This is a genomic window from Photorhabdus akhurstii, assembly GCF_018448925.1.
GTDB lineage: Bacteria > Pseudomonadota > Gammaproteobacteria > Enterobacterales > Enterobacteriaceae > Photorhabdus > Photorhabdus akhurstii.
This window is the reverse complement of the sequence record NZ_RCWE01000032.1, coordinates 1-51871: the sequence shown is the minus strand read 5'-3', so window position 1 is coordinate 51871 and position 51871 is coordinate 1. Positions and strand designations below refer to the sequence as shown.

General features: G+C 42.8%; 35 protein-coding genes and 1 pseudogene. 2 read left to right on the top strand and 34 right to left on the bottom strand.

Going from position 1 to position 51871, the window contains the following annotated elements:
- The 12 genes and pseudogenes from EAE93_RS21435 to EAE93_RS21385 form a co-directional block, all read right to left on the bottom strand.
- A pseudogene (locus EAE93_RS21435) lies at nucleotides 1-695 on the bottom strand (RHS repeat protein); the annotation flags it as partial.
- Nucleotides 696-825: 130 nt separating this feature from the next.
- A complete protein-coding gene (gene tccB, locus EAE93_RS21430) occupies nucleotides 826-5523 on the bottom strand; it encodes an insecticidal toxin complex protein TccB (protein WP_214040530.1) in 4698 nt (1565 codons plus the stop codon).
- 93 nt (nucleotides 5524-5616) lie between these two features.
- On the bottom strand, nucleotides 5617-8514 hold the full coding sequence (gene tccA / locus EAE93_RS21425) for an insecticidal toxin complex protein TccA (protein WP_214040529.1): 2898 nt from the start codon (nucleotides 8512-8514) through the stop codon (nucleotides 5617-5619).
- Between the two features lie 526 nt (nucleotides 8515-9040).
- Nucleotides 9041-9454: a DUF6392 family protein gene (locus EAE93_RS24810; RefSeq protein ID WP_235201007.1), complete on the bottom strand. Its 414-nt coding sequence runs from the start codon at nucleotides 9452-9454 to the stop codon at nucleotides 9041-9043.
- 158 nt (nucleotides 9455-9612) lie between these two features.
- Nucleotides 9613-10080: a DUF6392 family protein gene (locus EAE93_RS21420; RefSeq protein ID WP_214040528.1), complete on the bottom strand. Its 468-nt coding sequence runs from the start codon at nucleotides 10078-10080 to the stop codon at nucleotides 9613-9615.
- A 109-nt stretch (nucleotides 10081-10189) separates the two neighbouring features.
- Nucleotides 10190-10648 (bottom strand): DUF6392 family protein, encoded by a 459-nt coding sequence (locus tag EAE93_RS21415; protein ID WP_036809521.1) that lies wholly within the window; start codon nucleotides 10646-10648, stop codon nucleotides 10190-10192.
- A gap of 94 nt (nucleotides 10649-10742) precedes the next feature.
- Entirely contained in the window at nucleotides 10743-11000 is a 258-nt protein-coding gene (locus tag EAE93_RS21410; protein ID WP_036778200.1) for a colicin E3-like toxin immunity protein, read from the bottom strand.
- 8 nt (nucleotides 11001-11008) lie between these two features.
- Complete coding sequence (locus EAE93_RS21405; protein ID WP_214040527.1) at nucleotides 11009-12571, bottom strand: S-type pyocin domain-containing protein; 1563 nt, start codon at nucleotides 12569-12571, stop codon at nucleotides 11009-11011.
- 410 nt (nucleotides 12572-12981) lie between these two features.
- Nucleotides 12982-13905, bottom strand: a complete 924-nt coding sequence (locus EAE93_RS21400; RefSeq protein ID WP_105398047.1) for a GNAT family N-acetyltransferase — start codon at nucleotides 13903-13905, stop codon at nucleotides 12982-12984.
- The gene (locus tag EAE93_RS21395) at nucleotides 13902-15173 is read right to left on the bottom strand and encodes a phenylacetate--CoA ligase family protein (protein ID WP_214040526.1); all 1272 of its coding nucleotides are present in this window, start codon (nucleotides 15171-15173) and stop codon (nucleotides 13902-13904) included. Before EAE93_RS21395 ends, EAE93_RS21400 begins: the two co-directional genes overlap by 4 nt.
- Before the next feature lie 29 nt (nucleotides 15174-15202).
- Nucleotides 15203-17608 carry an acyl-CoA reductase gene (locus tag EAE93_RS21390; RefSeq protein ID WP_214040525.1) on the bottom strand — a complete coding sequence of 802 codons (2406 nt, stop codon included), beginning with the start codon at nucleotides 17606-17608 and terminating at the stop codon, nucleotides 15203-15205.
- A gap of 1 nt (nucleotide 17609) precedes the next feature.
- Nucleotides 17610-18740, bottom strand: coding sequence for a LuxE/PaaK family acyltransferase (locus EAE93_RS21385; protein ID WP_036809532.1), 1131 nt, complete (start codon nucleotides 18738-18740; stop codon nucleotides 17610-17612).
- A 2134-nt stretch (nucleotides 18741-20874) separates the two neighbouring features.
- Here EAE93_RS21385 and EAE93_RS21380 point away from each other — a divergent pair.
- On the top strand, nucleotides 20875-23751 hold the full coding sequence (locus EAE93_RS21380) for an RHS repeat-associated core domain-containing protein (protein ID WP_214040524.1): 2877 nt from the start codon (nucleotides 20875-20877) through the stop codon (nucleotides 23749-23751).
- A gap of 202 nt (nucleotides 23752-23953) precedes the next feature.
- On the opposite strand, the gene EAE93_RS21375 is transcribed toward EAE93_RS21380, so the two are convergent.
- Complete coding sequence (locus EAE93_RS21375) at nucleotides 23954-24151, bottom strand: type II toxin-antitoxin system TacA family antitoxin (RefSeq protein ID WP_105398021.1); 198 nt, start codon at nucleotides 24149-24151, stop codon at nucleotides 23954-23956.
- A gap of 623 nt (nucleotides 24152-24774) precedes the next feature.
- Between EAE93_RS21375 and EAE93_RS21370 the strand changes: the two genes are divergently transcribed.
- On the top strand, nucleotides 24775-25119 hold the full coding sequence (locus EAE93_RS21370) for a hypothetical protein (protein ID WP_036779577.1): 345 nt from the start codon (nucleotides 24775-24777) through the stop codon (nucleotides 25117-25119).
- A gap of 439 nt (nucleotides 25120-25558) precedes the next feature.
- Here the strand turns inward: EAE93_RS21370 and EAE93_RS21365 are convergent, their stop codons facing one another.
- The 21 genes from EAE93_RS21365 to EAE93_RS21265 form a co-directional block, all read right to left on the bottom strand.
- Nucleotides 25559-26260, bottom strand: a complete 702-nt coding sequence (locus EAE93_RS21365) for a helix-turn-helix transcriptional regulator (protein WP_036779575.1) — start codon at nucleotides 26258-26260, stop codon at nucleotides 25559-25561.
- Between the two features lie 1142 nt (nucleotides 26261-27402).
- Entirely contained in the window at nucleotides 27403-28557 is a 1155-nt protein-coding gene (locus tag EAE93_RS21360) for an alpha/beta hydrolase family protein (RefSeq protein ID WP_036779573.1), read from the bottom strand.
- Between the two features lie 19 nt (nucleotides 28558-28576).
- Nucleotides 28577-30019, bottom strand: coding sequence for an SRPBCC family protein (locus EAE93_RS21355; protein ID WP_214040523.1), 1443 nt, complete (start codon nucleotides 30017-30019; stop codon nucleotides 28577-28579).
- A complete protein-coding gene (locus EAE93_RS21350) occupies nucleotides 30019-31566 on the bottom strand; it encodes a class I adenylate-forming enzyme family protein (RefSeq protein WP_214040522.1) in 1548 nt (515 codons plus the stop codon). The genes EAE93_RS21355 and EAE93_RS21350 overlap by 1 nt, the downstream gene beginning before the upstream one ends.
- 23 nt (nucleotides 31567-31589) lie before the next feature.
- A complete protein-coding gene (locus tag EAE93_RS21345; protein ID WP_036809539.1) occupies nucleotides 31590-31838 on the bottom strand; it encodes an acyl carrier protein in 249 nt (82 codons plus the stop codon).
- Between the two features lie 34 nt (nucleotides 31839-31872).
- Nucleotides 31873-32988: a beta-ketoacyl synthase N-terminal-like domain-containing protein gene (locus EAE93_RS21340; protein WP_036779564.1), complete on the bottom strand. Its 1116-nt coding sequence runs from the start codon at nucleotides 32986-32988 to the stop codon at nucleotides 31873-31875.
- Entirely contained in the window at nucleotides 32981-34267 is a 1287-nt protein-coding gene (locus tag EAE93_RS25160; RefSeq protein WP_052105790.1) for a beta-ketoacyl-[acyl-carrier-protein] synthase family protein, read from the bottom strand. Before EAE93_RS25160 ends, EAE93_RS21340 begins: the two co-directional genes overlap by 8 nt.
- A gap of 739 nt (nucleotides 34268-35006) precedes the next feature.
- Complete coding sequence (locus EAE93_RS21330) at nucleotides 35007-35822, bottom strand: cyclase family protein (protein ID WP_040153717.1); 816 nt, start codon at nucleotides 35820-35822, stop codon at nucleotides 35007-35009.
- Nucleotides 35815-36528: a 4'-phosphopantetheinyl transferase family protein gene (locus EAE93_RS21325; RefSeq protein ID WP_214040521.1), complete on the bottom strand. Its 714-nt coding sequence runs from the start codon at nucleotides 36526-36528 to the stop codon at nucleotides 35815-35817. The genes EAE93_RS21330 and EAE93_RS21325 overlap by 8 nt, the downstream gene beginning before the upstream one ends.
- A gap of 2 nt (nucleotides 36529-36530) precedes the next feature.
- Nucleotides 36531-37307, bottom strand: coding sequence for an SDR family oxidoreductase (locus EAE93_RS21320; protein WP_036809543.1), 777 nt, complete (start codon nucleotides 37305-37307; stop codon nucleotides 36531-36533).
- Nucleotides 37308-38171: 864 nt separating this feature from the next.
- Entirely contained in the window at nucleotides 38172-38489 is a 318-nt protein-coding gene (locus EAE93_RS21315; protein WP_052105791.1) for a helix-turn-helix domain-containing protein, read from the bottom strand.
- An 86-nt stretch (nucleotides 38490-38575) separates the two neighbouring features.
- Nucleotides 38576-39955, bottom strand: coding sequence for a VasL domain-containing protein (locus EAE93_RS21310; RefSeq protein WP_214040520.1), 1380 nt, complete (start codon nucleotides 39953-39955; stop codon nucleotides 38576-38578).
- Between the two features lie 54 nt (nucleotides 39956-40009).
- Nucleotides 40010-40444: a type VI secretion system baseplate subunit TssE gene (tssE, locus tag EAE93_RS21305; RefSeq protein ID WP_036809547.1), complete on the bottom strand. Its 435-nt coding sequence runs from the start codon at nucleotides 40442-40444 to the stop codon at nucleotides 40010-40012.
- A gap of 3 nt (nucleotides 40445-40447) precedes the next feature.
- Complete coding sequence (gene tssJ, locus EAE93_RS21300) at nucleotides 40448-40981, bottom strand: type VI secretion system lipoprotein TssJ (protein WP_040153711.1); 534 nt, start codon at nucleotides 40979-40981, stop codon at nucleotides 40448-40450.
- The gene (gene tssG / locus EAE93_RS21295) at nucleotides 40962-42038 is read right to left on the bottom strand and encodes a type VI secretion system baseplate subunit TssG (protein WP_040153709.1); all 1077 of its coding nucleotides are present in this window, start codon (nucleotides 42036-42038) and stop codon (nucleotides 40962-40964) included. The genes tssJ and tssG overlap by 20 nt, the downstream gene beginning before the upstream one ends.
- Nucleotides 42002-43768, bottom strand: coding sequence for a type VI secretion system baseplate subunit TssF (gene tssF, locus EAE93_RS21290; RefSeq protein ID WP_036809553.1), 1767 nt, complete (start codon nucleotides 43766-43768; stop codon nucleotides 42002-42004). Before tssF ends, tssG begins: the two co-directional genes overlap by 37 nt.
- A gap of 90 nt (nucleotides 43769-43858) precedes the next feature.
- Entirely contained in the window at nucleotides 43859-45457 is a 1599-nt protein-coding gene (gene tssA, locus EAE93_RS21285; protein ID WP_214040519.1) for a type VI secretion system protein TssA, read from the bottom strand.
- 159 nt (nucleotides 45458-45616) lie between these two features.
- Nucleotides 45617-46381 carry a hypothetical protein gene (locus EAE93_RS21280; RefSeq protein ID WP_214040518.1) on the bottom strand — a complete coding sequence of 255 codons (765 nt, stop codon included), beginning with the start codon at nucleotides 46379-46381 and terminating at the stop codon, nucleotides 45617-45619.
- Nucleotides 46382-46574: 193 nt separating this feature from the next.
- A complete protein-coding gene (locus EAE93_RS21275; RefSeq protein WP_214040517.1) occupies nucleotides 46575-47579 on the bottom strand; it encodes a putative type VI secretion system effector in 1005 nt (334 codons plus the stop codon).
- Nucleotides 47576-50182: a T6SS effector BTH_I2691 family protein gene (locus EAE93_RS21270; RefSeq protein WP_214040516.1), complete on the bottom strand. Its 2607-nt coding sequence runs from the start codon at nucleotides 50180-50182 to the stop codon at nucleotides 47576-47578. The genes EAE93_RS21275 and EAE93_RS21270 overlap by 4 nt, the downstream gene beginning before the upstream one ends.
- Before the next feature lie 207 nt (nucleotides 50183-50389).
- Nucleotides 50390-50881, bottom strand: coding sequence for an Hcp family type VI secretion system effector (locus EAE93_RS21265; protein WP_036809569.1), 492 nt, complete (start codon nucleotides 50879-50881; stop codon nucleotides 50390-50392).
- Nucleotides 50882-51871 lie beyond the last annotated feature (990 nt).

The following is a 51871-nucleotide window of genomic DNA, read 5'->3' as shown; positions in this document are numbered from 1 at the left end:
CCGATGGCATTAGTGGTACTTTGTGTCGTATAGACCTCACTTGCCAGCATTCCCTGCCAGACAGTTTCGTCGTCACCGCTCCAGTTAGCCTCCTGCCCTTCCGCCAGCAATTGGTGAGATTGGGATAGCATGGCGCCCGCCAGTGACTGACTCATCAACCGGGTCACTCCCGCTGTGTCGTAGTGGCGTATACACAGACCGGAGAGGTTATACTCTTTCTCCGAGGTTGTATTCCCAGCCCAGATAAAGCGCTCTGTCACTTTAGCACTCTCTTGGTTGAAAACTTGCTCGCTCACAGATAACAAGCGACCGGGCAAGGTGTTGCCTTCATAGCGACGGGTCTGACGAACACCGGTCGCATTCATTGTCATTACCGAACGACCTTCAATATCATTCAATGCAACAGTACGACCAGCATCGACACTCTCTGTCCGCAGGGCATGACCGGCCAGATCATGCTGCCAGACAAAATTAGGCTTTACTGAGTTATCAGCCTGCTTTGCATCATACAAGCGTGGGTCAATACTGTAGTTCAGGTGTCCACGGGCATCATACTGGTGACGGGTGACGCGGGTGTCAGTATCCCCCCCGATTACAATACGGTGAAAACCAATATCACGAATGGACAGACCGCGATTATCTAACACGCTGACTGTTGGGGTTTGAGTATAAAGAGTAGTCTCAGACGGACTCATATCATATTCCTTATTTGTTTTACAGCTTCCCTTCCAATGAAATGGAGAAAGATCGCAAGATTGATTTTAGATATGACAAACCTTCTCCCACTCTGGCGAACAGAGTGGGAGGGATTAGTTAAAAGTTAATTTAAGAGAGTGTTTTCTTGACCTGGTTTGCGAAACTGGCGCCGCCGTCGCAGGCGGTATAATGCACCTGCACCAGCACATCATCCATATTCGCCAACAGTGCGGCCTGCATCTCATCCGCTTTCAATGTCTTATCGTCAATATGCTCATCCACAGAACGCGGGAAGTTAAGAGTCCATTTGGAAACAGCTCCAGTCCCCTCAAATGATAGATAGCGCTCATCTTCCAAACGCAACTCAAAGCTACCGGCATCATTAATGCCAGAAGAGAGCGCCACCTGCTGGCTGGCACGCAGATTGGTGACAATATGCGTCGCATCACCCTCTTTACCTGTCGGATCATTGAGACGTTTAACACCATTGATATCTGCTGCTAACAATATACTGCTGCTGGTCTGAGTGAGCGTTGCCTTCACGTTTTGATACGGCCCGACTAACGTCGGCAACGTCACTGACACAGTTTTAATCTGGCGCAAATAGTGCCCCGGATAGTCGTTGTCAAACAGCTTTTCGCTTAATGGAAAGTCGACTTTGCCTTCGGTTTTTAACTTACCAAAACCATCATCACCCAATAGGCTTTTGAGCGACACAGTACGGATCACATTAAGACGGCGTTCGTGACGAACTAAATAGGCCGCTTCCATCTGATGCAAATTGAGTTGCAGTGTCTCCCCCACTTGCAAACCACGGTAATGGTCGTTCCAGGTACCGGTCTGGATAAAAGTGGTAGCGTAATCACCCAATTCATACTGCCAGCAAGCTTGGGCGGAGAGGCAGAGAGCAACCACGGCATCATACGCTTGATAATACAACGCGGATAATTGACCACTCAGCCACTGGTACAGAGTCGCCTGGGTGAAACGAGTAGTTAAGTAAGTCAGCATGGTCCGAATTTGTACCTGCTGTGCCTTCGCCTGTTGCAGGGAAGTTTGAGCTGCTTTCTCGCGCACTGCCAGCGCATCCAACTGTTTCTGTAATGCGTCGACCTCAGACTGTGCCTGCTGGTATTGGATTTGCCACTCTTCACGGCGGCGGCGGTAATTCTCCGTGGTTGCCAGACGCTCGGCCACCACGCTGGTGGCTTGTCCGGCAGCCATTAACCCGATGGCAATCGCTTCCGTTACTCCTTCATAGCGCGAGCCGCCATCAGCCAAACCAAAGATATTCGGGATCACTTTCAGTGCCCCACTGGCAGTTTGTACACCAGTGGAAGAAGAAATCAGGGATTGTGCTGACGTTTGGGTGTCCATCACCAGTTGTTCCGCACTGGAGATGTTGTTCTGATACAGAGTGTAATAATGGTCATGACGCTGTTGTGCCGTAGCCTGACTAGCTAGCAGCGCCAGACGATCTGCCGCCAATCCATCCAGCGCCTGTTGTTGCAACGTGATAGCATAGCTGGACATATCCAACAGTTGCTGTTGCGCCAACTCTTCTTGACCGGCTCGTTCGCTACGTTCCAACAAACTAAGCAGGTTCTGACCAAAACTGGTCAACGTACCCACGGCGCTGTAAGCTCGCGGCAACATAGCGCTGAAACGGTATGGCGGCACCGTCAATATGGCGCCACTGACGCCATTCGTCAACGTGCCGGACTGAGCACGCTGAGCCAACAACGCTACCGGATCAACAGGCGCAGCATACAGCGGCAGCGAAAGCGGCTTGCCATCAACGGTCAGGTTATGACGCAGATTGTATAACCGTGCATCCAACGTATCCCAGTGAGACAACATCAGAACATTGAGCGGTTCATTAAAGTAGCCATTATCTGCCAGTTTCAAGTAGCTGACATTGCGGCCCGGCAATGCGGGTAAAGCGGTATCACTATTAGCCAACTGGTGCTCAAAATCACGTAAAACCGCTTTTTGCCCGGCGGCTAAGGTATCCAGGGTTTGCGGCGTCCAAATGCTACTCAGCGATACATCCGGACGAGGCCCTAGCAATTCAGCGGCCAGATTGTAATAGACACGGGCCTGAGTCAGACCGTCACGAGTCAATTGGCGATACCACATATCTCCCTGAGCAATCAGGTTACTGACATAGGCAATAAACACCGCTTTCTGGTATATCACCGGATGAGCATAAGCTTGAGTATCTGGGTCTATAGAATCGTCCAAATGACGTGACAAATCGCTGTTTCCTTCAACCAACGGACGTACATTCCAGTAAGCCGGGGCATTGTGTGGCTTGTTTTTCATCGCCGGATCAAAGATGTAATGCAAACTCTTTTGTGCCGGCGAAAATTGCTGTTCGTTGGCAAATCGTGTAGCAACCAGAAACGGCAGGTGAAAGAATAACTCCCAGAAATAGAGACCATTTGAACCGTTAAAGTCCATTGGTTCGCTTTTGCCGTCAGTCACTAAATCTGCTTCCAGAGAAGGATCTGCCTGCAAGGTGTAATCCAGCAAACTATCCAGCCCCAGATTAGCCTTCTCAATCAAAGTACGCACAAAGGTGGTGTTAAGGCGGGTTTTCGCGGGTAATGATGAGGTCAAGAAGTCCAGATATTGCACCAGACCACGTTTACTATCATAACGGGAAATCAATCGAGGAATGGCATCTGGCGCCTTACTATCCTGCAACGCGACATAGACATTGAACCACTTACAGACCCAAGAATAGGCCCCTTTTTTCCCTGATGGCCGGTCATAATGATCCCACACAACATTCAAACAAACCTGTAGGTAGTTTTTATCCGGATCGGTGGAGAAATCCGCCTCGGACAAGGTATAAGTTGTAGAATAAGTTGCACCGCTGGCAAGTCTGAAAGTTTGATCACTGTAACGTTTAAACAAGTTGCGTCCATCCGCCGTCTCAGCATTGATTTCCTGATAGAATTTGCGGTTATCGGCGATTTTCTTGAAGTTTTTGATAGTGGTTAATGTTGGCCAATCTGGCGACGTGAATACAGCCTCAAGCTTATCAAGACCAATAGCAAAATTTATTTTATCAGACCAATCTAGCAACACGGTACCGTCTGGAATATACAGATTATAACCGGTAGGTGTTTCCCCTTCCCAAGCGATATAACTGCCCTTCACAGTAACAGTATGGAGAGTATCAAGCAGGGGGGAAATAGCCCATCCCTCATTAACCCTTTGCTCTAACGCCCACGTTCCATTAGGAACAGATCCACCACCATATCCAGACGGATAGTAGTTGATTATTGCATTATGAAAGGTGTAATAATTTCCATCATGGTAATCCAGATAAAAACCTTCATTTCCTGACCACGTGAAACCATAACCAGACTTAGAATCATATACAAGATCGTTATATCCAAACGTATGACGGTTAATAAAATCCCCATTAGTTGTGGTTTGTATATGAAGCGTCAGGCCATCTTGATCGATATACACATAGGCCCCAGTAGTGCCTTGTTTCAAGTCATCAACTTTACTTACCCATCCTGTATTTTCGGGATCTTCCGTTGCACCTGTAACAACCTTAGTAATTACATACTTTTTATCGTATACCGCAAATTGCAAGCTGTTTTGACCATCCGTTTCATCACGGTAAGTACTGAACAAAAAGTTCTTACTTAACGGCCTGAGAACATGACGATTGAAAGCTGAGTCACAATAGAGATAACCATAAACAACGGGTTTATTTTTTCTATTGGCCCCATCACCTTCAAATTGACGGACAAACACCCCCAACATTAGGCGGCCATACGGGTTACTGTCCGTTTCCTCCGTCGGATCGATACTAAAATCGGTGGTAGCCAACAGATTAACTTGGCGCAATGTGGTGCTAGATTCATCAATCAGCAGGCTGGATCGCTGTGTTTCTGAACTTTCCCCTGCTTGTTGTGTCATTAACGTGGTCGTATTCGGCGCTGTCCAAGTATCATCATAACGTTTATAACCAAACTTTATGTTGTAGGCATGGGTTTTACCGATGTTTTTACCGTCAGCATCCTTCTGTACTGCCGGGTCACGCTCAACCCAAGCCACATATAGTCGATCATTATAAAATACCGGGCGAACTGTATGCTCCAGCACCGTATCACCAGACAGCGGCAAAGTGATTTCCTGCCAATCATTCCAGCAATTTGGCGTCACCGGATTCCCTGCCGGATCTTGACGGTTCTTACTCAAATCCATCTGACGCCAGTAGTAGCGATACGGTTTAGTGGTAGTGCGACCAATAAAGTAGTAGATAGCTTGGTCAAATTTATCCTGATTAATATAACCACTGAGCACATATAGATTACTCACTGCCTCAAACTCATTGAGATACGCCAAAACAGCATCCTGCACACGATCCGGATCGAGTCGATTCTGATTTAAAGTCGTCTCCAGCTCCGAGAAATAATGGCTTTTTTCCTGCCGGGTGATGGGTGAAATATAGTTTTCAGCGTAATTTCGAACCTCAGCCCCCGCAGCCCAGATAGCATATTGGTTATCATTATCACGCCATTCGTTAGCTGTAGAAGGCTCCATCGCCTGACGCCCCGGTTCAGAGCCGTTGACCAGACGAGTCATATATTGCTGTATGCTGGCAATCGCTTGTGCTACCCGACTCGTCTCAACCTCATCAGCCACTTCCGGGTCAATCAGCAAATATTCGTATAAATCTTCCACCGTCACCGGCTGACCACTGACGCCTTTCAACGTCGGCGCCACAAAATTCATATAGCCAGTCACCAACGCATCACGCTGGGATTCATTCAGTTGTTTTTCCATTGTCGATAACATAATTATCTGCCTTACTTAAATGGCGGTTTAGAAATAGCCTCATTAGGCCATACGGAAAAATCAAATCCACTCAGGTAGTGAGCTCTGCCATGCTCAGTTACTGCCCTTGACATGGGATACGCCAGCCACCAGCGCCTGACCGGTGCTTTGCCAAAGGGTATAATCACTGTCACGACTCAGGAGATAGCCTTGCTGTTGCTGTGTAACGCCAAGACCAGTTTGGTTCTGTGCCTGTTGCAAACGCAGAAGCGCATCCAGTTGCGGTGTGGTTTTGGCAATCCCGCCCAATACCGACCAAGCGGCTTGCAACTCGTTAACCTCCCAACCCAATAGCGTTGCCAACGTCTGTGCAGCATCAGATTGGCTCAACGGTGTGGTAGCATTAGCTGTGCGTAAGTAGGCCAGTACATCATCTTCGGTACCACCAGCTTCACCCATTTGGAGCAATAAATCGCTATAACAGCTCAGGGTATAAAGCATCCACAAACTGATATCGGTCACTGTTTCTGCGGAAGCGCCAAAATAGGCTGGATAGTCCAGCAAGGTTTGCACCATTGCAGGACTCAGCGTGAATTGTTGGGTCAACAAGGAGCGGCGTACCACTTCACGTAATTGACGCAGATAGTCAGCGGGAATATCGGCGGCAGTCTTAACGGCATCCTTCAATGCCCAAGTCGCACTCAACCACTGGTAGGTTGTTTGTCCACTCCAGCGCAACAATAACGCAGGCAGTGACTGACTCACGTTCAGAGTCTGCGCCAACAGACTGACGGCCACGCCCTGTTGAGTTTTCTGTACCTGATTCAACGTATTAGTCAGAGTAGTGATTGCCAGCTTCTTATCTTCATCAGATAAGCTTTGTGTATTGACCACCGTTGCTATAACACTTTGTATGCCAGCATCAGTCACCAGACCAACCTTATCGATAAGCGGACTATTACCTGCTGAGAGCAGAGCAAACCAGTCAATAGCGTGGCCGTTGGTATCGACTAATGGTGCCCCACTGCGGGACAACAATGTTGCACCCACAAACGTACTGCCTAGGTTCTGCCACACTTGACGGATAAAGTTCAATTGATCGTCAGTGCCCTGCGAGGTAGAAATAGGGTTGTCACTCAACAGCAAAAGCAGTGCTGAAAATTCTAAATCGTGCTGTTGTTGCCATTGAGCAATCGCACTTAGCGCTTGCAGCAAACTCAGAATATCCGCCGCCAGCGGGGAATCTTTTTGTGGTACCGTGATTGTGGGTTTCCCTGCCAATTGCTGCCAGACGATGCCTGTACCTGCATCTAATCGATCAACCAAGGCACAGAAAGACTCTGGATTTATCCCCAATGTGCGCGCCAAATTAGCCAGACGGTAGAAAGCTGACACCACAAACAGATTACAGTTGAGTGTGCTTTGCGTGACATTCCCCTGTTGACGGGCAATATTATCCGCCAATAACAGGAACTGACGATGATTGAGGCCCAGTGCCGTGCTGATATGCTTAACACGCGCCCCATCGCCCCCGGTGGTCAATGTATAGACAAAATCCTGATTATCTATCACAAACGGTGTATCAAAGGTGCCGACGGAGTTAAACACTTGGTCTAAAAACGGCGTTGCCGGTGTAATGGCAAACGGGGCCACTACGCGCAGCCAGCCAGCAAATTGTTTAGCGCTAACACCATACTTCGCCTGATAATGTTTGAACACTCCCAACATACGCAGCGTATTGTCGTTCATCGACAGCGCGGTATTTCCTGTTTCCGCATCCATAGCAGAAGTCACTAACAGGTCAATATCCTCATAAGGCAGATTCAGCCATTTTTGCAGGCGCACTGTGCGGTTAATACGGTCCAACTTGTCATCTGTCAGATTGTTAACCGTCAGAGCAAAATGCGCCTCCGCACCACTGCGACTCAGGGTAATCGCCTCCGGCTTACCGGCATGAATAAAGCGGGCGCCATACGCAAATGGCGTCGCTGTCGTGTCACCAGAACTCACATTATCAGACTTAACAACCGTAGAACCTCCGACAGTTGAACACAACATCAGTTCTACCTGGGGTACAGTCAAACTTGTTCGATCAGTCATTATGGTCATGTCGCTGAAACTATTCACAGTAAGCGAACTGTCACCATAGTTAAGCTGATAGAAATCCTGACCGACAGTCTCCGTAATGATTTTCTGCTGCTCTGGCGAAAACTGACTCGCCATGATTTGCAGTCGGGTCAAAGCACTGGCAGTCGTATCGCTCAGTTTTCCTTTTGCTGTTGCCCAGAAGTTTTGCGGCAGATCCAGCGTCTGTGGCAAAGTGATATCTTGCAACGTAGTACCCAATACCGATTGAGCTGTCTGAATCTGCTGATGACCATAATGATACGGCAGATTATTCGGGTAACGGGTAGTGGAAAGTCTGGCGTTTACCGCTTCCAGATCAGTCAAACTCAGTTTCTTCTGAATAGCTTTGGACAGAATTTCATTGACCAACTGCAATTGCGGTATCACCTCATTGATTGCTTTATCATTAATTAACAAAGCACCCAGATCGGGGCGACGCTCCGCCAGCGTATTCATAATGGTAGTGGCGCCATTCTTTTCCTGTTCAAGGGCCAATTGATAAATATGAGTCAGATAGGCTACCGGCGCATCATTGGCTTCCGGTGATCCACTTGGTGCTTTATCTTTCCAACCCGTGTTTGCATCAAGAAACTGATTGGCGTAATCCGGGCCTGATACGGAGAACGGACTTCTCAAGCCAAACTGAACAGCTTCACTAAGAGAATTACGGCGAAAATGGTGTAACACCTGATGAGCATAGCCCACTGCCAGGTCATACATTTTTTCAGCACTGCGCCCGAGATCAGCACGATGCTCACGAATAAAACGCTCACGCGGCATACGTACCACATCAAACACTGAGGTATAACCAAGATCGGTCAATTTACCGGGTAAGTTGTGGATCTCTTCGGTGCGGGAAATCAGGGGACTGGCGAGTTGATTCATACGGACTCCTGAATTGAGGTTTATCATGAGAAACAGGTTTTTTCGCGCAAAAAATAATCACCATCGTTATGTATAAAAGAGGGACCAAATCAAACATGCGCATTTAGAACATCAGGTCCTCCTACCTTCTAAAGGCGCTATACACAGTGATGATGTGTGAGGAAAAATATAATAAATCACAAAACTTGCTTACATTAAAAAACAAAATGCAGACAATAAAATAACTTTACCTTTATATAATTATTTAGAATAAACATTTACGTATATTTATAATTAATTTACAAAATAATTAACAATAGTTTGCAATATCGCGTCTTGAATAAGGTAATACCTGATATGCCGGAATATTGATGAATAATGGTGGCAATGGCATAAAAATAATCTTTTATATCAATATGATGAAGATTACTCGCGTATCTTTATTATTTTTTTAAACAAATAACCTATTGGAGGGTAATGAGAAGTGAATGAGTCAAATTTCGCATACTCAAACAGCTAAAGATCTAAATGAGAGGCTCTTTATTGATTACCAACGCACTGCTGATGTGGGTAAAAAAGTCACCAACCTGACCCGCTCCAGCAAATCGTAATCAACCTGCATGCTGGTTAGAATACGGAAATCCAATAAGGTATATAGCTCAGTCCAACCAATTCCTTTAGTTAACCTTTTCCTCGGCGGAAGTGATCTTTCAGGCTCGCCAAACTGTTCATGAATCCATTGCCGGGACATTATAGGAATTAGTGGTGATGGTAGTTCATTTGGAAATTGGTATGAATCTTTTTTTTCATCAATCAAAATAAGCCCTATCGCAAATAAAACCCTACCATCTCTCTTAAAAGCAAGATGTACACCTTCTTTAATCATATGCAGGGATATATTAGGATCTCCAGGATATCCTGTTGGTTTAGTTTTATAAGGAATTAGCCCTTCATCAAAAATTTCCTAATAAGACTTCCCTAAGCTATTTATTAGCGCATCTATGTTGACTGTCATTTGTATAAACTCCTACTCTTAGTTAGTCCAATTCATCTACGATTTTATTTTTCAAATTACCCGCAAATGAATTGGATTTTAAAAAAACCTATCATATATATTAATTACCAACGCACCTCTGACGTAGGCAAAAAAGTCACCATTCTGACTTGCTCCAGCAAATTGTAATCAACCTGCATGCTAGTTGGAATACGAAAATCCAATAAAGTATATAACTCAGTCCAGCCAATTTCTCTAGTTAATCTTTTCCTTAGCGGAAGTGATTTTTCAGGCTCACCAAAATGTTCATGAACCCACTGTCGAGACATCAGCGGTATCAAAGGGGGAGGCAATTCATTAGGAAATATAAAATTAGGTCGTCTGTGATTAATTAAAGTTAACGTTATCTCAGTAAGTACTTTATTTTCTCGCAAAAATGATAAGAAAGCCCCTTCTTTAGCCATATCAAGAGATATATCAGAGTCTCCGGGAAAACCTGACGGCTTGGTTTTATAAGGGATTAGTCCTTTATCAAAAATCTCCTGATAGGTTTTCCCTAAGCTATTAATTAGGGCTTCAATGTTAATCGTCATTATTTATATAACCTCCGTTATTGATTTAGCCAAATGCATCTGAGATTTACCTTTTCAAACTGTTTGCAAATGAATTGGCTTTTAAAAATAACCACTCATAATCTGTTGATTACCAACGTACTTCTGAGGTAGGCAAAAACGTTACCGATTTCACTCGTTCCATCATGTCATAAGAAATCTGCATACTGATTTCGTCTGTGAAACGATATAAATCTTTCCAACCAAACTGCCTTTTCAAAATTTGCCTTGGCGGTATTGATTTAATCGGACCACCTAAGTTTTCTTTAATCCACTTCCTATCCATAGAATGCGTCAATGGTGATGGCAATTCATTTGGGAATATAAATGAAGCTTTATCGTCCCTAAGCAACCTTAAAGTAATTTCGTTTAATATTTTACTACTCCGTTCAAACGATAAAAAAATCCCCTCTTTCACCATATCAATACCAATATTAAGTACCCCCGGAGGACCATTTGGTTTGCTTCTATAAGGAATTAATCCCTCATCAAAAATTTCCTGATAAGTTTTCCCTAAGCTATTAATTAGGGCTTCAACGTTGATAGTCATTTATACACAAAATCTGGCGTATGTGGAACAGAACCTATATTAAACACGGATAATGGTTTGTTGCCCGCTATCCCACTATCCGCTGAATCTCTATTCACCACAAATCTCTATAATCAAAAGAGATTTGATAATCATAAGCTGATAAATCAATTTGATGACAGAAGTGAGGCTGTAAAACGCTCACCCATTTAGATTCCACATCAAAGCCACCGTTATTTATATTATCTTCTGTTGATATTCCCAACCCACTAGCCATAACATCAGCATTATCTCCAAAATCCTTGGAATACTCACACCCTTCCCCTAATTCTGTTTGTTTATCAAACCACTCCAATCTTAATTTCAATCCCATTATATACCTCACAAATACTGTTTAATGTTTCGTCCTTTGACAGCGGGTTTTAACTCTTTCCCAGTCTTATAATCTACAGAGCAAAGGTGCTCACCGTCACTTACCCGGTAAACCTCCAATTCACCATGTTGAGAGTCCCATTCATAAATTCGGCGGCCTTTGCTATCGATCCATCTATCTCGTTTACCACCTCCGCTTTGTTTTGGAGTTTTTTTCTTAGCTGACCGTAACCCAGAAACCCCAGTAATTTCCTCTGTTTTTGGGGCAGGATGATAGTCGTGTCCATCTTGAGGCAATCCATTTCTAGGTTTACTCAGATACACATACACCGGCGGCATATTCGGAATGGGGAATACCAGAATATAATCGCGGAAATCCTTCTCTTCCGGCATCGGCAACGATTCAATATCGCTGCCCACTTTATCCGGGATCGGCAACACGGTTATTTGCGACGGAATAAACGGCTGTTCTTCATTCCCGGTATGGGCTGGAACCTTGAATTCCTGCTCATTCGGCGTCCATAAAATTGTCGGCCGGGTTTCTCCCGGTTCCCAGAACTCATAATTACCGGTGGTCCGATTCAGCGTCATCATGCGAACCGGTACTTTATCCAGACCACCTTCCGGGCTGACGTGATATCCTTGAACCGTCATCCTGCCGCTTTTTTCATCTCTGATCCAGCGAAAACGTACACGCGTTGGTGCTTTACCATACTGTTCCGCTATCTGTCTCAGGCGATACGGATCTAAGTAATCCTCTTCCCCCTGATTCAACGACGGTGAATAAAACAGCCCCATTAATCCAACTGTCACCGGATTCGGTGCCGCCAGCCAACGTCCTGCACTAATAGCGCCGCCGCCAATGTAACGCATCACCAGCGTTTCCCCTTCCGCTACCGCGCTGCGGGCAGTGGCGGCCACGGCGGTAGCAGCCGCTTCGGCTTTATCTTCACCACCACGGAACCACCGCTTATACCACGGTAATTTTTTATCCTGCGGCTTATCTGGTTCTGGCGGGTGTTTCTTCTCTTGTGGCGGCGGTTCTGGTTTTTGCGGCGTCACCGGAGTGGGAGATGACGGCACCTGATATATCGCCATTCTGCCAAAGTTATTCGCCGGTTCAGGCTCGGTTCCGGCATCGGTACAACCTTTACCCCGCTGGCAGGACTTTGTAAACACCGGTATCGGCGGCGGAGGCGCCTGCGTTGCGGGCGGGCTTCCCACATCCTTTACCGGAGAAGAGAAATGCTGTTGCACCATATTTGTGGGAGCGGCAACCCGGTCAGCAGCCTTATCCTGCTTCTCATAGCTGTCCATCTCGGAATTGATAAACCTAGCCCGACAGGGGCAAGTACTCACACTGTCCAATGTGCCAGCCAGCTTGCGCCCCATGTCAAACACATCGGATACACCACCGACAATCGTGTAAGTACCGGGATGTTTGCCACAGGTAACTGTATCCCCTTCACGAGCGGTTGCTCGCCCATTAAATGTCATGGTGTGATCACCGGTGATAATCTGTCCGCCACAGGTTGTTTTATCACCAACGAGCAGGAAATACCCTATTGCCATTTATTCACTTCTCCAATGATTTACAACATGAAGAGTGAATCTAACTGAAATCATCATCATGCTTTTGTCACTTATGGATTAATAAGTAATCAATAGTGCAATGAATTTCACTTAGAAGTATATAGGAATATTCTGAAAATTAGAGAAATAATGTCGATTGATACTGGTAATTCACTATGTTTTATAACAATTTTATTACAAAAATTAAACAAAAGTGAGTTTCATGAATAAATTTAAGAAACAGTGACGAGTTAGCAGAAATACACAACAGATTTTTGCAAGCCACGGTCAATTGTTAATCATTAACCGTTCAAAGTGCTGACCGAAAGACCAACACTTTGTCAACAATCTACAAAACTATTCAGGCTTTGATGAGCTTTACCAGATTGCCTCTGAGCATTGCAGGAAAACTATGCGCTTGCACAAGCAAACATGCTTTGTTGATGCAAACGGCGAGCAAACTGACAATTTAAGGCTAACTCTTTCCTACTATGCCCGCGAACCAGTAAAGCCTCCCAACGATGATGATGACCGGGCACAAACCCTGTACAGGCAAATCCCGCCTGTTGCAAAATTTCCATCGCCTGGAGAGTGCCTTCCCCTACCGGCAGTTTGACATATACCAGTTTGTGTGCCGGTAACTCCGCCACCTCTTTTACCCGCTCGGTTGTCTGCTTTTCTATCCACACTTCCAACCGACGTCCATGATTGGTTATGCGGATATCCGCATCAGCCAGCTCCTCCGGTTGCAGAGGCTCTTGACCAAACACTTGAGTCACCGATGTCAGCCACCTTTGCCAACCGGAAGGCCAATGTAACTCTGGAAACGGCCAACTTTGTAAAGGCAAACACCCCAGCACAATGCTTTCCGGCCGTGCCTGATCAAATGGTGACGTTACATAATCCGGCAGTAAACCCGTCGTGTGAAAGCCCAAATTTTGGGCCAAACGTTGGCTGTGGTTATGTGACGACACCTGTTTAATCGTGAGTATGCTTAACCCCATTTTCTTGGCCTGATGACACAAATATCGGCCCAATGCGGTAGCAATCCCTTGCCCACGCGCCTGCGGGTGTACCGCGATCAACGCCAATTCAGCGCTTAATGGACACTGTTCATCCCGCCACAGCGCCGCATGCCCTAATACTCGTCCATCCTGTACCGCAACAGCAGAATACCACTGTTTAGCCGCGTTATAGCGGCCAAGCATCGTGGGTAAATAGACTTCCGGGTAGACATAATCTTCGCCGTAAACAGCCCGAAATAACGCACTAACACCGGTAGAATCCCCTTCCCGGAATAATCGAATGAATGGCATTACTGGATTTATGCTCATGCCGCCTTCTCTTCAGCACTATAACCACGATTATCAACCACCCGCACCAACTTACCGGATCGAGGATGAGTGACCATATTTTCCAAGGCGCAGTAAGTGACCTCCACATGCAGGAAGCCCTGATCACATAACTTTGCCATAGCGGGTTGGTCCTTCAGCAATGCTTGACGCATTGATGTTGCCGATGGCATCAGTGATGAATTTCCGGCTAACAAGAGTTGTATGTTATCCATGCCGTTCTGACGGCTCAGCAATAACTGCCAAGCGAGTACACCCGCTTGCTGTCGCAGTAAACGCGCAATATGGTCAGGAAAAATGGATAGTGAACCAACTCGAATTCGGTGAGCGCCTCCTGCCCGCCCCTGCAAAGCGAATTTGCGTCGCGGCTGCCCCGGCGCTTCACACCAACAAGCCATATCTCCGGTAGGGTAACGGATAATCGGCATCAGGCGTCGTTGCAGGTTGGTGACAACTAATAGGCCATTTTGGCCTGGCTCCGTAATCGGCTGACCATTGGCTTCGTCAACAATTTCAATAATGGTTTCCGTATCAAAAACCCGATGTTCGCCATAACAACAATCAGGAGACGCCGCCCCAATGAGACCTGCGTCAACGCTAGCGCAACCCACTGAACCAATACGCGCATTAGGAAATACCTGATTCAACAGTGTCAATTGCTCTGGAAACAGGCTTTCGCCACCGTACAACAGGCGCTCAACGCCCGGCATAGACTGGCCGCGCTGCTGCAAGGCACTGGCAAAACGCAGCAATTGCACCGGCATCCCAGCCAAGACATTAATATTCAAGTTAATAATAGCGTCGGTCAGTATCCGATCATCAACGGAGCTGGTAAACGGATACTCCACCACCGGCACCGGTGAATAGGACAAGGCACCGTGAATAAACAGCAAACCGGTGTACAAATCACCAGAAAAAAACAGATTAGCAAAGCGGTCGCCAGGTTGTAATTGTTGTGCAATCCCTTGACCAAATGCGCGTATAAAAGCGCGCCATTCACTACAACTGAACACCGACAACCTGCCGTCACTGGTTGAACCACCGGTCTTAAAAACATGACCGCCGTTGACAGGGCCGGTTAACACCGGCCAGTTCTCCAGCGATTGCGATTGTTGCCAATAATCAGCGGGATTGATCAATGGCAGATCAATTAGCTCCCAGCCAGATCGAGGCAGATCACGGTAAAGATCCCTAAAAAAGGGGGAATGATTGCGGACGTATTCAACCAGATCGTGTAATGATAGTGTCATGATTTACCCAAAAAGTAGTATTATTGGTCTCAGAATCGGCTATCCAGCACCAGCGGCGTTTTGCCACTTTGCGGGTGACGACGGAACTGCCCCATCGACGTCGGAATAACTTCCAATTGAAGCAATCCACCACTGACAACTTGGTTCAGCATCTTATGTTGCAGCAAATGTGTACGCACCTGGTCAACATCCCCATCGGCTAACACATGGATGTAATCACCGCCATCGGCGTTGTTTCCTACCAACCACTGCACCGGAAACGCCAGCTCGGCTGACAATGCTGTTGGGTTCACAAAAATAGACCCCACCCGCAGCAATGCACCATGACGACCTTCCAATTTAAATCGCGGCGTTGGTAATCCGCAGTCACAGAGAGCGGGAAGCCAATAACCCAAGTCACCTACATCGTAACGCTGGACCACCTGCCCTTCCCTTTCCAGAGGGGTAAACACCAGCCGACCGCTTTCCCCTGCCGGAACAGGCTGATCACTATCAAGAGCCAAGATCTCCAGCCACTGAATATCAGATAACAGATGGAATTCGCCCTCGTGACAACAGGCGCAAGCATGACCTAACGGGCCTGCATCCACGGAACCGTAAATTGCCGAACGAATCACCTCTACACCAAAACTGGACAGAAACTGACGTCGCTCTTCGTTAATATGTTCACCACCAGTAAAAATTTTACGTACCCCGCCATAGGCACGCAACGCAGCCTCTTCACATTCAAACAATCGGTGTATAGTGCTCGGCATCCCGACCAGCGTATTGACCCCTTGAGTGATAATAAAGTGCCTGATTTGGCTAAAATCATCGTCTATTGGGCCGCCCATCGGGTAATGGGGCACAGATAATTTATCCAGAATAGTGAAGAAACTCATCAGACCGCCATACAAATTACCGCCATACAGCAAATTCATTACCCGGTCTCGTGCTGGGTCCAGACCAGCAGCAAACAGGCCATCTGCCGAAGACTGCATTTGGCTGTGATAATCTCGATGGCTGAAACCCGCCAGTTTTGGCTCGCCGCTACTGCCGCCGCTACGGAAAAACACCTGTGCTTTCGCCGTCGTGCCGCCACTCTGAAACTTTGCTTTATCCATCACCGGAATCCCTGCCAGTTCCGGCGGATTGGCCGACAATTTATCCAATGAGACATGGCCCGGCAGTTGTTCCGCTTTCAAGCTGACTGAGACACGTCGCGCCAACCGAGTCAATGCATAAACACCATCATGGGGTTCACCTTCATAGCCATCATGCATAGTTCCAGCCTGGCATATCCGACTAACACCGGCAGCCAACAACTGACGACTCAGCATCGGCAGCTCTTTTTCTTTAGCTATCAAAGCACAACTTTGCAAATAGGGACGCCACGGCAACAAAACCTCGACCAATTGCGCACGTGGCGCCGGGCGGACTTGCAAAGTACGGTACAGTGGTGACGGCGCAAGTTCTTGACGCTGTATCCAGGCTACCCGCCAACCATTACCCTCCTCTATTGAACCGCGAAGATCAGCAAAAGTGTGATCTAACTGTAAGAATGCCATCTGACTGCTAACTTCCGCCGCTTCCTGTATGTCCGGCTGTAAAGCGGGCCATACTGGCGCACGTCGTTCCAATGCGGCGGCCACAGCACTAACCACCTCCCGTAAAACGTTCTCGTCAGTGCTATCCACCAATAAACACTGTGGACTGGAGCACGCTTGTTGGTCAAAACGGCAAACATCATCAGCCAGCGCGTCATAGTCAGCATCACTAGCAACCATCGGGTCCAAATAAGCAAAACTGATACGATGTCCCCAATCTATCCAACGGCAACCGGGCCGTAGTTGGCTACGGATAGCGGTCAACGCGCTATTACTGCCCCAAGCGGATACGGCATCAGCACACGCCAGTAATTCTGATAATTGATCCGATGGCAAAGGTAATACAGCTATATAAGACGCCAACGTGCCGCTCAGGTCATAACGTAGAAACTCAGCCAATATCCGCGCATTAAGGCCGTGATCACTGCTACTAGGGCGTAACCAGTTGACATTGCCCACTAACAAACTCTCTAACACTGCCATAAATGGCAGCAAAGGCGCGTTGGACGGCGTGATATGCACCACCAATCCCAACGGCTGCCAGGTTTCAAAACGGGGCTGTGTATAGTCAAAGCGACGCAGAGAAAAGGATTGTTCGCCCAATTCGTGCCGCAACTTCGCCTCTAAAGCATCACGATGACAGAAGTGACGTAACGCGGCGACTGCGGCTGTATCCAGCGTGAGCTTAGCCGCGACAGTATCGAGATCATCAACAAAGCGTTCAGCACACGCCAATACCTGTTGTACACTTGGGGGACACGCCAACGTCTCAGCCAAATTACTTTTCAGTTCCGCCAATATAGTCGCGGGTTCCAAGTCAGAGATAACCTTACCATTCACTAAATACATTTCAGGACTCCTTGATCAACTCAGAAGCGGCAATCGCACAACTGCGGCTTTTACTGGTACCGGCACGACCCAATAACTCAAACCAATCGGTCGCTAACTCACAACCACATTCAGCGGCCGGATGTAACACCGCCAAATCGCTCACCACAATACTGTGTGCCGGGCTGGAAGTGATGTAAGGTGACGCCAGATGCAGGAAACCGGGCTTACCGTAGGGTTGAACCGCCATGTTGGCCGTATCGCGGATATAAGCGCGGGCATAGGTCGGCACATGAAAATGGTGATTTCGGCACTCAACATAAGGCACGGGATGTTCCACCGAACCGTAGCCATCCCGGCACCGCTCGTCAGGAATACCCAGTTGTTCCCCCAAACGCCGATACAGCAAGGATCTTGGAATAGCTTTATCAGCGTACGTTTTCCAGCCTCCCCCCAAAAACACCAGTGACTCAGGATGCAACTGGACCGGCGGCAACCCCATTTCCTGCATCCGTTCCAGCGTGAACCACAAGAATGCCGGAAAGCCCAAGATACGCACCGGCAACCCTTGTGCTGCAAACTCTTGTAAGGATCGGATGACGCCAAAAGGATCAAACTCATTGCTTTTTCCATTGTGGCGCAGCGCATAACAGACTTGGTTTACCGGTGCATATTTACACAAATATTGATCGGTATACGCGGTTCCCAACGTAACCGTACCGGCAGGTTCATAGCTTAACAGCAAGTAATTGCAAGGCTGTTGCGGCGTATTCCAACCGTAATATTCAAAAATTCGTTCAACCATATTTTGAGCCGCACGTATACTGCGTGCATCATAACGCATACGGCTCTTTTGGCCGGTTGTCCCAGAGGAGGTTAATTCCAATGCATTCCTGCCGGTACTACTGATCAACAATTGGCGTTTGAAATAATTAGCGAAAATAGGCGGCAAACGCGACCAATCGTCCAGTTTTTCCAGTCTTTCTACTTCCAAGCCGTTAGCCTTCAACCACTGAGAATAACCGGGAGTATTTTCACAGTGGTACAGCGTCAATTCACGCATGGCAGCATCAAATAGTTGGTCACAAACATTATCGACCCGATAAGGATGATCAAGCGCACAAAGGGCGTCAACATAAGCAAGAGAGGTCAAAAGTCATCTCCAGAAATTAAAGAAAAGGGCATTTACTCCCTTAAAATAATAGGTATGTTGTTTCAACCTTCGGCAAGTAAAGCCCGAAGAAAAAATAACGATATGTTGAATACAACTTCTTAACCAAATTAAAAATAGGTCACCGTTTTTAGAAAAAAAATCTTAATTTTGTTAATTCCTTGTAAACAAAACAATAAAAATATAACAATTATGATTTAATGAAGTCTAATATAACAACAAATTTATATTTAATAACCTTATCAACGAATTTAGTCATCATTATTCATGTATCAATAATGCCAATAATAATTTGGAATTATTCATCAAATACGAATTTATAATCAATATGTAACATTTAACAAACAACCAGAATATTGAGATCTCCACGATATTTATACAATTATATAGTTAGCATGATAATCAACAATGTTACTTCTTTATTTCCGTCAATTTTTTTAACCGGGAACGTCTATAAACCCGGAATATGGCCAACAAATCTAAGGTAATAAACTTGTTATTTCTCACCAAGTAAGCTATTTCTATTCAATGATGAGTAATTTTAAGAATTATTCACAACATAATAATAAAAACAGATTAATAATCTGCATTTATATTTTCGATATTTACAATACCTAAAAACAAGCAATTTATGATATTACTAACACCAGTCAAGTTCTTATCAACGTGAAAAATCCATTAAAAAATTTAAAATAAAAAAACACATTTCTATGCACACGATAGAAATTTTCTTTTATACGATTACCCTACTTACCTTAACAATCATTCATATCAACATTTTTTTATCAACCATTATCACTACCGGGAAGAATAAAATATTCTAATAACAACCAAAATAAGAATTGCCAATAAGCAATATTATATATAATGATATTTCAATAAAAAACTAAAAGTTTTTATTTTTAAAAAATCATAAATATATAAAATATAAAACTAAAATTTATATGATTTTCCAATTTATAATAACGAAAATATCACATTTATATTTATAATTGCCATACAAATCATTTCACCTCACAATTTAACCAAGAATTACAACAAAATATTATTTATATTGTAAAAATAACAATGGTAAATTAATCTCTTGTTCTAACCAATAATACATTTCATTACTTTATATTAACTCATGTAATGATTTACATTATTTACCAAATTTAGTGTTTTATACCATTATAATAAACTCGATATAAACCCCATATAAATTCAAATCTGGTCGCTTCATTTTAAATAACTCCCTATTTAATAAACCAAACAGAAAACCAGATAATAATTATGGTAATTTATACTGTATACAATAATATCTCAATGACAAATCACACTGTAAAAAACATCAAAAATAATATAAAAATATACTCCAGTTCTTATCAAATTTAATCCATATAATTTAATTAAAATTAAAACCGTATATTTATTTAAACAAAACAATAAAATCATTTTCCATGAAAAATGTTACCAGTGAATTTAATCAATTATGTTTTATTGCATTAGAGCATTTAATTAAGAATGTATCTTACAATACCATAACAGGCACAATAGCTTTATTCCACCATGATACACAAGATAAAATTTAAGTCGGTGATTGTGGTTAGAAATTGTGGTTAGAATATGTGCCTGACACAATAATCCGATACATCCGGTTAGTCTGGCGTCATGATTGACACCAGACTAACCACCCCAAATCTCGTATATGGACGAACATCAAGAACTATTTAACCAATAAAATAACTCACATTTATAATCGATAACTATACATCTAGTTAATATTCACTATACGTAACTATATGTTAAATAAGGATAGGTTATTTCTCCTTTTTAGCAAAACAGAAAAAACAACCATTAGCGATAGCAAAAGATCCTGGCGCTGTTTTCTACGATACTTGTGCTCGTCTCCCTATGCTTGCTACTGTTATTCGGTTGCAGCAGCACCTTTGAGCAATATGCTTTTGAATAAGGTCATTCCTGCTTATCTCCTGAAATCTTGCATGCTACTGGCATTTCAATGGAAAGATTATCCGCCCTTATTATGTGGAGGAGCTGAACTTAGCGTTCATTCGCTGCTATGTAGACAAAAAATTATTCAATACAACGATTATTCAGTACCACAAAGAGGTAAATTATGAACAACTTTGATCCCAAAACTTATCAACACACCCCCACGATCACGGTTCACGATAACCGTGGCTTGGATGTCCGCGAAATCCGTTATCACCGTACTACCGCAAAAGAAAACAGTGATATCCGTATTACCCGTCATCAGTATGATGCTTTCGGGCGCCTACACCAAAGTATTGATCCGCGCCTGTATGACGATTGGCAGAAAGATCATACGGTGAAACCCAATTTTCTCTGGCAGTATGATTTAACGGGCAACGTCCTGCGTACAGAGAGTGTCGATGCAGGCAATACTATCACTCTTCATGATATTGAAAACCGTCTTGTCCTGACCGTAACTGCAACAGGCGTCAAGCAGACTCGGCAATATGAAGACAACTCTCAGCCCGGTCGCCTGTTATCCGTAACCGAACAAGAACCAAAGGAAAGGATAGCCCATATCACCGAACGTCTCATCTGGGCTGGAAACACACCGGCAGAAAAAGACCAAAATCTTGCTGGTCAATGTGTGCATCACTACGACACAGCGGGAGTGATCCAACTGAATCGCCTTTCCTTGACCGGCGCGGTTTTATCACAATCCCGTCAGTTACTGGCTGACAGTCAAGAAGCAGACTGGTTCGGAGATAATAAAAAGATTTGGGATAAGCGATTAAGTAGTGATGTATACACCACCGAAAGCAAAACCGATGCCACCGGCGCTATGTTGACGCAAACCGATGCCAAAGGAAATATCCAGCGTCTGGCTTATGATGTAGCCGGTCAGTTAAAAAGGAGTTGGCTGACGGTAAAAGGCCAGAGTGAGCAGGTGATTATCAAATCCCTAACCTATTCAGCGGCAGGACAAAAACTACGCGAAGAGCACGGTAACGGTATCATCACCGAATACACTTACGAACCGGAAACCCAGCGACTAATTGGCATCACTACCCGTCGTTCAAACGATGCCAAGGCTTTGCAAGACTTACGTTATGAGTATGATCCGGTTGGCAATGTAATCAGTCTCCGTAACGATGCAGAAGCGACTCGCTTCTGGCGCAATCAGAAAATAGTGCCGAAGAATATCTATACTTACGATTCCCTGTATCAGCTTATCAGCGCAACCGGACGCGAAATGGCGAATATAGGCCAACAGAATCACCAGCTCCCCTCTCCAGCGCTAACTTCCGACGACAACACTTACACTAACTATACCCGTAGTTATACCTATGACCGTGGTGGCAACCTGACCCAAATCCGACACAGCTCGCCTGCGAGCCAAAACAATTACACCACAAACATAACCGTCTCGAACCGCAGCAACCGTGCGGTACTGAGTACCTTGACCACTGACCCAACCAAAGTGGATACATTGTTTCAGGCGGGCGGTCATCAGGAGACATTACTACCGGGACTAAACCTAAACTGGAATGCGCGAGGTGAACTACAACAAGTGGCGCCGATAAAACGGGATAACCGCACCGACAGTAACAACGATGTAGAGTGGTATCGCTATGGCAACGACGGGATGCGGCTGTTAAAAGTCAGTGAACAGCAAACGCAAGATATTCTCCGGCAGCAACGAGTTGTCTACCTGTCGGGACTGGAACTGCGTACAACCCAAAATGGCGCTACTGCAACAGAAAAATTACAGATCATTACAGTGGGTGAAGCCAGTCGCGCTCAAGTGCGGGTTCTACACTGGGAGAGCGGCAAACCGGAAAATATCAACAATAATCAGGTACGTTACAGTTACGATAATCTGATTGGTTCCAGCCAACTTGAGTTAGATAGCGACGGGCAAATCATCAGTCAAGAGGAGTACTATCCATTTGGCGGTACAGCGCTATGGACCGCAAGAAACCAGATAGAAGCCAGTTACAAAACGATCCGGTATTCCGGTAAAGAACGAGACGCCACGGGACTCTATTATTACGGCTACCGGTATTATCAGCCGTGGGCGGGAAGATGGCTAAGTGCGGACCCGGCAGGCACTATCGATGGATTAAATCTCTATTGTATGGTGATGAATAACCCAATTACGCTGGCGGACAATATGGGACTCTCAAGTTTAGACTGGCTTGATCTCGCCATGCCGCAAAACAGACCTGATATTTCGCCACTTTTATATAAACAAAATCCAAGAGTTGAAAAGAGATACCAATATTTCACCAGAAGCACCGGTGAAATATTACAAGAAACAAAGAGAAATGAAGATACGCTCAAACCTATGAAACCAAAAGATAGAGAAAAAAAATCCAGAGATATGAAGTATACAAATGCAAAATTAAAAGGATATGCCGCCCATGCCGGTATTATGGGTCATGGCACCAACATAGATCACGATACCTATAAAGATAAATTTTTAAACCTGAGTGGTAGCTTAAGTACCAAAAATACCTTCCCCGGAGTGCAACTTATCAGCGAAAAAGCGAAGCCCGGTTTCGAACAGTACCACCCCGATAAACTTCAAACATCCAAACGTTGGAGGCCAAATATCGATCTTGGCAGTTATCGCGTTACTAATGAAAAAGAATTTATCGCAGGTATACAAAAAGCGTATCAAGAATCAGGCACTGCATTACATCCACTGATTGAACAGAGGATCAAAGCACACATTAAGGAAAACAAGAACATTTTACCTAAAATGGCGGGTATTGCGGGCCTGCATGCTGAGGTACAAGCCTTAAATTATATGGTCACGGAACTTGCCAAAAGGGAAGAAAATATATCAAGTCATTTGAGTCAGAGCTACATATTCACACAACGACTCGTTGGTGCAACCAATCAAGACTTCCCTGCTTGTCATAATTGTTCTGGAATATTATCCGGCATAGAAAATGTCATGACAGGAAGGGTAGAAAATTATAGAAGAATGACACGCAGAAACTCCGTAGCGTAAGTAATAATTTGTACTAGAACTCAAACCTGATCTGACAGCTATCGAGAATGGATGTCAGATCAAGTTTTGACTCACACAGGGATATCTTACATCGCATCTACTCTTTTTATCATGTTACCCCGACACTACTTTCAAATAGTTGTTCAGCGCTGGCTCACCACAGTCAAAATTATTTCTATCGTGTTTGTTATCGTGTTTGTTTTTATCTAAACGTTTTATTTTCATCTGTTATTGTTTCCTTATATTTACGAGCAGCACGAAGGAAACGTTCATTTATCTTGACTGGTCTTTCCAATGCATCAATAAACGCCAATGCATCTTCTTGGCACAATCGAATACGCATATTTTGTTCAATAACTCTTTTTGCCTCTGCTACAGCAGCATTTGCAATAAAGGCCATAAGCCTTATCCTCACCGCATTGCGGTTATTCGTTCTTTAATTATTAGTTTGCTATAGATATCCACTACTCACTTACATTATTTATTCGGATCTGACGGAATATACTATTTGGTGAATTTGACACCGATTCTAACAGAAATCAATATGCGTGCCAAAATGATGTCACATTGTGAGACAGAACAAGCTATATCAGATTCTCATGATTTTTTTCAGATACTTATCTGCCATTTTCATCCAACTTACCGGAAATAACGATTTGCATTAATTTAATATTCATGCAAAACATTCATGATGATATACTTTACATTCTGTATTTTTACACTACTATAAAAATATATGATATATAGTTTCTGATTTATTCTGATAAATACAATTAATTTACAGACAATAAATTACCCAGAAATGAATTATCAAGAATAGTAATGAAATGCTGTGACAATCAGATCAAGAAAAGTCATGCAAACCAAAACAATACCAAATAAAAATATATTTATTATGGTTCTATTGCTACCGTAATTATTAATTAAACCATTGCATTTATAGCAATAAAAATAGAAATATCAGAGAAACTATTGTTATTTCTATAATAATCACCCATTTTATCCACTAATCAGGAGCCAGAGATGAAAGAAACTGAGGAAAAAGAAAAGGGTGAAATGCTTGAAATTAATAACCATTATTTTTTCGTTGTTAATCTTACCAATGAAAATTTAATCGGTGATGTGATTTGGAGCAGCTCAGGGAATACAAGTACTCTCAATGTTGATGGGTTACATCCAGCAACCGCTTCATTTATCCAAGAATTCTATCCAGAAAGTCGGAAAAATGATTATTGGCAATGGACGGCAAAAGGAAGGAGGTATCAATTAAATTGTTATGGTAATGATATCTATGTCGCTGTTGTCATTAGCGATTTTGGCATTTGTGTATTACCTACCGGCACCAGCCCGGATGCATGGAAATGGTAGCTTTTCTTCTACTTCATTATTTATGTAAGAAAAATGCACATGTGGAAAATATCGATAGCACTCTTACATAAAGACAAGCTCGCAAGTCGACAAAACAAAGATCGTGATTCTATCACGATCTTTGTTCAATCGATTTAAAATCTTACCTTTAAAGAATTCTTGAACTTTATTATCCACAATCTCAAGCCCACTCTATGTTGTTTGTTGCCCCAGATTACCAAATTAAGTGATTTATCCTACCATTCACAATTAGCACTCTAGGGCGGCGCTTTCCTAATAAAATCACTAAACTTTTTAAGCCCTCAGTATAAATGACAGCAGAAAGTTCAGATAATCATCAGAATCTACTATATATTTTCAACTATATATTTAGTAGAAATAACAATTAAACATGTATAGGATAAATACCTATATAAATTATTCATCTGTAATCATCTATTTACGATAAATTATTATCAGACAATCCTTCTTTCTCACTCCATTTTTTTAATAATAACATTCTATCTTGTATATATTTTTCAGACAATACTTCCAGTTTCTCTATTTTTCCCACTTGTAACTTAAGAAAGTTATGACTGAATTCACACCAAGAAACTAAAAAGAACTCATTATTGAAAAAGATCGACAGTGGACAGATCGTCTTCACAGTATGTGTATTATTTAAATCAATAAAAGTTATCACTATTTTTGATTTATGGTATATCGCTTTTCTAATATCAGATAACATTAAGTTATTATCTGTAACTTTACTATAACCATCTGTTTTTACAAACATTGGCGAAGAATATAGTTGATCACGCTGTTCTGCCGGCAATACTGCGGCAATCTTAGATATAAAGCTATGGGCAGACTTAGCCAAAACAACATCACTCTGTTCAATAACCCATTTATTGCCCAAAACTAAGGCATCAATCTCATCCATCGTAAACATTAAAGGAGGCAACATGAAACCTGGCCGTAATATATAACCCAAACCTGGCTCGCCTTCTATATTTGCCCCCTGACTGTTTAGTAAAGCAATATCGCGATAAAGCGTGCGCAAGCTTACATTTAAATCACTAGCGAGTAATTTACCACTGACAGGGTACCTTCTTTGTCTCAAGTATTGCAATAATACTATAAGTCTTTCGGTTCTTGACATTTCCGAACTCCTCATTTTAATAAAAATCAAATAGGATAAGGCTTTACTGAATAAATAGTATTGAGTTACTAGTCAGTACCCCAACATAACTATTTATTCTTAATTATCTATCATGGAACAATGTCGAGATTTCTCTATAAAACCATCAACTCGAAATCCTATATTTAATATAGACCTCAATTGTCTGGATTGACGAAAATACTATTGCCGTCTTACATAATTACCAAACTCTGTCAAGAGTAAATGTTCTATGCATTACGCCGAAACCAGGTTGAAGTAAGCATCGGGCATCAAACATAGAGCAAATATTTAAAAGCTTAATATACAGCTAATTAATACAAAAAATAAAATTCACATTCAATAAGATAACTTATCATAAGTAAACTTACTATGTATTAATGATATAAGAAAACACAAATATTAAAGTCAATTTTCACACTGCCGATTAATGCTTCAGCAGGGAAAGTATGGTCTTATTTTATTCGAACATATCTCTTCGTAATGCCTGGAAAAATGTTTTGATTTTATTACTCATAGTAAAAGAGCCGTGGAACTAAAAGGTAATACTCCAAATAGGTTTAATCTTAACTTCTGTTGAAAAAATAAAATATTTTAGAGAAGATAATAATAACTCATTTATCTTCAATTTATTTCTAGTATCAGATTATTAATATCGAAGGATAATATTACATAAATACACTATTATGTTCACTAAAAATAAAGGTGAAACCAATATTTATCCATAACAATATCTCCATTGATTAATCACCTTAAAATTTAGCTCTTGATAATTATCTTTTCCGCTAATGATAATAATCCCGGTAATCTGATGAATCTGTGTAAATTTTATAATCCCATAAAAACAGCTACTATCAGCCTGATGTTTATGATTTAACCCTATTTAACGCCCATCCCATTAAACTATTTCATTTACCATTCTTTATAAAAAGAGAGAACCAAGATAATACCTAAACAAAAGCGCTAACTTCTAAACGCATGTTAGTAGAGGAGAAATACAACTCATTCTCACATACTATATATACGCAGCGACTCCTGCACTCTATCCGTATTCACTATTAACTTACAAAATAATAGTCCACAATAATGAGATATAATGGAACAGGCAGTTAGTATAAAATAAGTTATCCTTTCTTATAGCCATTAAGCCAAAATTGTTCACTAACCCAGTCTGAAACTTGTATCATATATTCGTTTATTTTATTTAAGCAAACATGAGCTTCTGATTCATAACATAATAATGTATGACTATCACCCCATATCTGGTCTAACTTTCTCACCTTATCAATTGGAAATATATCATCCAATGCTCCATGAACAGTAAAAACCTTGGTTTTACAAGGTAAAAAGACGTCCAATTTAATTTCATCAAAAAGAGACTGCATACGGCTATTATCTTGCATAAATGCAAACTGGAAATCTTCTTTAAGCCTTCTTGGCAACTTATCAAACTCTGCTATTTCAGGTCCACCGGATAAATTGACGATACAGCAAAATTTATCGCCAATTTTTTGCGCAACGCGTAGAGCAAAATAACCACCAAAACTAATTCCTAAGAAACAGAGGAGATCACTGTTAATTCTGACATCATCCTCTAACAATTTAACTATAGATGAAACATATAATTCCATATCGATAGCTATTGGTGAGTTCCCAAGATTTATTCCCTGTCCTGGTCCATCAAATATAGCTACCGCCATATTTTTCATTAAGAAAAACTCAGCTAAAGATAATATTTCAATTTCAGTCATTGAATCCAATCCATTGGATAAAATAACACAAGGCAAAGGATGATTCTCTTCTTCTTTATACCCTTTAGGGAATATAAGGAAAAACGGCATACGAAATTTATCAACGACAATATATTGATGCTCAACTAGCAGGTCACTATATTTTATACTAGATAAAAAACATGAACGAATATACTCTCTGAGCTGTACCTTTCTACTCCTATCACTGAAGTACATAAATTCGGCCCAATGATAACAGGCAGCGGCACTCCTCAAAGCACGAACATGGCTGACCTCACTTTTAGCCGAGTTAGCGATACTAATATAGCTATCACCCACTTTTGACCAATTAATCATCCATTCATACCAAAACTCTTCAGAGGATAAGTCTAAGTTTTCCTGCTGAAAATCACTCAATGCTGCAACAACATCTCCCCAATGTACTTGGGGAGCATATTGAGAATTTAAGAAAAATAGTCTTGGCATAAAATAACCACAAGTAGCAAGAAGTTCTGGCGAAATTCTATTGGGTTTATTTTTATTATTCATCTTATTTTCCTTTAAGTTACTAAATACGAGTGTCTAACCACTCTTTACAGGCAAAGACCATTTTCTTACTATTTTCCGAAATAGCATTTTTTACTATCTCACGCTGTTTTTCTTTATCTTCCGTACCAAATTTAACTGCACATAAATCATGATTTAACTCAACATCATGACTAGAAACAATGTACGAACCACTTCCTTTACTAAATATCTTCCATGAGCCACTATGAGACTTTAATACTAAAGGAGGCTCTGGTTGGAAATATTCAATCAATAAATTATCCGCATCACAGAATCGTATACTACGGAAAGTCTCATTTCCATTTGGTGTTGATACTTCCATATTAAATTCTTGATGTTTATTATCATTATAAATAACTTTTATTGAATCACAATGCGGCAATATTTTGCTCCAGTCATCGATATTTAAAAATATATTATAAACATCATCAAATTGGTGAGGAATATAATAGCCTGCGGTAAAAGTTAATAAATTTGATTTTTTATGACGTTCTACCTGACTCTTGAAACTATCCATTTCCATTCGAGTATTATCATTGATAAATGAGATAACAAAGGAATTAGCCTGGTCATGATTATCAATACCATCAACAATACCACTGATATCTTCTAACAAAGCCCAGTTCCTTTGTACCGTTATAATACAGCGTTGATCATTAACAGGAATAATTTGCCACCTGCCATTCATTGTTTTGAATAATGGCATCGGTGTAGGCATAACATAATCAACCCGGTAAATAGCATCAAAATAATATCGCCGTGTTTGCCAACTTACTGCTTTATTATTTTGTTTTGCTTTGATTTCAACCAATTCTTCATTACCTGATCTATTTAAAACTTCCGCACCATCACAGAATGAAAAAATATCGGTCCAACAAGAGACATCTTTAACTAAAGCATAGACCTGCTGTGCCGATGCCTCACATACGACTGAGTGAGTAATCGTTCCTTTTAATACTTTTTCCACTCCCTCTGTTGACTCAACGATATTTTTTATATTATTTAGCTCTTTAACTGAATTAGTATCAATAGCTTTACTGATAAATTGGTGCGCCTGCTCGATTGTTTCAACACCATCAATTAATCCGGCTATTTCAGACTCAAGATCATACAGATGCTCTAACAACAATACACATTGCTGGGAATTAATTTTAATCACACGCCATGACGTTTCCATCTCTTTAACTAACGTCATTGGCGGGTTCAGTTTTGATTTTATACTGAATGTTTCTGGATAAAATTTACGATTTGATTCCCATTGCATTAAAATACCGTTAACTAAGGCTTTAACTTCTATCTTCTCTCCTTCCTTATCCCTAAAGAGAGTTTTTATTTCCTGACAAGGCTCAAATATTTCCGGCCATTTTTCAGAATTTAAAATAATTTGATATACATCTTCTACCTGAGCATTACAAATAATTGAATGTGATTCTACATAGTTCATTATTGATTCCTCAATGTAAATAGTTTTTTAGGGTCGATTGATTTAATTAACTCTGCTTTCAATATCTTATCATTATGGCTTTTTGGAAAGTATTCGTCAGTAACATAGAACCAATCCGGCCATTTTTCCCGACTTAATTTACTACTTAAAAACGATGAAATAATATCTTCAATTTCAGGTAATGATTTCTTCGATATCTCTCCGCTCATACAGGCAACTGGCTGATCAATAGCAACACCATTTTCATGGAAAGAAAAACCAACAACTGTAGCCACATTCACATTGGGTATTCGGGATAAAATAGATTCAACTTCTTCTGGATAAATTCTATGTCCGTTAGCACTCATGAAAGTATTCTGCTTACGTCCTTTTAAGACTAAATAACCCTCTTCATCTATATAACCGAGATCACCGGTGACAAACCACTCATCAGGAGGCGTTATTTCCCCAGAAAGGACATCGTAATATCCTTCCATAATACTTTCGCCTCTTAATATAATTTCTCCGATATTATCAGATGAGCCAATAATGGGTTTAACCGCCACTTCCAATGTATTATCAATCTTGCCAACACAATAAATTGAATTGAGATATCTTTTATCACGATGATCTTGCTCATCTACCCAACAGAAAGGACCATAAGTTTCACTTAATCCATATCCCTGCACCCATTCACAACCAATTAATTGACGCCCTTTTTCAAGTACGCTAGGAGGCATAGCCGCGGCGCCATAAGCAACAACCTGTAAACAAGAGAGATCAATATTACGTTCCGCTGTCGATTTAACGAATAATTTCATTGATTCTGGGCGTAACATAATATGAGTGATTTTATTGCGAGAAAGATAATCAGGCCATCTCTCTACATTTCTATCTTCGGGTATAAAAAGTGTTGATTGATGTAATAATGAGCCGAAAGAAAAAATCACTCCCGTTGTATTATTCAACAAACCTGACATGAATATTTTAGCATCTTGAGTAAATTTTAATTTCTCTGTCACTGAATAAATTCGACGACACACTAACGATTCTGAAATGCTAATGGCTTTCGGTTTACCTGTACTTCCACTGGTGAACAGAACAATAAAGTTAGCAATAGATTGCGGCGAATAAGTTATCATTGGAATTTCCGCGTTATCATCACCAACTCTGATCTTATGATCTGAAATATCAATCACATTAATATTGCTTTCTTTTAATTTCCCAACAAAATGTTTATCTTTTTTAAGATAAACAACAAAATCGTATTGCACTTCATTGGTAAAATTAATCCATTCATCTATTGTCGCTGATGATAAATTATAGGGCATTAATAAATTCAACCCCATCGCGCTGGCGGCGGCTAAAAAGAAAACACCTAATCCATCATGTTCAAATATAACGATGACTTTATTACCTTTTTGTACTCCTCGACTAAGTAAATCATCAATTAAATGGGAAACAGAAGATATTACCTCTTTTCTTGTATAATGATAATCTTTAGTGACAATACAATCATGATGTAAATTATCACGCTCCGAATGTAACAACATAGAGATTAGTTTCATTTCTGTTTCCCTTTAATTAGCAATTAATTTTTATCGTTTAAACTTGATGAGACGAAATCAAGAACGGCTCTTCCTGTATCCCAATGACTGAATTGACTTTTCACCACAGAAATACCGAACTCTTTCTCAATCTCTTTTGCTAAATCAGCTAATTCAGTAGAATCCATATCATAAGCGTCAGAAAGATTCGCATCCATATCTAAATCATCAATATTAACGTTAAGAAAGAGAGACAAAATTGTTTTTATTTTTACTTCTGGATTATTATTCATATATTTTTCCTCGCGTACTTAAATATTTTAGAGATTAAATAGCTGAAAAACTCAACGCACATACATGACCTTGGTTACTGAGGCGCTGAATGATTATTTGGTTAGTATTTGAAAACTCATTGATTTTATTAGATTGTTGTTCTCCATCCCCGTTATTTTCTGACAAGAATGATGACGCCAGGACTGAATCAATCACGCCACTGACTGAAAATTGATTATTCAAATAGGGCCTCAGATTTATAAATGATGTTTTTATCTCTTTATTTGAGAAAGCCTTACTCGTTATCTCTTTTTCATCATCATATATTCCATCCATAATAAATACAGCATTATCATTATGGTTGAATAGCTCAGCAGTATATTCTAAAGTGTGATTTCTGGTATTTTTATCCGGTGCAAAATAATCAACAAAACCGGTTAATTCACATAATATCGAGGCACCGCGCTCTAAAGCATGTTGCCGCTCTTCCAGCACCAGAAATGCAGCGCCTTCGGAAAAATCTCCTGCCCGTTTTTCGCCAAAAACCTCAGAGTGTTTCTGGCTTGATGTTTTCTCCAGTAAATTTTTAACCAACGGGCTGGAAAGATGTTCTGACGCACCACATAACATCACTTCCGCAACACCATTAGAAATCGCTTCCGCTGCATAACCTATTGCTTGCATCCCTGCCACATCGGAGGTGGAAAACGTTTTAGATTGCGCACTAAAACCATAAAGCAGCGACAATTGCCCTTGAAGCGCCGCAGGGAACCATGCCGTGGCGACATAAGGCCCCATTCCCTTTATGCCTTCAACATGGAGCGCTTTAACTTCATCCTCAATATGTTGCCATCCACCAAAACAGTTTCCGACATATATTCCAACGCGGTTAGGATCAAGCTTATCTACATCCAATCTACTCGCTTTTAATGCCATTTCAACGGCGACGATACCATAAGCCGAAAATTCATCAATTTTGCGCCTTAAGCGGTTATTGATATATTTCGCGCCATCGAAATCACTCAATGTTCTTATTACAGAACTTACAGTCGTATTATTTTTCGATTCTTGGCCCAATAACTTCTGAATAACATTTGATTTTATGGCGGTGACATCATTGCCATCAGGATGTATTGCGCCAACACCGGTAACGACAACTCTTCTACGCATTGTCTACTGCCCTCATAACAATAACACTGTGAATACCAGAAAAACCACTTGATAATTTTAACGCGGTCTTAATTGGATATGCGCAACCTTGATTAGGAATATAATCTAAATCGCAATCAGGATCTGGGGTTTGATAATTAATTGTTGGGTGAACATACTGCTTTTCTATTTCCAGACATAATGCGACAGACTCGATCGCATTAGCGGCAGCTAAAGCATGACCTGTCATTGATTTTAATGAGTTAACTGGAATACCAAATGCATTTTCACCCAAAACAAATTTAATCGCATTTGATTCGTTAATATCATTTTGAGCCGTAGAACTGCCATGAGCACTAATATAATTTACCGTTGATGGCGATACCTGGGCATCCTTCAATGCCATATCAATGCACCGTGCCATTGCCATTCCATCCGCAGGCAAGTCAGTCATATGATAAGCGTTATTGACGGATGCATACCCTGCTAATTCAGCATAAATATGTGCTCCACGCTGCTTAGCATGTTCATAAGACTCTAAAATTAATATTCCACACCCTTCAGCAATCACAAATCCATCCCGCTCAAGGGAAAAAGGACAGGTCGCCGCTTGCTGATTTTCCAACTCTCTTGATGATAGCGCCCCTAAAGCTTCAAAAGAGCCGATAGAAAGCGGACAAAGTGGCGCTTCACTTGCACCAGCCAGCATAATATCCGCTCTGCCATAACGGATATGCTCCATCGCAATGCCTAATGCATCAAGTCCTGCCGCACATCCGGTTGATATGTTGCTGACGGACATAGATGCGCCATATTTTTTCGCAACAGAGGTTGCGGCTGAACTAAAATCAAAGCTGTCATAATCTTCTGATTTAATTAAATCAGGGTGAATATTCTCTTTGCCCCCGTTGGTGATTCTGAGTAAACACTCTTCCATTCCCGCAGCATCAGCAATCGCCGTTGCTATCGCAACACCAAAACGCCGACCGTCAATGTCTGAAGGTTTTAAATTCGCATCTTGCATCGCCATCTCTGAGGCGTCTAATGCAAATTGAAGATATTTACGCTCACTTTTCAGAACAAACTCTTTGTTATTGCTATCGTCACCGTGAACCTTTCCTATTGCTCCGCTTTTAAAGCCAAATCTTTCTCTTCCCCACTCATATTTACTCACTCCTGATTTACCGTTATGAATATTGTTCCAGAATTCATTAACGCCAACACCTGTCGGCGCAACAACACCTAGCCCTGTCACCACAACTCTACGCGGTTGAGATTCATTTCTGTTATTTATTATCACAATAGTTATCTCGATAGAAATAGAATAAACATTTACTCAGGTAAGTTTTATTAATATAAAAGCTACCCATTTTCATTTAAGAAAATCATTATCTGAAAGTAGTAATATTAAACTACTTTATTTATCTTTAAATTTATATTTGTCATATATAATATTTGATTTTTATCTCCTAGCCAAAATTCTTGAAAATAAGCACCAAACCACAACTCCATTTGAATACCCATTTGGTTATTTCACTGATCTTTCATCTATTTAAACTGCAAGAATAATATGAATATTTCAGGTTAAACCAAACTAAGTTAACTCCCTTCGACCTGCCTATGGATAGAATAATTAATCTTTTTCTTAATGAACCAATTTATTCTTAAAAATCATCCAGAAAGGAGATGACAAATTTATTATCATAGAGCTGATATACCCGCTCACAGTGCAATATAACCAAACAATATAACCAAACAACATAGCAAAGATAAGATATCTTTTGCTAGCCTATATATCACCTTGCCCACTGGAATTTCCGATTAAATCGGCGTATCTACTCTACCTCTAGTTATTAATTTACACTGAGCTGTATCTTTGCGGATTCGATACAAGTAAATCATGCCATGCACAATTCATACCTCAAGCACCTTTTCTAAACATCTAAGGTATGCCCAAGTTATTAGATTTAGTTGTATGATCTTGAAGTCTCTTTTCTGCTCATATTTCCCCCGTCTTACCCTATAATTATATATTATTATTATAATATTGCGACCACTCGACTCCATGAAGCATCTGCTTTCTCTAATTTTATTGGAAAACAGCACACTTTAAATCCATAAGGTTTAGGAATACTGGTTAAATTACAAAGCCGTTCTATCTGTAAATAGGGATGATCCCGTCCGATAAAATGAGATGGCCATAAGCAATCTTTATTCCCGGTTTTTTTATAATCGTTAATCATCTCTATGAATGGCCGATCAAAGCTAAACGCATCTGTCCCAATAATCTTTACTCCTTGCTCTACTAACCATTGAACAGCACTACTTTCAATCGCTCTATAGTGAGTAAAATAGGATTTTGCTCCCAGGAGTTTATCAGCTCCGGTATTAATAAGGATAATATCATTTTCTTTTATTTTATAATTAATTTTCTTTAATTGGTTTTCTACCGCCTGTTTATCAATTGACTGATTATCATGACTAAAATCGAGTAATACGCCATGACTATAAAACCAATCCAAAGGAATGTCAGTAATTGTTGCTGGTCGCTCTTGCCCTTCATGCCACCCATAGTGATAGGGAGCATCAATATGCGTTCCGGTATGCGTGGTCAATTGATAATACATCAGTGATAATCCCATACCATCAGGAAAATCATTGTGATCAATGATCCACTTTTTGCGTTTAAACAGTTTTACAAAGGCTCTTTTCCACCATGAACTGGTATGGAAATACAAATAACTCTCACCTAATTTATTGGCTCCCTCTTTATGATCAACGATTCCCCTAGTTACTTTCTCAGGTTCCCAAAAATCACAATCTATAGGAACACTTAAGTCAATAATATTACTCATCTTTGTTCCTTATAATTTCGGAATAGTTTATTTCCTTGATATTTGGTGTAGAAATTACCTTCTTTTGAGATAAGGCACAAATAAATTGCTGATTATGAATCAATAATGTGCTCGCTTCTAATTCTTTCATATCTTTAACAGAATCAGGGTTATTAGCCAATAATTTCTCATGTAAAGTCGAAGCAAATAATTTAATATATGCTTCAAGTCTAACCCAATAGTATAATGACATTAAATGATAATAATTATGAAATCCGGGACTTACTCCTGATCGTTGTTTTAACATTACACCTTGCATATATTCCAGCTCCTCATCTTTAATAAAAGATTCAATAATTTCTGAAAATTTTACCTTAGAAGGAGTGACTTCAATATCAACACCTATTTCCCTTGAGCTAAAACCGATGGCACAATAGTTTCCTGAGGCACTCAATGAAAAATAATATTTGAAGTCTTGCTCCGTGGATATATAAGGTTTCCCGTTATCATTCGTTATGATTTCATAATCAGATAAATACTGACTTAAAACATAACGTAATGCAGCCCGTCTAAATATAAATTTTTTTCTTCTATCCGCTAAACAAATTTGATTATGGCGAACTATATCGGAACGGTGAATTAACTGTTCAATAGAAGCTAAATCAATATCGTCGATTTTTACAATCCAAAGATCAAAAAAATCAGAGGATAAAGAAACACCGTCCATGATTAGTAATTACCTAATCCACCACACACATTAAGCGCTTGAGCGGTTACGGCCCCGGCGAGAGGGGATGCAAGATAAGCAACCATTTCAGCCACTTCATTAGGTTCAACATATCTTCCGATAGGAACACGCTCCTCTACTCTTCTTTTCGCCTCTGCCACATCAGTGCCCCAAATTCTGGCGTAATGCTCTCTGACACGCTCCGCCATCTCACTCTCAACAAACCCAGGACAAACCGCATTAACCGTAACACCTGAACCATTACGCGCTAATTCAAGCCCTAATGATTTAGTCAGGCCAACAACGCCATGCTTAGAAGCAGAATAAGGCGCGCCATGAATAACACCTTGTTTTCCGCCGGTGGAGGCAATATTGATAATTCTGCCGCCAGATGACATTAATTTTCTTTTCAAAACTTCATGTATAACAAAATAAGTGCCATTTAAATTAATGTTTATGACATTTTGCCAAGTTCGTGGGCTTATTTCAGCAGTAATACCGCCACCAGAAATGCCAGCGCAATTCACAAGCACCGCCAGCTTATTATCTTCAAGCTCTAGTTGGTCAAACGCTTTTTTAACATCTTCATGATTAGAAACATCACAAACTATTTTCTTTGCAAATTGACTACCATATTTATTGCGTAACTTGTCAATCGCACTATCAAGACGCTCAGGAGTACGCGATAATAATATTGGTTCAAAGCCATCTTCAGCTAATCTTTCTGTAATTGCGAAACCAATATCTCCTGTCGCACCGGTAATAAAGGCATATTTCATCTGAACTATTCCTATCGTTATTTATACCCGTTATCTTTCAAGTTGCCTCTTTGTTGGCTGCACTCACTCACCCCGGTCACAGAGTTATCTATGCTCCCGGGGATTCGCTCCCTTGCCGTCGCGATGCATATTGAAATCTATAGGGTATATATTATTGCTATTCACGGAAAAACACGATTACCCCTAACAAGCATTATTCACAAACTAGTGACAGTTTTTGTCAGCATTTACAAAAAATATTAACCAATTCTCGTAAAAATCAATAATATAACAATGTTACATTTACTACAACGTATTAATACCAAAATACTTTATCATACCGCTATACAAATTCATCTTTTTCTGACTAATCAGAGAATCAAATAAATAATCAGTAATAACCACTTTATTTACAATTGGTTGGAAAATAAGATATTATGAATTAACCGTTAGGTTATTTTTTCATGGAATGACAATTGATAGATGGGACGACGTGTAATATAGGAAAATCTGAAAGCTTTTACTACCTATCTCTTAAACAGGCTTATGTGCCCAATTAACCCCATTGTCCGCATAGATTGATGATACATCTTCTAATAACATATTCTTACTGTCAGGATGTCAGACCGTTTAAAACCGGCGATATACCAAAGTTAATCACCGGCCAGCTTATGTGACAGCTTAATATATTCCTGATTCATCTATAAAATATAATTATTAGTTATATTAGATATAATCAAGAAGATATATTCCGGCAACGTTATTAAAAGGAATTAAATATAAAGATCATAATTTCTTAACATTCTCTATCAGAATAGTTTAGATCTTAATTTTATAACAAACAATTCGCTTATTAATAAAAGTCTTACCGGATATTTATTATATTTACGCGACTTTTATTATTTTATCTACCGCGACAGTCACCATACCTTCATGATAACTAAATTCAAAATTCCAACCGAGCCGATTTAGCATATTGAATAATTTATCAATAGTGTGGTTTTCCAGCTTTCCATTAATAATCTCGCTAATTCTCGCTTGAGTCGTTCCCAAAAGCTCCGCCGCTTTTACCTGACTTAAACCACGCTCCTGAATCATCTTGCGGATGATCACCATTAATTGAGCGCGAATATGTTTATCATTTGCTTCGTTAGGATTATCGCTTGATGAAGCATAAGGGTTTTTCGTTACTCTAAATTCCATCATCTCCGCCTTAAATTAACACCAAAACCGACAAACTATATCAGATTTGATATAAATTCAAGTTGCTTTATATTCTTTCCACAAACTTACCCTCCTACTTTCAACAACAAATAATAGCGATTCAGCAATTGATTAAAACGGGTGTTAATTTGCATCAGTAATGCCAGCGATACGGTACCGCTCTTTTTTTGTTCCGCCAGTTGACGTAGCAATTCTTCTAACGGCGGAGTACTCGCCAACGGTTGCCGAATACCAAACACCATAGACTTCAATTCAGAACCGGTAAGATAACGACCACGTTTCTCGTCCAATGCGTCAAGTCGTTCTGTCAGATGTTGCAGGCGTAATTGAGCCTGATGGTAATTTTCCAACGCCTGTATAGGCAGCGCCGCCGCTTCACGCCGGTGTAACCACTGATTTTGCATATCCTGTACTGCCTGGCTGGCCGGCCACAATGTGCGTAGCTGTTGCAATAGATGAGAACCATAATTCAAGGGCCACAAGGCCGGTAAATCGTTTAAATTTGTCAGTTGCGCACGACTCGCATCCAACGTTTTATCCTGCAATCGGCTCAGTAGCGCCGCGTTGTCCGATTGGTGTAATTCGGCAAGTTGAGCCGGCAGCAGTGTCTGCGGTAATGGATAGGTCGTCGCCAACAAAGCCTCAACCAATGGGGACGGTTGTTGCAGCTTGTCCACCAGCCAACCGCCTGTCACCACTAACGCACAAAATACAACTCCCGCCACAAAACCGTGCCAAGCTTTCCAGCGCGAGGCAGCCAAGACCTGAGCGACTTTGACTTGCGGTTGCACCGATGAGGTTGTCTCCTGTACCACATAGATCAGTTGCGGCGCAGATGATTCCTCAAGCAGCAAAATAGCATCATCTTCAACAGGCTGCGCCGAGGCGAGAGATACCGGTACAGCGCCCTTTTCCTGCTCCAGACACTCTAATCGCCGGGCGCTGTTGTGAAGCTGTACACGCAGGCTGTCGAGTTTACTCACATGTTTCAGCTCCAGACGTTGAAGCACCTCGCACAACTGTTCAAGCACCTTTTCCACGCGGTAAATGAGCGGCAAGTCAAGATAAGAGAAGACGCAAGTGCGCAATACCTGCTGTAAACGCGCAACCAGCCAGGCGAAAATTTCAATCCGTGCATGAGTCGGTTGAGGCCAGAACCGCGCCCATTGATGGCTCACTAATCCATCAATCAAGGCTAATCCTTCATCAATACCGGCTAATCCAGAGCGTTGAGCTCGGGCCAATGTGTACCAGGCGGCACTTTGTAGCTCTACGCCATTTAATCGAAACAACGCCAGACAAAGTTGTTCAACTCTGGCCCAATCAACATCGGGCCGAGCCGGATGGTTCAATTTACCTATTTCTTCTTTCAGCGCACTGAATTCCGGCAATGCGCGTGGATCATCCCCGGTATGTATCGTGTTACCGGACGATATCGCAGTCATAACAGTTATCCTTATCAGACTATTTCAGCAAGCTAGCCTAATGAAACAGAGGGGTTAATCTATATGGCCCTGTTGACGTAAATGGCGGATTAATACCTTTCCTTCCGGCACAAACTCCGTACTAAAACGTACTAATCCTATCTCTTTCAGCTCCGCGTTGATGTCATAACGCAGGTGCCCCGGCTCAATTTGCGGCAATAACGTGATATAGACTTGTTTCAAACGCGGCTCATAGGTCAACAACGTGTGTTCGATTGTGGCAATCAGATCCTGTGACGACGCGGGCAGCCCCTGCAAGATGACGTTGAAATCAGGCAGACCATAATCCGGTAAATGAGCAATAGAACCCGCACGACTGCTAAGGATACGTTGCATATTATCCATCACGGATAAAATCACCTGATTTCGTTCATCGATCTGTTTGAGATCCAGCCCGCCGTTAAAGTTAAACATCAACATTTCGTAAAGCGAAGGTCTTAGATGTTTCATTGATCACCCCTTCACATTCAATGTCAATGTGCCTTTATCCAACTCGATGGTGCGTGGTTTATCAGCATCCAACTCATCACGTCTGATCACCAACCGCCAACTCTTATTGGCGGCATCCGGTGTGTGAAATAGCCCCACAACCCCAACAAACCGCGCCGTTTTCTCCATCGGCATATCCAGTGACACACTCCCCTGCGGCGCCACTCGGATATCCCGCTGCGCCAGCCGATCCGCCTTAAGCACTTCGCTGTCGCCTTTCACCAATTCCGCATAACTGGCACGCTCAAACGCTTTATTGTCTTTAAGCTGATAAACACGTATTACCGTGCTCAACGGAGTTTGCGCGCCGGTAATGTTAAGCGCGCTGCGCGCAGTGAAATCCAGACGCAGCATTTTCACCTGCTTATGGAAAATGGAATGCGTAACAGCTACCGTGCCATCAGTTACGGTCTGTGTCAGACCACATCCGGCTAACCCAACTGTCACCAAACACACTATGCCGCCCATTATGACGGATTTAAAATTGATAGCTGCCATTCTCGGCCTCCCTATATTGATAACTCGGTAAGAGCCCTTGATAGTGCCCCAGATTAATTTTCACCATGCCAGAAACCGTTTGTGATCCCGGTTTCAATCCCAATACACCTGTTCGGCCTAACCGAACACGCTGTTTCCCCAACTGCGCTGACGGCAATACCCATTTGGGTAAGGTGAGCTGTAATCGCACACTGCAACGCCAGCCCAGATAAACACGCAACAACACCAACAGGTCGGTATGCAGTTCCCCCTGCGGTAACCACCCCTGCGCTTCATCGGTATTTTCGGTATAGAGCTCCAGCACCATTTGGCTGTTAACATCCGTCCCTACGTTGCCCAGTACTGGACGTTGAGAAAATTGAACCGGATGGCGACGACTTAAGCGAACCGGTTGGGTCAACCGCACTCGCCTGCGATCATGGGGAACCACCTGTACCTGCGTGAGAGGAGCCAACAGCTTAACCAGCGCCATCACCCCTTCCGCTATCCGGGTCGGCAATCGCATGATGCTGAGTAGGGCCAAAAAGCGAGAAACCGGCGTTGCAATATGTTGCTGGCTGCCGGTGATCCCCAAACCAATCAGCCCAAGCAAGCACTGCGATGTTTCATCCTGACCACTCGGTTCATAAGTCGCGGGATAGGAGTATTTACGCCAGATACGGTAATACTGGGTCATCATTCGATGGTTAAAAATATCCAGAAAGTCCGCCACGCCTTCATAGCCTTCACTCTGCTGGACGATATCGTTCAGATAAGCGGTGGGCAGCGGTGAATCGACGCCATACAGGCCGAGAAACGTCGTGCGTACTGTCGGTGGCTGTTCAGGCTGTTGCTCATCCCACTCCACATTTTTCAGTTCACCGGCGGGAAAACCCATACCGGGATCAGGCCGGAAACGGATCGGATCATCACCGGGCGACATCGTACTGCCCAACGGCGGGCATCCATCTCGCATACTCTCTAGCAACTGGCAGAAGCGATAAAAGTTAAAATCGTAAATATTCGGCGCCAGCTGCTGCATTAGCCGGGAATACGCTGATTGTGATTTTCTTGCCATCGCAAACATCTCCCAGAAGGTTGAAGGACCAGTGTCAATTGGTTAAACAGATGAATATCGGTATACAACGAGAAGAAGCGGTTAAGCAGCTCACCGAACAGGAAAATATCGCCCTCGCCGGAGAAGCCGTTGCTATTAAGGGTTATCTCAATATCAACGCCCCGTAGCAGAAAGCCCTGTTCAAAACGTTGGATTAAGGCGTGTTTCACCCCAACAATGGCGTCCAGACAGCGGCAGTTCATCTCATCATCGGTCCAGTTATAAAGCCCTAACGTGCCGCGCAGCACCTCTGGGTTATCCATCATGCTAAGAAAGTTAGAACCGAGATGGCTCAATATCCGCCAGTGGAAACGATCGTTCGCCGGGGGATAACAGGGCAATGTCGGCGAGCAAAGGTTCCTTACGCGCAGCTGGCCTGCGGCGGAGTGTAATGTCTGCTCAAGTTGGGTGTTACGTAATGCCTGACGAGGTAACTGCCCGTTGGTACCGGTAATACGCAGTGAAAGGGTTTCATCATCAAGCTCAGGGTCAGTCTCAAACGATTCCCCACCGAGGATCAGCCAGGTATCGTGCAAACCCGAAGGGCCTCGACATACACGAGTATGGAAATAACGCTCCGGCGCGGAACTGCGCATAATGCCGCCCCGATGGCGAAAGCTACTGAACGGTACAAAACACTGCGCATCACCTCGTCGGGAAGAGGAGACTTCATCCACCGAGTAAATTTCAGTATGACCATCCTGAATACGCATTGGGCGCAATAGATACTCATTTTGCATACGCGAAATGTGCATCGGATCAGCTTCAACACGGAACAAATTGATTACCGGCACACAGTGCAATCGGATATTTTCCGCTGAAAATTTCAACTCATAAGGCCACGGTTCACTCAGTACGATATCTAACTCAAACCAAGGCGTATTGGCTGGAATGTCTAGCGAATCCAAACCATTGAGCGCCACAAACATAAATTTTTCACGGAAAGTAAAATATTCGAGCAACAATTGATAACCACTGAACGCGCTCTCCTGTTTCGGCCACAAAACATCATCGTTGTCGAATCCCATTGGGGAAAAAGAGCCATTCTCAAGACGAGAACGCCCTTCCCGACTGGGCAAGCGTGCGTAAATGTGTTGAGTCTGTCGGGTCAACGCCAGATGTAAGGCAGAACTCACCGGACGGCCAGCTTTGAGATACAGAGGCAGCCGTGACAAATCCACCTTATCCCACTCCGTCAACTGGCCGCAGTCAAAACGCAAACGGATCACTGAACGGCCGTCGGCTTCATTTTGCAACGTCGCAGAAGCGATATGCAGCGGTGTAATCGGTATATCACGGGTAGTCCGATAATAGCAGCGGGTCTGGCTTGGCCCTACGGGCTGAGATATCACTTCAAACCCTTTGGCGATCACTTCACTTTTTGGCAAAGTCTGATAATCAGGCGCCAATTCAACAATGGAGAGTGAAGGAATAGTGCGCAGATAGTGCGGCCACAGCAAACTCACCAGCCCTTCCGTCAGTTCCGGCAAATCATCATCAAGTTTCTGACGCATCCGCCCCATCAGGAAAGCGAAGCCTTCAAGCAATCGCTCTACATAAGGATCGAGATCCCGATCGTCACTCAGATTCAGCATGGCGGCCCGATCCGGGTGCGCCTGCGCAAACTCTTTACCCGCCTCACGCAGATAGTGCATTTCCGCTTCGTAATAGCGGAGAATTAAATCATCCATATCATCACTCTTAAGGTTGTTATAAAAACGAAAAAAGGGGTAAAACTCGTCGAAAAGGTGTATGACCGCACCTACACCGGACAGACAGCATCAACCACAAAGCACCGAAGCTCTGACCGGATCAATCGCCACCAACCCAGCCAGCAGAGCCTCCATCCGTTGCGCCATCCTTGCCTTATCATGTTCACTGCGTTGGGCTTTCATGCGCAGCAACTTAAGCAGACACGCTTTTACCTCAAACATCAGCTCCGGCTCCCATTCGCCAAGATTGAATTGCTCATCGGCGTCAAGCTCGGTCAATAAATGCAGCGCCATTTCATTTTTGCCGTATTGCTCCGCCACCCGCGCCATCAGCAAACGTTGTAACCAGCGGTGACGCGCTCCATTGATGCCGGGCAATTGCCCCAACCAGCGTAACGCCGCATCAATGCCGTCGCTGTCCGCCAGTTGCAACGCCTCCGCTTCCAGCGACAAAACATCATCATCGCGCCGAGGTTGCGCCGGTAAATGCTCAAACTGCCAGTCGGCCTGATTGTCATGAACCTGTTGGGCTATCCAATCGGTTGTCACCTCATCAGCAAAGGGCGTTCCGTCGTTATAGGCCATACTCTCCAGCCCCGGCAGCCGTTCAAGCAGGATTCTCAGATCGTGTTTGATGATGTCCGCCCAACCTTCGTAAGGGCAGCCCAATCGGTTTAATGCCTGACAGAGATACCACTGCAAATCCAGCCAGAAATGATTCACCCCTTCCGCAAACATGCGCTCGGCCTGCTCCAATAACTCATGCCAGTTCTGTTGCCGGTAGAGCCGCTTTAACTGGGCGCGATATTCGGTGCGGGGAGGCACCAGACGAGTGCGCTCATCGGCATCCTGTGGCGGTAGCTGATGTACGGTATCCCAACGAACACTGCGTATCAGCCGGGCGGAAGAGAGCCAGCCCTGAGGCTGATCACTGAGATAACGCACCAGTTCCCGCGCCTGATTCAACAGATCACGCCCAGATTGCACCTGACGCCATACCGGTGGTTCACCCGGCGCTGACGCATTGCTCTGCCCGCCCGATGGCGCTGCCGGAGCGGCAGTTTGCGGCACCACTGCACTCACGCCGCCGGACTGAGCTAACCGGTTTTCTAGTGTTCTTGCCAGCCCAACGAGGCTTGGACGAGATTCTTCATCCCAAGAGGAAAATGAGTGTTCCAGCAACACCAACGCCGCCAGAATGTGGTCAAAATCAGTCCGATTGACCTCTGGATAGCAAGATAAACTGTCCCGCATCTTTGCGCCGGTCAGCCACTCCAGCGCGGCTTTACGGCTGCTAGCTCGACTGGGCAGCAGGGCTTCACCAAAACGATCCACCAGCCCGGCCAATAGCGCCAACCCTTCTGCCAGACCACGCTCCCCCTCACAATGCAGCCTGGCCCACACATAGTAGGTCGCCACGCGGACATCTTTACATTTGGTGGTCAACAACCTTTCCGCCAGTTGACAAATCAGAGCGGTATCAATGCCACTGATTTTGTTGACCTCCTCCCGCATATGCTGAAAATCGTCTTCATAGACCGGATCATTACCTGTGGGCGCATCGGAACTAATGGGTAACAACCAGTTTTCCCACAGCGCCGCGTTCTGCCGTGCTTCTGCAAGCGCATCGCGTTCAACAAAACAACTCGCAATTAGCTGTTGCAGCATCTTTATATTCTCCTTTAATGCTGAATATCTCTGTCAGCCACTGGAATCCTGCTCATTAATAAAGAGACAGAAATAACTTCACCGTCGCTATTGAGCTTATTACTCAAGCGAATAACGCCTTTAAACATCACAGTCCCTATATTATTAAGAGTAAATTTTTCACATTTCCAAGGTGATAATATTGCCTTGATTATTAGATGCCGCCCGTGAAAGAGACTCGATGATTTTTACCAGATCTTCTCTGGCAATAAATTTCTTCGAAAATACGAGATCGATTTTCTGATTTAAATAAACAGCGACCAGCACACTATTTTCACGTTCCTCAACCTTATTAATACATCCATAAGGCAAGAAAATAGTTTTACTCAAGGCGGTCGGTGTTAACAAAAAACCATCCTCTTTCTCGGCAAAGAAACAGCGATCTTCTGTTTTACGATATGAAACGAAATGCATCGCCGCTATCATCATACAAATATTAATCGCGCCATGAATTAACATCACCAGCGTCAAACCACCAAAAATACACGCTTTTTCCCGATACCTTCCCCGTACAAAATAAACAGTGGAATCGGAAGCATTATTATTGCCTTGATATTCAGAGAATGGGGATAGCGTAACTCTTTGAATCGACAACAAACAGCCAATAAAATAAACCGCGCCAAATGGAAAAAAACTCGACACAATAAAAGAGCTGATTTTTGCATACTTTGGCATTTTGAGAATAACAAATAGATTAACCACCTCCAGCAAAATAAAAACCACCATCAAAGCATTCACTATTGATGACTTATCAACAAGATATTGCTCTCTAGAAGAGAGAACAGAATAATCAGCACTAAGTACTGTTATAGCCGCCAGAAAGACGAAACAGGTTAACACATTAATAGCCAAACCTATCCAAGCTATTTTATAGATCTGATTCACAAAAACTCCCTAATTTACACAACATTACATATCAAACAGATAAATTTATATAAAACTTCACATTGGATAATTCGTGACTGAATTTTCCAAAGGTAAGCAATCTATTAATATCTATACGACTGGTTATAGATAATTCCGAGTACTACTCGGTAAATCTTTAATTGAGTTGTTTTACTCCATCCTATTACTTGAATCAGTAATAGTAATAATAACTTATAAAACAATCTTTATCGGGTAAAACTCTTTCACTCTCCTTATCGGATTGCTCGTCGGGAGAATTAGCCTTGATCTCCTTCAACCTCTTTTTTGTGAATTTCTCAAGATTAATTTCCGTAGGATTAGGGAAACCCAATACCGTGAAAATCTCCTCAGCCAGCCTAAATGTCGGTTTAGGTTTTCTCATACAGGAAAAATAGATTAACGGTGAAAGGACAATTGCCATCAAACCACAGAGTGAAGCGATACATTTTATATAACCAAGAATATCTTCTCCGTTTTGTTCATCAAAAAGGCTCGGTATCATAAATATAAAAAATAGCAGTAAAGCAAAATACCAAGTAGCGCGTATCTGATATTTGGCATTTGAATGAATCCCCTGCTTACAACGCGGCGTCATAGAAACAATCCTTAATCCGGGATGGGCAATGGCATAAACCACATAATGCCCTTCTTTCTCTGCTACCGCTAATTCAACATAATCACCTGCTTTGGCTACCGTAAATCCTAACCAGCCGTGGAATGGGATGCCATTGATTTTCCCCCGCACAAAATCACAGACATCACGCTTCCGAACGTTGGTTGACGAATTAGACCCCGAAGTATTTCCTGCCAACGACATTAATAGCCCTGCATACAACTCCCGTTCCTCCTGACGGGCAAAGGCAACCGGATCATATTCACGATCGGTAAAATAACCAATTACACACAGAGTTTCGAACTCTTCCAATACACCGCTCACTTTGATTAATGGCTTACCCGGCGGTAATTCCGGTGGCGGTGGCTTTTTTGCCAATATTGCATCCAGTTCAGGGATTTTGGCTTGAATCTCCGCAATGGCTTTTTCTATTTCTTCTCTATCTTCAGGATAACGCGGAATCATTACTTCTCTTTTAACTGATATTCGTGTATCAAGACGTCTTCTCTGACTTTTTATTTCCTCAAAATCAATGGCCTCTTTAAAAGAACGATAGGTACTCATATGCCGTCCTTAATTGCATTAGCAAGACTGTTACGTTGTTCTTCACACAACTTATCTTTCTGTGATTCAGGGTAAATCCATTGCGTGGATTGCAAATTCTTCGCTGGTTCCAAACCAAAAACACAACTCCGGCACCATTTTTGTAAATCATTATCAGAAAAATACGTCACCAACGCTTCAACCGCAAAAATTAACAGCATCGCCTCCCAAGTACACAACCAAGCAAGAGTTTCCCACGCTAAAAGCTTTGCTACCCCCTCAACAAATAAATTTTTAGAAGAAAGTAATGCTCTATCAATTAAAACTTCTAATAAACCATTTAATGCTTTTACTAACTGCATAAACTCATAAGCACTTTTAAGACCGTAAAGGCCAATAAATTGCCAGCGACCTCTGCCATGCAATTCAGAATAAAGGTCACTGGCATCTACCCCCAGATTTAATGCAGAAGAGAGCATTCCCGCACTCGCCCCAATAAACTTAATGGTGTTGGCAGCAATCACATTTTCCATTCCGTGCTTAACTATTGGCTCTACAATCTCCATCGCCGTACTTAATGTACTTAAAAACGCAGAGGTCACCTGCGTTTGGCTCTTAACATCCCCTTTGCTCTCTTGTAGCTGATTGGAAAACTCCAAGACATTGGAAGCCAAAACTAACCATTTAATCCGGGATTTTTTTAATACCGGCTCTCCTTTGGCGCTTCGAGCAAATTCCTTAAAATTACACTCATAATTATTTTCAGCTTCAAGACGAACTTTCACTCCCGGCTTCTTAAGCTGTTCCAACACCTGCCGCCGAAACGCATTACCCTCCTTAAGTTGTGATACCGATAATTCAACCACCTGATCAAGCGGCACACCTGAAATCACCGATAACAGCGTTTTACTCAGCATTTCATTCATGCTATCCAACACTTTTCCCAAGCGAGTAAAATTCAAGAACCGATCCCCCAGCGTGACCAGTCGCCGGTCACAATGCAGCATGGCACGGGCAAAGGTGCTGTCGGATCTTGGTGGCTTTTCCAGCGCTTCATTCGCTTTATCGTAGGCTTCAATCAGTTTCCCGCTCAGATCTGACACCGCTTTCATAAAATCCGAAGGAGCCGCCGGTTGATGGTTATCCTTATTCAGCTTCATCTTCTGTAAGAACCCGTCCATCTCTTTCATCACTTCCGGGTTATTCAGCAATAACGAGCGCCAGATAATATTTTGCGGCGACAGCGCAGAATATTCGTCAATTAAGGTATCTAAATATGCACAACCAGTTTCGGTCACGTTAAGCGAAGCGATGGAATAATCCACCGCCTCACGATAATTGAGGTTGTCCTCCAGCCGGGTGGAATGAAAATCCTGACAACAGGTAATAAACCCACTCTGTTTTAGCCAGCTCACCCTCAACTGAGCCAGTTGTTCCAGCTCTTTCGCCACGTTGGTGCAAAGATCGGCATAACATTGGTTAAATGCCAGTCGTTTAGCCAGATTCAGCTCTGCGGTATATTTTTTCCAATCGCGGGCAACAGATTGCTCATTCGCTTCCACCATGTCACGAGTAACATACTCTCTAAGTTTAGCCTTCTGCTGATCGGAAAAAGCCTTGTACTCCTCCTGCTGAGTGACTTCAAGCGCTTTATCAACCTGCCCTTGCACACCTGCGGCTTTCAATTTATGCAGTTGATTCTCCACACCATTCAGTGAACTGTCAGTCATAAATTCGATCGACAATTCATCCACAAAGGTTTTATGCGCCCCGGCGATATCATCACTCCAACCCGCTAACTCATGCGCTATCCCTATCGGATCATGCAACGCTATTAACACCGGCGATACCGGCGTGCCATCTTTTGCCAGCCCCCGCTTTTGCATCGCCCTGACCGTAATGTCCGCACATCCCGCTCGCTTGCTGCTCCACGGATACAAGGTGCTCTTCGGCCTCAACGCACCGTGATAAATTTCGTAGTAGGGCGCCTCTTCTAATGTCCGACTGATACGCGACACTTTCCGGTTGCAAGGCAGCACATATTTGCCGGAGTCGTTGTCGCCCAGACAGTAATCGATGACCCCATTCAAGTTTTCTACCGTCGCCTGAGCAATCCCCACCCCTTCCGGCACCCCGCGCCACTGCCACGGTTTCACGCACTGCATCCGCTTTTCCCGCGCTGCGCGATTGTTGTGATAATACTTGATGGTCTCCTGGCTCCACATTGAGGGAGAGAAAGCCAGCCAGGTCTCCGTATACAAGGCCATATCCCTTAGCGCAATAAATTCCACATTAGCGCTCTGATGAGTCGGTACATAACAATCTGAGGTTTTCTGGGGCAAGACACCAAAAGGCGCACTCAGATTTTGCCACAATGCGCCATCCTCGCTGACACTCCAGGTATCCCAACTATCCAGTTCATCTAATCCGGCACTAGCGTAATAGACATACAAAAACCCCTGCCGTAAGGCCCGCAGCGCATAATGATAGCCCGGCGCAGAAGGTTCTGGCGTTTCCGCCCACGCCGGCAAGGTTTCCGAAACATTATCAGGCACCACGGTATAGCGCACCGGCAGCAACGCCGGTCCGATGGACTCACATGTCCAACATAATGGTTCATTCATAACAACATCTCCTGGTTCTTTGAAGAAACACCTTAAATCATTAGGTATTTCCTAAATTCCACCGCGCTACATGCATAGCCCTCGGTAAAATTTATTTATCTAGTAAAGGTCATCCCGCTCGGTTTCCCATTTAACAGGCACCGCAACAACACGATGCCTGTGAGATTATTCGAGCTGATATCCCCTCGTACTCAGACCATCAACTCATTACGCCTGATTACGCTCATTCCACGCATCAGAGTGAATAATGTTGCCGTCTTTGTACGTCCAGGTGATTTTCTCGTAACGAAGCTCAACACGTTCCAGATGGTTGTGCTTCTCCTTGGTAGGATCTTTGATGTCATGCATCAGCGGCGCCACTTTCACCACCTTCACATTGTTCAGATGAGTGATGAAATAAACTTTCTCCTGACCGGCATCATCAATTTGGTACCACTTGAATTCCGCCGATTTCAGGGTCTGACCTGTCGTCACCGCCTTATACAGATACGGACTGGATGCATCCATTTCTTTGGTAAACACCAGCGGCGCATGCACACGAGTACCGGTCAACTTGCCGGTATTGTTATCCGTCGGGATATGCAGCGAATGTTCCAGCGCCACCACTTCGATACTGCCTTCCCGGTTATGTACATCCACCGAGCCTTTGATGTCGGCGCCGCCGTCATCTTTCAACCATAAATACGCAGGGATTGCCATGCTTATGATTCCTCTATTGTCAAACGGGTAATGCCGCCCAATATCCGTGAATATTGGCGACGTGATTAAAACCCCAACCGAATAACGCTTCGGTTGTTAACCCTGATAAATTCAGGGAACAATAAATTTGACACCGGCATTTCCTGACGAAATGGTTAACCGGAATAAAATAATCGCACAAGCCTGACAGACAACTGCAATTAATAGATTCAGTAATAGCATTCACCACAACTGAATAATCTGATTCTCCTCAAGGGTGCATATTAAAATCAAGTATTTTTTTATCAAATAGCACAATTTGTTTAATACCAACGGCAAAATTCAGCATATTTAAACCAATCTTAAACGGAATGTAATTTGTTGATATAAATATGTCGCATTAATTTCAACAATATGATATCGGCTAATTATTCTAATATTTATTCGTTTCAAAATCATGATAATAAAATATATTTCTATACTATTATCAATATCTTGCAAAAACAAAAAATACAACACATGCATTATTCCACTATCATGATTAACACCTACCATTATAAACACTCAAACATGCGTAGAAAAGAATGATTCTCAATTATGTTATGCGAATGAGAATAGATTTCATTATTGAGAATAATTTCATCGATAATAGCCTTCCTCTGATTCAGAGGCAGCGATTATCCTGCCTCATCACAAAGCATTAAAGATAAATAGGAATATCATGATGATATGATTACAAAATATTAACTATCGGATGAATCACTGAACCCCATTAGATATCTGATAATAACCGGAGGATAATCGCCATTTATCGCCGCCGATTGATACCGTCAAATAAGCGATTATTCTGTCATCCAGTTGTCGTTATTTCTCTTTCTCACCAGCTCAGGCCGGTTATTTCCCCTATTCTCCTCAAAAATGGTTTTCGGCAGGGTAAATCCTCTCAGTTTCAATAATACCAGCGGCCCTTTCCCGACTTCGGTACGTAATACCCAGGTCAGCGGCAACCCC

Bases quoted from the DNA above. Each gene is read 5' to 3' on its own strand.
- tccB (WP_214040530.1), bottom strand. From the start codon at position 5,523: ATGTTATCGACAATGGAAAAACAACTGAATGAATCCCAGCGTGATGCG.
- tccA (WP_214040529.1), bottom strand. From the start codon at position 8,514: ATGAATCAACTCGCCAGTCCCCTGATTTCCCGCACCGAAGAGATCCAC.
- EAE93_RS21420 (WP_214040528.1), bottom strand. From the start codon at position 10,080: ATGACGATTAACATTGAAGCCCTAATTAATAGCTTAGGGAAAACCTAT.
- EAE93_RS21415 (WP_036809521.1), bottom strand. From the start codon at position 10,648: ATGACTATCAACGTTGAAGCCCTAATTAATAGCTTAGGGAAAACTTAT.
- EAE93_RS21410 (WP_036778200.1), bottom strand. From the start codon at position 11,000: ATGGGATTGAAATTAAGATTGGAGTGGTTTGATAAACAAACAGAATTA.
- EAE93_RS21405 (WP_214040527.1), bottom strand. From the start codon at position 12,571: ATGGCAATAGGGTATTTCCTGCTCGTTGGTGATAAAACAACCTGTGGC.
- EAE93_RS21400 (WP_105398047.1), bottom strand. From the start codon at position 13,905: ATGAGCATAAATCCAGTAATGCCATTCATTCGATTATTCCGGGAAGGG.
- EAE93_RS21395 (WP_214040526.1), bottom strand. From the start codon at position 15,173: ATGACACTATCATTACACGATCTGGTTGAATACGTCCGCAATCATTCC.
- EAE93_RS21390 (WP_214040525.1), bottom strand. From the start codon at position 17,608: ATGTATTTAGTGAATGGTAAGGTTATCTCTGACTTGGAACCCGCGACT.
- EAE93_RS21380 (WP_214040524.1), top strand. From the start codon at position 20,875: ATGAACAACTTTGATCCCAAAACTTATCAACACACCCCCACGATCACG.
- EAE93_RS21375 (WP_105398021.1), bottom strand. From the start codon at position 24,151: ATGGCCTTTATTGCAAATGCTGCTGTAGCAGAGGCAAAAAGAGTTATT.
- EAE93_RS21370 (WP_036779577.1), top strand. From the start codon at position 24,775: ATGAAAGAAACTGAGGAAAAAGAAAAGGGTGAAATGCTTGAAATTAAT.
- EAE93_RS21365 (WP_036779575.1), bottom strand. From the start codon at position 26,260: ATGTCAAGAACCGAAAGACTTATAGTATTATTGCAATACTTGAGACAA.
- EAE93_RS21360 (WP_036779573.1), bottom strand. From the start codon at position 28,557: ATGAATAATAAAAATAAACCCAATAGAATTTCGCCAGAACTTCTTGCT.
- EAE93_RS21355 (WP_214040523.1), bottom strand. From the start codon at position 30,019: ATGAACTATGTAGAATCACATTCAATTATTTGTAATGCTCAGGTAGAA.
- EAE93_RS21350 (WP_214040522.1), bottom strand. From the start codon at position 31,566: ATGAAACTAATCTCTATGTTGTTACATTCGGAGCGTGATAATTTACAT.
- EAE93_RS21345 (WP_036809539.1), bottom strand. From the start codon at position 31,838: ATGAATAATAATCCAGAAGTAAAAATAAAAACAATTTTGTCTCTCTTT.
- EAE93_RS21340 (WP_036779564.1), bottom strand. From the start codon at position 32,988: ATGCGTAGAAGAGTTGTCGTTACCGGTGTTGGCGCAATACATCCTGAT.
- EAE93_RS21330 (WP_040153717.1), bottom strand. From the start codon at position 35,822: ATGAGTAATATTATTGACTTAAGTGTTCCTATAGATTGTGATTTTTGG.
- EAE93_RS21325 (WP_214040521.1), bottom strand. From the start codon at position 36,528: ATGGACGGTGTTTCTTTATCCTCTGATTTTTTTGATCTTTGGATTGTA.
- EAE93_RS21320 (WP_036809543.1), bottom strand. From the start codon at position 37,307: ATGAAATATGCCTTTATTACCGGTGCGACAGGAGATATTGGTTTCGCA.
- EAE93_RS21315 (WP_052105791.1), bottom strand. From the start codon at position 38,489: ATGGAATTTAGAGTAACGAAAAACCCTTATGCTTCATCAAGCGATAAT.
- EAE93_RS21310 (WP_214040520.1), bottom strand. From the start codon at position 39,955: ATGACTGCGATATCGTCCGGTAACACGATACATACCGGGGATGATCCA.
- tssE (WP_036809547.1), bottom strand. From the start codon at position 40,444: ATGAAACATCTAAGACCTTCGCTTTACGAAATGTTGATGTTTAACTTT.
- tssJ (WP_040153711.1), bottom strand. From the start codon at position 40,981: ATGGCAGCTATCAATTTTAAATCCGTCATAATGGGCGGCATAGTGTGT.
- tssG (WP_040153709.1), bottom strand. From the start codon at position 42,038: ATGGCAAGAAAATCACAATCAGCGTATTCCCGGCTAATGCAGCAGCTG.
- tssF (WP_036809553.1), bottom strand. From the start codon at position 43,768: ATGGATGATTTAATTCTCCGCTATTACGAAGCGGAAATGCACTATCTG.
- tssA (WP_214040519.1), bottom strand. From the start codon at position 45,457: ATGCTGCAACAGCTAATTGCGAGTTGTTTTGTTGAACGCGATGCGCTT.
- EAE93_RS21275 (WP_214040517.1), bottom strand. From the start codon at position 47,579: ATGAGTACCTATCGTTCTTTTAAAGAGGCCATTGATTTTGAGGAAATA.
- EAE93_RS21270 (WP_214040516.1), bottom strand. From the start codon at position 50,182: ATGAATGAACCATTATGTTGGACATGTGAGTCCATCGGACCGGCGTTG.
- EAE93_RS21265 (WP_036809569.1), bottom strand. From the start codon at position 50,881: ATGGCAATCCCTGCGTATTTATGGTTGAAAGATGACGGCGGCGCCGAC.